General features: G+C 67.1%; 55 protein-coding genes and 1 tRNA gene (2 of these 56 only partly in view). 25 read left to right on the top strand and 31 right to left on the bottom strand.

The features are described 5' to 3' along the window. Nucleotides 1-392, top strand: partial view of an SCO family protein gene (locus tag U4012_RS18990; RefSeq protein WP_044848210.1) — the 3' portion only. The gene continues 226 nt to the left of window position 1, outside the view; the window shows 392 of its 618 coding nt (coding positions 227-618); the start codon falls outside the window, past its left edge; it ends in the stop codon at nt 390-392. 158 nt (nt 393-550) lie between these two features. Here U4012_RS18990 and U4012_RS18995 read toward each other — a convergent pair whose 3' ends face one another. Next, a complete protein-coding gene (locus U4012_RS18995; protein ID WP_044848209.1) occupies nt 551-841 on the bottom strand; it encodes a YciI family protein in 291 nt (96 codons plus the stop codon). A gap of 245 nt (nt 842-1,086) precedes the next feature. Here U4012_RS18995 and U4012_RS19000 point away from each other — a divergent pair, with 245 nt between their 5' ends. The 3 genes from U4012_RS19000 to U4012_RS19010 all read left to right on the top strand — a co-directional run bounded on the left by U4012_RS19000 (nt 1,087) and on the right by U4012_RS19010 (nt 3,122). Then, on the top strand, nt 1,087-1,902 hold the full coding sequence (locus U4012_RS19000) for a MetQ/NlpA family ABC transporter substrate-binding protein (protein ID WP_044848208.1): 816 nt from the start codon (nt 1,087-1,089) through the stop codon (nt 1,900-1,902). Nucleotides 1,903-2,340: 438 nt separating this feature from the next. Beyond that, a complete protein-coding gene (locus tag U4012_RS19005; RefSeq protein WP_321800727.1) occupies nt 2,341-2,796 on the top strand; it encodes an STM2901 family protein in 456 nt (151 codons plus the stop codon). Beyond that, nucleotides 2,790-3,122: a DUF1493 family protein gene (locus U4012_RS19010; RefSeq protein ID WP_321800729.1), complete on the top strand. Its 333-nt coding sequence runs from the start codon at nt 2,790-2,792 to the stop codon at nt 3,120-3,122. Before U4012_RS19005 ends, U4012_RS19010 begins: the two co-directional genes overlap by 7 nt. Nucleotides 3,123-3,222: 100 nt before the next feature. On the opposite strand, the gene U4012_RS19015 is transcribed toward U4012_RS19010, so the two are convergent. Then, nucleotides 3,223-3,531 (bottom strand): VF_A0006 family four-cysteine protein, encoded by a 309-nt coding sequence (locus tag U4012_RS19015; RefSeq protein WP_321800731.1) that lies wholly within the window; start codon nt 3,529-3,531, stop codon nt 3,223-3,225. Nucleotides 3,532-3,849: 318 nt separating this feature from the next. Here U4012_RS19015 and imuA point away from each other — a divergent pair, with 318 nt between their 5' ends. The 8 genes from imuA (at nt 3,850) to nagE (ending at nt 16,908) form a co-directional block, all read left to right on the top strand. Then, nucleotides 3,850-4,557, top strand: a complete 708-nt coding sequence (imuA, locus tag U4012_RS19020) for a translesion DNA synthesis-associated protein ImuA (protein WP_124571326.1) — start codon at nt 3,850-3,852, stop codon at nt 4,555-4,557. Next, nucleotides 4,490-5,995, top strand: a complete 1,506-nt coding sequence (locus U4012_RS19025) for a DNA polymerase Y family protein (protein ID WP_321800734.1) — start codon at nt 4,490-4,492, stop codon at nt 5,993-5,995. Before imuA ends, U4012_RS19025 begins: the two co-directional genes overlap by 68 nt. A 6-nt stretch (nt 5,996-6,001) precedes the next feature. Next, nucleotides 6,002-9,217: an error-prone DNA polymerase gene (locus tag U4012_RS19030; RefSeq protein ID WP_321800736.1), complete on the top strand. Its 3,216-nt coding sequence runs from the start codon at nt 6,002-6,004 to the stop codon at nt 9,215-9,217. A 306-nt stretch (nt 9,218-9,523) separates the two neighbouring features. Beyond that, the gene (locus tag U4012_RS19035; protein ID WP_321800738.1) at nt 9,524-10,258 is read left to right on the top strand and encodes a GntR family transcriptional regulator; all 735 of its coding nucleotides are present in this window, start codon (nt 9,524-9,526) and stop codon (nt 10,256-10,258) included. 97 nt (nt 10,259-10,355) lie between these two features. Further along, complete coding sequence (nagA, locus tag U4012_RS19040; RefSeq protein ID WP_044849197.1) at nt 10,356-11,459, top strand: N-acetylglucosamine-6-phosphate deacetylase; 1,104 nt, start codon at nt 10,356-10,358, stop codon at nt 11,457-11,459. Beyond that, the gene (locus tag U4012_RS19045) at nt 11,452-12,459 is read left to right on the top strand and encodes an SIS domain-containing protein (RefSeq protein ID WP_321800779.1); all 1,008 of its coding nucleotides are present in this window, start codon (nt 11,452-11,454) and stop codon (nt 12,457-12,459) included. The genes nagA and U4012_RS19045 overlap by 8 nt, the downstream gene beginning before the upstream one ends. Nucleotides 12,460-12,474: 15 nt before the next feature. Then, the gene (gene ptsP, locus U4012_RS19050; protein ID WP_321800740.1) at nt 12,475-15,057 is read left to right on the top strand and encodes a phosphoenolpyruvate--protein phosphotransferase; all 2,583 of its coding nucleotides are present in this window, start codon (nt 12,475-12,477) and stop codon (nt 15,055-15,057) included. A gap of 87 nt (nt 15,058-15,144) precedes the next feature. Further along, nucleotides 15,145-16,908, top strand: a complete 1,764-nt coding sequence (gene nagE / locus U4012_RS19055; RefSeq protein ID WP_321800742.1) for an N-acetylglucosamine-specific PTS transporter subunit IIBC — start codon at nt 15,145-15,147, stop codon at nt 16,906-16,908. A gap of 258 nt (nt 16,909-17,166) precedes the next feature. Here the strand turns inward: nagE and cydX are convergent, their stop codons facing one another. The 5 genes from cydX to rpoH form a co-directional block, all read right to left on the bottom strand. Further along, on the bottom strand, nt 17,167-17,289 hold the full coding sequence (gene cydX / locus U4012_RS19060; protein WP_006483737.1) for a cytochrome bd-I oxidase subunit CydX: 123 nt from the start codon (nt 17,287-17,289) through the stop codon (nt 17,167-17,169). Nucleotides 17,290-17,343: 54 nt separating this feature from the next. After that, entirely contained in the window at nt 17,344-18,480 is a 1,137-nt protein-coding gene (gene cydB / locus U4012_RS19065; protein WP_044847487.1) for a cytochrome d ubiquinol oxidase subunit II, read from the bottom strand. A gap of 31 nt (nt 18,481-18,511) precedes the next feature. Continuing rightward, complete coding sequence (locus U4012_RS19070) at nt 18,512-20,092, bottom strand: cytochrome ubiquinol oxidase subunit I (protein WP_321800743.1); 1,581 nt, start codon at nt 20,090-20,092, stop codon at nt 18,512-18,514. After that, nucleotides 20,082-20,357: a cytochrome oxidase putative small subunit CydP gene (gene cydP / locus U4012_RS19075; protein WP_044847485.1), complete on the bottom strand. Its 276-nt coding sequence runs from the start codon at nt 20,355-20,357 to the stop codon at nt 20,082-20,084. The genes U4012_RS19070 and cydP overlap by 11 nt, the downstream gene beginning before the upstream one ends. 330 nt (nt 20,358-20,687) lie before the next feature. Beyond that, nucleotides 20,688-21,623 carry an RNA polymerase sigma factor RpoH gene (rpoH, locus tag U4012_RS19080; RefSeq protein ID WP_257773575.1) on the bottom strand — a complete coding sequence of 312 codons (936 nt, stop codon included), beginning with the start codon at nt 21,621-21,623 and terminating at the stop codon, nt 20,688-20,690. A gap of 360 nt (nt 21,624-21,983) precedes the next feature. Here rpoH and U4012_RS19085 point away from each other — a divergent pair, with 360 nt between their 5' ends. Beyond that, nucleotides 21,984-22,553, top strand: a complete 570-nt coding sequence (locus tag U4012_RS19085) for an acyloxyacyl hydrolase (RefSeq protein WP_124520732.1) — start codon at nt 21,984-21,986, stop codon at nt 22,551-22,553. A 45-nt stretch (nt 22,554-22,598) separates the two neighbouring features. Further along, a complete protein-coding gene (locus U4012_RS19090; protein ID WP_044847482.1) occupies nt 22,599-22,982 on the top strand; it encodes a nuclear transport factor 2 family protein in 384 nt (127 codons plus the stop codon). A gap of 142 nt (nt 22,983-23,124) precedes the next feature. On the opposite strand, the gene leuA is transcribed toward U4012_RS19090, so the two are convergent. Then, a complete protein-coding gene (gene leuA, locus U4012_RS19095; protein WP_321800746.1) occupies nt 23,125-24,777 on the bottom strand; it encodes a 2-isopropylmalate synthase in 1,653 nt (550 codons plus the stop codon). A 394-nt stretch (nt 24,778-25,171) separates the two neighbouring features. Continuing rightward, complete coding sequence (gene ybiB, locus U4012_RS19100) at nt 25,172-26,146, bottom strand: DNA-binding protein YbiB (protein ID WP_321800748.1); 975 nt, start codon at nt 26,144-26,146, stop codon at nt 25,172-25,174. A gap of 197 nt (nt 26,147-26,343) precedes the next feature. Between ybiB and maiA the strand changes: the two genes are divergently transcribed. After that, nucleotides 26,344-26,988, top strand: a complete 645-nt coding sequence (gene maiA / locus U4012_RS19105; RefSeq protein WP_257773578.1) for a maleylacetoacetate isomerase — start codon at nt 26,344-26,346, stop codon at nt 26,986-26,988. Between the two features lie 104 nt (nt 26,989-27,092). On the opposite strand, the gene ftsY is transcribed toward maiA, so the two are convergent. After that, nucleotides 27,093-28,259, bottom strand: a complete 1,167-nt coding sequence (gene ftsY, locus U4012_RS19110) for a signal recognition particle-docking protein FtsY (RefSeq protein ID WP_124486514.1) — start codon at nt 28,257-28,259, stop codon at nt 27,093-27,095. Between the two features lie 202 nt (nt 28,260-28,461). On the opposite strand from ftsY, the gene rsmD reads away from it, so the two are divergent. The 3 genes from rsmD to U4012_RS19125 all read left to right on the top strand — a co-directional run bounded on the left by rsmD (nt 28,462) and on the right by U4012_RS19125 (nt 30,011). Next, entirely contained in the window at nt 28,462-29,076 is a 615-nt protein-coding gene (rsmD, locus tag U4012_RS19115; RefSeq protein WP_044847477.1) for a 16S rRNA (guanine(966)-N(2))-methyltransferase RsmD, read from the top strand. Between the two features lie 111 nt (nt 29,077-29,187). After that, entirely contained in the window at nt 29,188-29,685 is a 498-nt protein-coding gene (coaD, locus tag U4012_RS19120; RefSeq protein WP_044847476.1) for a pantetheine-phosphate adenylyltransferase, read from the top strand. A gap of 59 nt (nt 29,686-29,744) precedes the next feature. Beyond that, entirely contained in the window at nt 29,745-30,011 is a 267-nt protein-coding gene (locus U4012_RS19125; protein WP_124520742.1) for a YfhL family 4Fe-4S dicluster ferredoxin, read from the top strand. Between the two features lie 88 nt (nt 30,012-30,099). Here the strand turns inward: U4012_RS19125 and hisC are convergent, their stop codons facing one another. From hisC to U4012_RS19165, 8 genes are all read right to left on the bottom strand, one after another. After that, a complete protein-coding gene (gene hisC, locus U4012_RS19130) occupies nt 30,100-31,167 on the bottom strand; it encodes a histidinol-phosphate transaminase (RefSeq protein ID WP_321800752.1) in 1,068 nt (355 codons plus the stop codon). Between the two features lie 130 nt (nt 31,168-31,297). Then, complete coding sequence (gene pth, locus U4012_RS19135) at nt 31,298-31,897, bottom strand: aminoacyl-tRNA hydrolase (protein ID WP_044847473.1); 600 nt, start codon at nt 31,895-31,897, stop codon at nt 31,298-31,300. Nucleotides 31,898-32,016: 119 nt separating this feature from the next. Continuing rightward, nucleotides 32,017-32,625 (bottom strand): 50S ribosomal protein L25/general stress protein Ctc, encoded by a 609-nt coding sequence (locus U4012_RS19140; RefSeq protein WP_044847489.1) that lies wholly within the window; start codon nt 32,623-32,625, stop codon nt 32,017-32,019. A gap of 162 nt (nt 32,626-32,787) precedes the next feature. Continuing rightward, on the bottom strand, nt 32,788-33,750 hold the full coding sequence (locus U4012_RS19145; protein ID WP_044847472.1) for a ribose-phosphate pyrophosphokinase: 963 nt from the start codon (nt 33,748-33,750) through the stop codon (nt 32,788-32,790). 44 nt (nt 33,751-33,794) lie between these two features. After that, nucleotides 33,795-33,871, bottom strand: a tRNA-Gln gene (locus U4012_RS19150). 53 nt (nt 33,872-33,924) lie between these two features. Beyond that, nucleotides 33,925-34,806, bottom strand: a complete 882-nt coding sequence (ispE, locus tag U4012_RS19155; RefSeq protein WP_321800753.1) for a 4-(cytidine 5'-diphospho)-2-C-methyl-D-erythritol kinase — start codon at nt 34,804-34,806, stop codon at nt 33,925-33,927. A gap of 27 nt (nt 34,807-34,833) precedes the next feature. Further along, nucleotides 34,834-35,454, bottom strand: coding sequence for a lipoprotein insertase outer membrane protein LolB (gene lolB, locus U4012_RS19160; RefSeq protein ID WP_124894136.1), 621 nt, complete (start codon nt 35,452-35,454; stop codon nt 34,834-34,836). Continuing rightward, the gene (locus tag U4012_RS19165) at nt 35,454-37,277 is read right to left on the bottom strand and encodes a tetratricopeptide repeat protein (RefSeq protein ID WP_124486508.1); all 1,824 of its coding nucleotides are present in this window, start codon (nt 37,275-37,277) and stop codon (nt 35,454-35,456) included. The genes lolB and U4012_RS19165 overlap by 1 nt, the downstream gene beginning before the upstream one ends. A gap of 86 nt (nt 37,278-37,363) precedes the next feature. Between U4012_RS19165 and mutM the strand changes: the two genes are divergently transcribed. Both mutM and mutY read left to right on the top strand, forming a co-directional pair. Then, nucleotides 37,364-38,191, top strand: coding sequence for a bifunctional DNA-formamidopyrimidine glycosylase/DNA-(apurinic or apyrimidinic site) lyase (mutM, locus tag U4012_RS19170; RefSeq protein ID WP_044847468.1), 828 nt, complete (start codon nt 37,364-37,366; stop codon nt 38,189-38,191). Nucleotides 38,192-38,228: 37 nt separating this feature from the next. Then, nucleotides 38,229-39,335: an A/G-specific adenine glycosylase gene (gene mutY, locus U4012_RS19175; protein WP_124486507.1), complete on the top strand. Its 1,107-nt coding sequence runs from the start codon at nt 38,229-38,231 to the stop codon at nt 39,333-39,335. Nucleotides 39,336-39,455: 120 nt separating this feature from the next. Here the strand turns inward: mutY and U4012_RS19180 are convergent, their stop codons facing one another. From U4012_RS19180 to kdsD, 11 genes are all read right to left on the bottom strand, one after another. Next, on the bottom strand, nt 39,456-40,091 hold the full coding sequence (locus U4012_RS19180; protein WP_124486506.1) for an LON peptidase substrate-binding domain-containing protein: 636 nt from the start codon (nt 40,089-40,091) through the stop codon (nt 39,456-39,458). Nucleotides 40,092-40,117: 26 nt separating this feature from the next. Beyond that, entirely contained in the window at nt 40,118-41,026 is a 909-nt protein-coding gene (gene rapZ, locus U4012_RS19185) for an RNase adapter RapZ (RefSeq protein WP_044847465.1), read from the bottom strand. A 75-nt stretch (nt 41,027-41,101) separates the two neighbouring features. Beyond that, a complete protein-coding gene (gene hprK / locus U4012_RS19190; protein WP_006483133.1) occupies nt 41,102-42,070 on the bottom strand; it encodes an HPr(Ser) kinase/phosphatase in 969 nt (322 codons plus the stop codon). A 129-nt stretch (nt 42,071-42,199) separates the two neighbouring features. Beyond that, a complete protein-coding gene (locus U4012_RS19195; RefSeq protein ID WP_044847464.1) occupies nt 42,200-42,739 on the bottom strand; it encodes a PTS sugar transporter subunit IIA in 540 nt (179 codons plus the stop codon). 169 nt (nt 42,740-42,908) lie between these two features. Beyond that, the gene (gene hpf / locus U4012_RS19200; protein ID WP_006477786.1) at nt 42,909-43,268 is read right to left on the bottom strand and encodes a ribosome hibernation-promoting factor, HPF/YfiA family; all 360 of its coding nucleotides are present in this window, start codon (nt 43,266-43,268) and stop codon (nt 42,909-42,911) included. A 159-nt stretch (nt 43,269-43,427) separates the two neighbouring features. Further along, on the bottom strand, nt 43,428-44,933 hold the full coding sequence (locus U4012_RS19205) for an RNA polymerase factor sigma-54 (RefSeq protein WP_044847463.1): 1,506 nt from the start codon (nt 44,931-44,933) through the stop codon (nt 43,428-43,430). A gap of 157 nt (nt 44,934-45,090) precedes the next feature. Further along, nucleotides 45,091-45,867, bottom strand: coding sequence for an LPS export ABC transporter ATP-binding protein (gene lptB, locus U4012_RS19210; protein WP_044847462.1), 777 nt, complete (start codon nt 45,865-45,867; stop codon nt 45,091-45,093). Further along, nucleotides 45,864-46,529, bottom strand: a complete 666-nt coding sequence (gene lptA, locus U4012_RS19215) for a lipopolysaccharide transport periplasmic protein LptA (protein ID WP_044847461.1) — start codon at nt 46,527-46,529, stop codon at nt 45,864-45,866. Before lptA ends, lptB begins: the two co-directional genes overlap by 4 nt. A 20-nt stretch (nt 46,530-46,549) precedes the next feature. Next, complete coding sequence (gene lptC / locus U4012_RS19220) at nt 46,550-47,164, bottom strand: LPS export ABC transporter periplasmic protein LptC (protein WP_321800762.1); 615 nt, start codon at nt 47,162-47,164, stop codon at nt 46,550-46,552. Between the two features lie 3 nt (nt 47,165-47,167). Then, complete coding sequence (locus U4012_RS19225; protein ID WP_044847459.1) at nt 47,168-47,704, bottom strand: KdsC family phosphatase; 537 nt, start codon at nt 47,702-47,704, stop codon at nt 47,168-47,170. Continuing rightward, on the bottom strand, nt 47,704-48,687 hold the full coding sequence (kdsD, locus tag U4012_RS19230; RefSeq protein ID WP_044847458.1) for an arabinose 5-phosphate isomerase KdsD: 984 nt from the start codon (nt 48,685-48,687) through the stop codon (nt 47,704-47,706). Before kdsD ends, U4012_RS19225 begins: the two co-directional genes overlap by 1 nt. 125 nt (nt 48,688-48,812) lie before the next feature. Here kdsD and U4012_RS19235 point away from each other — a divergent pair, with 125 nt between their 5' ends. The 5 genes from U4012_RS19235 (at nt 48,813) to purU (ending at nt 53,975) form a co-directional block, all read left to right on the top strand. Then, nucleotides 48,813-50,819 carry a monovalent cation:proton antiporter family protein gene (locus tag U4012_RS19235; RefSeq protein ID WP_044847457.1) on the top strand — a complete coding sequence of 669 codons (2,007 nt, stop codon included), beginning with the start codon at nt 48,813-48,815 and terminating at the stop codon, nt 50,817-50,819. A gap of 78 nt (nt 50,820-50,897) precedes the next feature. Beyond that, complete coding sequence (locus U4012_RS19240; protein WP_011657958.1) at nt 50,898-51,464, top strand: adenine phosphoribosyltransferase; 567 nt, start codon at nt 50,898-50,900, stop codon at nt 51,462-51,464. Nucleotides 51,465-51,497: 33 nt separating this feature from the next. Continuing rightward, complete coding sequence (locus U4012_RS19245; protein ID WP_044847456.1) at nt 51,498-52,112, top strand: LysE family translocator; 615 nt, start codon at nt 51,498-51,500, stop codon at nt 52,110-52,112. A gap of 5 nt (nt 52,113-52,117) precedes the next feature. Beyond that, nucleotides 52,118-52,975 (top strand): NUDIX hydrolase, encoded by an 858-nt coding sequence (locus U4012_RS19250; protein ID WP_044847455.1) that lies wholly within the window; start codon nt 52,118-52,120, stop codon nt 52,973-52,975. A gap of 115 nt (nt 52,976-53,090) precedes the next feature. Further along, nucleotides 53,091-53,975, top strand: coding sequence for a formyltetrahydrofolate deformylase (gene purU / locus U4012_RS19255; RefSeq protein WP_044847454.1), 885 nt, complete (start codon nt 53,091-53,093; stop codon nt 53,973-53,975). A 138-nt stretch (nt 53,976-54,113) separates the two neighbouring features. Here the strand turns inward: purU and U4012_RS19260 are convergent, their stop codons facing one another. Further along, on the bottom strand, nt 54,114-55,196 hold the full coding sequence (locus U4012_RS19260) for an AI-2E family transporter (protein ID WP_044847453.1): 1,083 nt from the start codon (nt 55,194-55,196) through the stop codon (nt 54,114-54,116). Nucleotides 55,197-55,451: 255 nt separating this feature from the next. After that, a protein-coding gene (uvrA, locus tag U4012_RS19265) for an excinuclease ABC subunit UvrA (RefSeq protein ID WP_044847452.1) crosses the window boundary here: on the bottom strand, nt 55,452-55,651 show its 3' end. It continues 2,686 nt past the right edge of the window; only the last 200 of its 2,886 coding nucleotides appear in the window; its start codon lies beyond the right edge, outside the window; the stop codon is at nt 55,452-55,454.

Here is a 55,651-nt window from a genome sequence, read left to right on the forward strand (position 1 = left end):
ATACGCACTGCCCGGACGTATGCCCGACGACAATGGCCGAACTGTCCGAAGCGCTGAAGCAGCTCGGCCCCGATGCCGCGAAGCGTGTGCAGGTGCTGTTCGTCACCATCGATCCGGAGCGTGACACGCCCGCGCTGCTCGGCCAGTACGTGCCTGCGTTCGATCCGTCGTTCATCGGGCTGCGGCCGGCCGACGAGGCGGCGCTCAAGAAGGTTACAAAGGATTTCCGCGTGTACTACGCGAAGGTGCCCGGCAAGACGCCCGGCAGCTACACGATGGATCACACCGCCGCGAGCTACGTGTTCGATCGCGACGGCAAGCTGCGCCTGTTCGTGCGCGATGGCCAGGGCCCCGGCCCGTGGGTCCACGACCTGAAGCTGCTGGTCGACTGAACGGCGTACGCCGCAGGTTCGCCCAGGCGCTCGCCCGGCGCTACGCGTGACGGCCGCGACGCGCCGTCACGCATTCCTCCTTCTTCCCCTCGATCTGCATGCGCCGCCTCGCGGGGCGGCTGCGTATGAACATTCGTGCGCTGACGCGCTTGCGCGCGTTACGGCAGCGCCGGCACGTTGAAGCCTTGCGCGGCACGCGTGATCCGGAATTCCGTCACGCGATACGTCGCGAGCCCTTCGGTCACGAACGGATCGGTCTCGAGGATCGCGTCCAGTTCGTCGCGGTCGATGCGGGCCGCGAGGATCACGCCGCCTTCGCGCGGTACCTTCGGCCCCGCCGCGATGAAGATGCCGCGCTCGAACAGCGGCTGAAGATACGCGCGGTGGCGTTCGAGTGCATCGTCGATGCGCTCGAGCGATGCGTTGTAGTGGATGTCGATGACGTACATGGATGGCCCTGGAATTGTCGCCGGCGCGTGGTGTGCCGGTCGGCCGGTCTTTTTAGCACAGCGGCCGTTCCCTGTCGTGCCGGCCGTCGTCGCGCATCGTCCACCAGCACCGCCGCGGTGCATACCCATATGAGCGGGATGTATTTCACTTCCGGCCGATCCTGTGACACCATTTGCCCCTTCCTGCGAGTCCGGGGATACCCGTATCGCGCCCCATTTTCAGTTAGCAAGAAAGCGAGAAACAGATGAAGCGTCGCAGTCTCCTGAAGGTATTTTCCGTGCTGGCCACCGGTGCCGCGCTGACGCTGTCGGCGGGCGCGCACGCCGAGGACAAGGTCATCAAGGTCGGCACGGTGGCCGGCCCGGATGCGGAAGTGTGGCAGGTCGTGCAGAAGGTCGCGAAGGAGAAGGAAGGCCTGAACGTGAAGGTCATCGAGTTCAACGACTACGTGCAGCCGAACGCGGCGCTCGACTCGGGCGACCTCGACGCGAACAGCTTCCAGCACCAGCCCTACCTCGACAGCCAGGTGAAGCAGCGCGGCTACAAGATCGTCAGCGCGGGCCTGACCTACATCTCGCCGATCGGCGTGTACTCGAAGAAGTTCAAGGCGCTGAAGGACCTGCCGCAAGGCGCGAAGCTCGCGGTGCCGAACGATCCGTCGAACGAGAACCGCGCGCTGCTGCTGTTGCAGACGCAAGGCGTGATCAAGCTGAAGACGGGCGCCGGCACGGGCGGCAACAACGCGACGGTGCTCGACATCGCCGAGAACCCGAAGAAGCTGAAGATCTCCGAGCTCGACGCCGCGCAACTGCCGCGCGTGCTGTCGGACGTCGACGCCGCCGTGATCAACACGAACTACGCGCTCGCCGCGAACCTGCAGCCGACCAAGGACGCGATCGCGCTCGAATCGCTGACGAGCCCGTATGCGAACCTGATCGCCGTGCGCGCGAAGGACAAGGATCAGCCGTGGGTGAAGAAGCTGGTCAAGGCGTACCAGTCGGCGGAAGTGCGGGAGTTCATCAAGAAGCAGTTCAAGGGCTCGATGGTTGCGTCGTTCTGAACGCGATCGATTGACCGAACGAAGGCCTGCATGTGTGCAGGCCTTTTTTGTTTGTGCGGTGAGGGATGTTCTATTGACGCTGCGCAGGCGCCGCCTCGCTGGCTTTAACGTGCCTGAGATTCGCCAGCGCAGGGGAGATCACACAACGCAATTGCATGCGTACTCGCCGGTAAACGCCGTCTGGTAACGGTCTGTTACGTTGCCATCGAGCCGGTGCGTCGCTGCTCGAGTGCGGAACCGGTATGCCTTTTCTCGAGCCGGTATCCCGCTGTGCCCCGTCATTGCTCACGTCGAGCCGCATGACAAAAGTTTCGCGGGATATTCCACCGTCGTTGCATAGAGAGCGGCCGGAAGATCGGCAGGAATTTGTCCGCGCGGTAGCCGTATGTCTTCGTTAGACTGAAAAACAGTTCTGGAAATTACACGCGAGGATATTGAATGGGGGCGGCCGAAAAGTTGGGCGGCGTTTACTATTATTATGGAATGGATAATCTAACTGCCGGGGAATTGTTCTTCTGGATAATGGTCGACGAATCCATGAATCAGTTGGGTGTCGACGATGCGGTGTCGGTTGGCATGATTCTGCTTGGTAAAAACAATCTATCGACCCGTGTGAAACCCGGCGGAGCAATAAAAGGGACTTCGCGTGCAAGCCGGTTTTCGAGAAGGGTTTTTCAGAAGGCGCAGTTTCCGTTTGGTCTTAAGTTGCCCACCCTGGTGGGCGGGCCGGTGAAGGATCTGAAAGTCAGGATGGTGAGGAACATCGGCACTTTTGTGGGGAGAACGATACCCGTCGCAGGCTGGGTAATTCTCGCGAGTGACATTTGTATTATCGCTCATAAGGCGGCTAATCATTACAATAGGGTCGCGAGGGAGGGTGACAGGTTATGGTAGGCATTGAGGATGAAGTAGTTGACTTCGTGAAGAAGAGGGTTGGCTTCTCCATGTTGTCGAGGAATGTGGACATAACCGAAAATACCGATCTGGATGTTGACCTGGGCTTTGATGCTGCTGAAGTCGGAGAAATGATGAAGGAGTATTCGGAGGAGTTTGGTGTCGATATGAGTGGATTCGACATTAAAAAATATTATCCCGAAGAGGACTCTTCATTTCTTGACTTGATCAATCTGTTCAAGAAAAGAGTCGTTCATCATGTTCCGGACCTGAACGTCCGAATGTTGATTGCATCGGCCAAGGCTGGGCACTGGCTCTACAGCTGACTGCTCACCGCTTTGCATTTGTCTGTGTCCGGGCGGCGGCATCGTGCCGACTCCTTTAGAGGCGCGGCAGGTCCAGCGTCGGCTGACACGCGCTACCCCCTCACATCTCGCCGCGCCGCGAGCAGATTGCCATGATCTGCTGGATCGCGTAGTTGTCGCGCACGCCCGGCAGCGACTGCACGACGCACTCGTGGAAGCGCCGCTCGCGCGGCAGCAGCATCGCGTTGTTGCGGTACAGCGCGTCGCACGAGCGCTGGATCAGCTGTGCGGCCACGCCGTTGCGGCTCTCGCGCAGCGCGCCCAGCATGCAGTCGTCGTATTGCGCGTAGCCGTCGGTCAGCGCGAATGCCGCACCCGGCAGCGTTAGCGCGACGGCCGCGCATGCGATCGCACGGATCCCCCGTTTCATAGGCCCTCCGATGGTGTGGATCGGGTCGGCGGACAGCATAACGTAAAGCGGAAAGGGCGGCTGACGCGTTGCGGCGGGATCGGCGCGCCGGCGTCGCTTCGGAGCCGAGTTGCGGCGGGCGGTCGTTCCGCCCCGTCGGGTCGCGCGGTGGAAGCGGGCGACACGCGCCCGCCACGCCCGGGGCGGCGCGCCGTCACATGACGGGAGCGCCGGCTTTTCCTACGTTTTTCCTCTGACAAAACCCCCGTTTCGTACTAGTACTGTGCGACATGAACGCATTGCCATATACTGTATATTCATACAGTTGTGGGTGGCGTCATGCTCGCATCCTCCATTTCTCCCGAATCCCTCCATCCGTCCCTCTGGCGCGGCTCGCAGCTCGCGCGCGGCGATTCGCGCACGATCGACACGGGTTTCGCGCCGCTGTCCGCCGAGCTGCCGGGCGGCGGCTGGCCGGTCGGCGGGCTCGTCGAACTGCTGGCCGCGCAGCCGGGCTGCGGCGAGATGCGGCTGCTCGCGCCGGCGCTCGCGCGCACCGTCAGCGCGCGGCGGCCGCTCGCGCTCGTCGCGCCGCCGCAGTCGCCGCATGCGACCGCGCTGGCCGCGCTCGGCGTGCCGGCCGACGCGCTGCTGTGGCTACGCGCCGGCAGCCGCACCGATGCGTTGTGGGCTGCCGAGCAGGCGCTCAGGACCGGCTGCTGCGGTGCGCTGCTGCTCTGGCAGGACGCGCGGCCCGATGCGCTGCGCCGCCTGCATCTCGCGGCCGCGCGCACCGGCGACACGCTGTTCGTGATGCTGCGCCCGCTGTCGGCGGCCAAACAGCCGTCGCCGGCCGTGCTGCGCGTCGCGCTGCATCCGGTGCCGGGCGGCGTGTCGCTCGACATCGTCAAGCGTCGCGGGCCCGCGCGCGGCGAGCCGCTCGCGCTCGATTTGCCGTCGCCCATCGTGGAGAGCCGCTATGCGCGTCTTGCTCGGCATCCATCTGCCGCGCCTGCCGCTCGACGTGTGCGCCCCGCCGCCGTCTGACGGCGCGGCGGACGGCGCAGGCGACGCAGACGACGCAGGCTGCGCGGTGCTCGAGCAGGGTGTCGTGCTGATTGCCGATGCGCCTGCGCGCCGGCAGGGCGTGCGCGCGGGCATGAAGCGCGGCGGCGTGCTGACGCTTTCGCCCGACACGCGGCTCGTCGAACGCGATCCCGCCCGCGAGGCCGATGCGCTGCGCGCGGTCGCGCTCGCGTTGCTGCGCTTCTCGCCGTGCGTCGCGCTCGACGACGAAGCGACGCTGATCGTCGACGTCGGCCCGAGTCTGCGCCTGTTCGGCGGCCTGCCGTCGCTGTGCCGCCAGGTGCGCGCGACGCTCGCGGCGCTCGGCTATGCGGCGCGCCTGTCCGCCGCGCCGACCGGGCGCGGCGCGTGGCTGCTCGCGCGCATGTCGGCGCGTGCGCGTATCCGGCGCCGCGTGGCCGGGCCGGCTTCGCTCGTTCGTACGCTCGATCGTTTGCCGTGCGTGCTGCTGCCCGACGCGCGCCCGTATGCGGGCTGGTTCGACGGCCTCGGCTGCCGCACGCTCGCCGATTTGCGCCGCCTGCCGCGCGCGGGGCTGCAGCGGCGCTGCGGTCCCGCGCTGCTGGCCGCGCTCGATCGTGCGTACGGCGATGCGGTCGAGCCGCTCGCGTGGATGGCGGTGCCGCCCGTGTTCGACGTACGGCTCGAATTGCCGGAGCGCGTCGAATACGCGGAAGCCGTGCTGTTCGCCGCGCGGCGGCTCGTCGTGCAGCTCTGCGGGTGGCTGGCCGCGCGGCAGCTGTCGCTGGCCGCGATGACGCTCGATCTCGAGCACGAGCGCGGCCGCCAGGCCGTGCCGCCGACGCCGCTCGAACTCGCGTTCGCCGCGCCCGTGCGCGACGAGACGCACTTCATGCGGCTGCTCGGCGAGCAGCTCGCGCGCGTCGAATTGCCGGCCGCGGTGATCGCGGTGCGGCTGAAGGCCACGCGCGTCGAATCGGTCGCACCGCCGGCCGACGATCTCTTCCCCGAGCCGGGCGGCACGCGCGAGACGCGCGCGCGGCTGTTCGAACTGCTGGTCGCGCGGCTCGGCGCGGATAACGTGCTGCGCGCGGCGCCGGTGGCCGACTATCGGCCCGAGGCCGCGAACCGCTGGCTGCCGCTCGATGCACCGGCGGGCAAGCCGGCTGACGGACTGCCGGCTGCGCCGCCGCGTCCCGCGTGGCTGCTGGCCGAGCCGCTGTCGTTGCTGATGCGCGGGGAACGGCCGGTATTTCATACGCCGCTGAGAATGATGTCGTCGCCCGAACGGATCGAGGCAGGGTGGTTCGACGGTCAGCACGTGGCGCGCGATTATTGCGTCGCGCAGGACGAAGAGGGCGCATGCTATTGGGTGTTCAGGGAGCGGGCGGGGAGCGAGGCCGAACCGCACTGGTTCCTGCACGGCCTGTTCGGGTGAGCGGCGATGGTTGCGGAATTCGGTTTGCTGCCCGATTACGCGGAGTTGTTCTGCCGCTCGAACTTCTCGTTTCTGCATGGCGCGTCGCATGCGGAGGAACTGGTCGAGCGCGCGGTGGAACTCGGCTATCGAGGGATCGCGATCACCGACGAATGCTCGCTCGCCGGCGCGCCGCGCATGCATGTCGCGGCAAAAGCGCAAGGGCTGCCGCTCGTCATCGGTTCGTATTTCGACGTCACGCCGGATGAAGTCGCCCCGGGTCACGATCCGGGCCCCGGTGCGTTCGGACTCGTGTTGCTGGCGCAGAACCGCGAGGGCTACGGCAACCTGTCCGAGCTGATTTCATGGCGGCGGATGGAGGCGCCGAAGGGAACCTACCGGCTGACGTCGAGAATGTTGTCGAGGCCGCCCGAGGCTTTCGCTCATCTGCGCGGCATGCCCGACTGTTTCGCGATTCTCGTGCCCGCGTATCCGGTGCGTGCGGAGGTACTCGATGCGCAGGTCGCATGGTTTCGCGCGACCTTCGGCGAGCGTGCGCGGCTCGGGCTCGTGCAGTTGCAGCGCGCGCTGGACGGCCCGCAGCGCGACGAGATTCGGGACGCAGGCGAGCGGCGCGGCGTACCTGTCGTCGCGCTCGGCGACGTGACGATGCATCGGCGTTCATGCAAGCCGCTGCAGGACGTGATGACGGCGATTCGCGTCGGGATGCCGGTGTCGGAATGCGGCTATGCGCTCGCGCCGAATGCGGAGCAGCATCTGCGTGCGCGCGGGCGGATTGCGAAGCTGTTTGCGCCGGACGAGATCGCGGAGACCTGCGCGATTCTCGATGCGTGCGATTTCGAACTCGACTCGCTGCGCTACGAGTATCCGGACGAGATCGTGCCTGAAGGTCATACGCCGACGAGCTATCTGGAACAGGAAACCCTGGCGGGCGCGCGCCGTCGCTATGCCGGGGAGCCGCCGGCTCATGTCATGGAGCGGATCGGCTACGAGTTGACGCTGATCGCGAAGCTGAGCTACGAACCGTTCTTCCTGACGGTGTACGACATCGTCAAGTTCGCACGTAGCCAGAACATCCTGTGCCAGGGACGCGGCTCTGCGGCGAACTCGGTCGTCTGCTATTGCCTCGGCATCACCGAAGTCGATCCCGACCAGAGCACGATGCTGTTCGAGCGCTTCATCAGCGAGAAACGTGGCGAGCCGCCCGATATCGACGTCGACTTCGAGCATCAGCGCCGGGAAGAAGTCATTCAGCACATATACGAAAAATACGGCAAGCATCGCGCCGCGCTCGCGGCGGCCGTTTCGACGTATCGCCCGCGCGGCGTGCTGCGGGAAATCGGCAAGGCGCTCGGCGTCGATCCGATGCTGGTCGATCGCGTCGCGAAGGGGCATCGCTGGTTCGACGGCAGCCGCGACCTGCTGCAGCAATTCGCGTCGACCGGGCTCGATCCGGCCACGCCGATCATTCGCGCATGGGCCGAACTCGCGGGGCGCTTGCTCAACTTTCCGCGCCACCTGTCGCAGCATTCGGGCGGCTTCGTGATCAGCCGCGGCAAGCTCACGCGGCTCGTACCGGTAGAAAACGCGGCGATGGACGGGCGGCGCGTCATTCAGTGGGACAAGGATGATCTCGAATCGCTCAAGCTGATGAAGGTCGACGTGCTCGCGCTCGGCATGCTGTCGGCGCTGCATCGCGCGTTCGACATGCGCACCGCATGGCGCGGGCCAGAGCAGGACGGCGAGCCATTCACGCTGAAGCATATTCCGCAGGATGACGAAGCAACCTACGACATGATCTGCCGCGCCGATACGGTCGGCGTGTTCCAGATCGAATCGCGTGCGCAGATGTCGATGCTGCCGCGGCTGAAGCCGCGCAACTACTACGACCTCGTCGTCCAGGTGTCGATCGTGCGGCCCGGGCCGATCCAGGGCGGCGCCGTGCATCCGTATCTGAAGCGGCGCAGGATCGTGGCCGGCGAAGAGGAGGGGGAAGTCACGTATCCGAGCGAGGCGCTCAAGGAAGTGCTCGTTCGCACGCTCGGCGTGCCGATCTTCCAGGAGCAGGTGATGCAGATCGCGATGGTCGCGGCCGGATTCACGCCAGGCGAGGCCGACCAGTTGCGTCGCGCGATGGCGGCGTGGAAGCGCAGGGGCGATCTCGGCCCGTATCACGACAAGATCGTCGACGGCATGCTCGAACGCGGCTACACGCGCGAATTCGCCGAGCAGATCTTCGAGCAGATCAAGGGCTTCGGCGAATACGGCTTCCCCGAGAGCCACGCGGCCAGCTTCGCGAAACTCGCGTACGCGAGCAGCTGGCTCAAATGCCACGAACCCGCGATCTTCGTCGCGTCGCTGCTGAACAGCCAGCCGATGGGGTTCTACGCGCCCGCGCAGCTCGTGCAGGACGCGAAGCGTCACGGCGTGAAGGTGTTTCCGGCCGACGTCACGCGCAGCGGCTGGGAAGCGTCGCTCGAAGCGCTGCCCGGCCAGCCGCCGCCGCACGGCCAGCCCGCGGTGCGGCTCGGCCTGTCGCTGCTGCGCGGTCTCGGCGAGGCCGCCGCGCGGCGCATCGAGGCCGCGCGCGTGGCCGGCCCGTTCGAGAACGTCGACGCGCTCGCGCGCCGTGCGCAGCTCGAACGGCGCGATCTCGAAGCGCTCGCCGCCGCGAACGCGCTCGCGACGCTCGCCGGCCATCGCCGCGATGCATTATGGCAAGCCGTCGCCGCGGCCCCCGAACGCGACCTGCTCGCCGCCGCGCCGATCGACGAAACGGAGCAGCCCGTGCTCGGCGCGCCGTCGGAAGCCGACGACATCCTCGCCGACTATCACACCACCGGCCTCACGCTGAACCGCCACCCGGTCGCGCTGCTGCGGCCCGCGTTGCGCGCGCAGCGGCTGTCGTCCGCGGCCGAGTTGCGCGACCGTCCCGACGGCCGGCTCGCGCGCGCGTGCGGGCTCGTGATCGCGCGGCAGATGCCGGGCACCGCGAAGGGCGTGATGTTCATGACGCTCGAGGACGAGACGGGCTGCGTGAACGTGATCGTGCGGCCCGAACTGCTCGCGCGGCAGCGCCGCGAAACGCTCGATTCGCGGCTGCTCGCGGCGTCGGGCGTGTGGCAGGTCGTCAGCGACGTGCGGCACCTCGTCGCGCAGCATTTCGAGGACCTGACGCCGCTGCTCGGCGACCTGCGCACGTCGAGCCGCGAGTTCCACTGACGCGGCGCGCCGGCACGCCGCCGGATGCATACCAGTCGGCCGAACTGGTTCTATTCAGGTATCGTTTTCAGCGCCTCAAACCCGTCAAATCCGGCACCGGAATCGTCCCCTTGCATACCAATCCGGGTAAATCCCTATCCTGCATCATGTTGTAAACAAAGGCTTTCCCGCTACTAAACCGCTTGCCTGGCAAGGCTTCCGGCGATTTTCGCCTCTCTAATACCAGTTCGTTGACTGGTATTATTGTGGTTATATAATGCGTTCACTTTCGACGGTCCGAGATCGTCGTCCGACACCCGGAGGCACATGGAAACCGGCTGGTCCGAACTGGCGCCCGATCCCCTCGACGACACGCCGCTGTATCTGCAGCTCGCCCGCAACCTGGCGCGCGCGATTCACGCCGGCGCGTGGCGCGCCGGCGAGGCGCTGCCGTCGGAGCGGCTGCTGTCGGGGTCGGTCGGCGTGTCGCGGATCACGGCCCGCCGTGCGCTCGCGCTGCTGGTGGAGCAGGGGCTGATCAAGCGGGCGCGCGGGGCGGGCAGCTTCATCACGCCGCGCGTCGCCGATCCGCTGTCGCGTCTCGTCGGCTTCACCGCGAAGATGCAGCAGCGCGGTTTCGTGCCCGATTCGGTGTGGCTGTCGCGCACGCTGCGCGCCGCGCGCCGCGACGAGATCACGCGTCTCGGCCTCGCGCCGGGCGCGACGGTCGCGCGGCTGGAGCGGTTGCGCCGCGCGGACGGCATCGTGATGGCCGTCGAGCATTCGACGCTGCCGGCCGCGGTGGTGCCGGATCCGCAGGCACTCGGCGCGTCGCTGTACGAATACCTCGACGCCCGCGGGATGACCGTCGTGCGCGCGCTGCAGCACTTTCGCGCGTCGAACGCGACGCACGACATCGCGAAGTGGATGGCGGTGAAGCCGGGCTCGGCCCTGCTCGTGATCACGCGCATCGGCTACGGCGTCGACCAGCGCGCGATCGAAGTGACCGAAACGTATTGCCGCGACGACTATTACGACTTCGTCGCCGAACTGAAACGCTGACGCGCGAGACTGCCCGCGCGCCACGTGCAACGAAGCACAACGCATTTGCAAATCGCGACGCGGATGTCCGCGTCACCAGATCATCAAGAGAAACGTCATGCTGACTGGAAACATCCTCACCCCCGACGGCTGGATTCACGGCTCGCTCGACAGCGAGAACGGCCGCATCACCACGCTCGACGGCACGCCCGCCGATCCCGCGAAGAACGACGCGCCGTACATCCTGCCCGGCTTCATCGACCTGCACGTGCACGGCGGCGGCGGCGCCGACGTGATGGAAGGCGGCGACGCGATCGAGACGATCGCGCGCACGCACGCGCAGTTCGGCACGACGAGCCTGCTCGCGACGACGATGACCGCGCCGCGCGACGAACTGATGCAGGTCGTCGCGAACCTCGGCACCGTCGCCCGCACCCGCACGCAGGGTGGCGCGCGCGTACTCGGCGTGCACCTCGAAGGGCCGTACATCAACCCCGGCAAGCTCGGCGCGCAGCCGGACGCGGCCGTGTCGGCCGTGCTCGACGAAGTGCTGAAGTACCTGTCGATCGCGCCGATCCGCGTCGTCACGCTCGCGCCGGAAATCGCCGGCCACATCGAGATCATCGGCGAGATGGCCGCGCGCGGCGTGCGCGTGCAGCTCGGCCACTCGCTCGCGACCTACGACGACGCCGTCGCCGCGCTCAAGCACGGCGCGTGTGGTTTCACGCACCTGTTCAACGCGATGTCGCCGCTGCATCACCGCAACCCGGGCCTCGTCGGCGCCGCGCTCGCGCATGCCGAGTACGCGGAAATCATCCCCGACCTGCTGCACGTGCATCCGGGCGCGATTCGTGCCGCGCTGCGCGCGATTCCGCGCCTGTACGTCGTGACCGACAGCACGTCCGCCACCGGCATGCCCGACGGCGAATACCGGCTCGGCAGCCAGCACGTAACCAAGTGCCTCGGCGGCGTGCGGCTCGCCGACGGCACGCTCGCCGGCTCCACGCTGACGATGGACCAGGCGCTGCGCAACCTCGTGTCGCTCGGCCTGCCGATCGCCGACGTGTCGAACCGGATGTCGCGCTATGCGGCCGACTACCTCGGCGTCACCGATCGCGGTCGCCTCGAGCGCGGCGCATGGGCCGACCTCGTCGTGTTCGATCGCGACCTGAACCTCACCGCGACCTACGTCGAAGGAGAATCGATTGTCGAATATGCTTAAGGAAGCGCGCGAGTCCGCCCAGGTCGTCGCCGCGCAACTCGCCGACACCACGCGCGTCGAAACGCTCGCCGCGCAACTGCTCGATCACCCGCCGGCCGTCGCGCTGACGGTCGCGCGCGGCAGCTCGGATCACGCCGCCAGCTATTTCGCGAGCCTGACGATGAGCCGCCTCGGCGTGCCCGTCGCGTCGCTGCCGATGTCGGTCGCGACGCTGCAGCAGGCGCCGCTGAAGGTGCAGGACCAGCTCGCGCTCGCATTCTCCCAGTCGGGCAAGAGCCCCGATCTCGTCAACACGATGGCCGCGCTGCGCGAAGCCGGCGCGCGCACCGTCGCCGCTGTCAACGTGCTGCCGTCGCCGCTCGCCGACGCGTGCGAGCACCAGCTGCCGCTTCTCGCCGGCCCCGAGCTGTCGGTCGCCGCGACCAAGAGCTACATCGCGATGCTGTCGCTGTCCGCGCAGATCGTCGCGTACTGGCAGCGCGACGCCGCGCTGATGACGGCCTTGCGCGGCCTGCCCGACGTGCTCGCGCAGGCCGGCCGGCTCGACTGGTCGCCGGCCGTCGCCGCGCTCGCGGGCATCGAGCGGATGATCGTGATCGGCCGCGGCCTGGGCCTTGCGATCGCGCAGGAAGCCGCGCTGAAGCTGAAGGAAACCTCCGGCATCCAGGCCGAGGCATTCTCGAGCGCCGAAGTCCGGCACGGCCCGATGGAGCTGATCGACCGCGACTATCCGCTGCTCGTGTTCGCGCCGCCGGGGCCCGAGCAGGCCGGGCTGCTGCAGCTCGCGCAGGACATGCGCGCACGCGGCGCGGCCGTGCTGCTCGCGGCGCCCGCCGGCACGCCCGGCGCGACCTTGCCGCTCGCGCAGTCCGCCCATTCGGCGCTCGACCCGATCGCCGCCATTCTTTCGTTCTACGTGATGGCGGCGGAGCTCGCCGTCGCGCGCGGCCGCAATCCCGACACGCCGCGCCACCTGAACAAAGTCACCGAAACGCACTGATAGCCGAGACAGCCGATGAGACGCGCCGAGGAGTCCCAGTTGAAGAGTTCCACCCATGATCAGATCGTCCTGCTCAGCCCCCTGACCGGGCCGATCGTCGCGCTGGCCGATGTGCCCGATCCGGTGTTCTCCGGCGGGATGTTCGGCGACGGCATTGGCATCGATCCGCTCGCGGGCCAGCTCGTCGCGCCGTGTGCCGGCGTCGTGTCGCATCTCGCGCGCACCGGCCATGCGGTGACGATCACGACGCCGCAAGGCGCGGAAGTGCTGCTGCACATCGGCATCGACACCGTCGAGCTGAACGGGCAGGGCTTCACCGCACACGTCGAAGCCGGCGCACGCGTCGCGGCGGGTGACCTGCTGATCGAGTTCGACCAGGACGCGGTCGCGCGCAGCGCGCATTCGCTGGTTTCGGTGATCGCGATCGCGAACTCCGACGCGTTCGACGTCGTCGAGCGCGCGAGCGGTTTCGCGACGGCCGGCGAGACGCCGCTCCTGACGCTGCGCGGCAAGGGCGAAGCGGCCGCGCAGGCGGCGCAGGCCAGCGCCGCTGCGATGAACGAAGTGCGTCGCGAACTCGTGCTGACGCAGCCGGGCGGCCTGCATGCCCGGCCGGCCGCACGCGCACGCGAATCCGTGCGCGGCTTCGACGCGACGGTCGACGTGCAGTTCGACGGCCGCAAGGCGTCGATCGCGAGCGTCGTGGGCCTGCTCGCCCTCGGCGCCGGCGAAGGCGCGACGATCGAGCTGATCGGCCGCGGCGCGCATGCGCAGCAGGCCGTCGACGCGGTCGAGCACGAGCTGCTGCGCGAAGCGCACGGCGAAGTCGAGGAGAAGCCGGCGCGGCTGCGTTCGCCCGCACCGCAGCCGATCGTGCACGACACCGGCGCGACACTCGACCCGAACACGCTCGCGGGCGTGTGCGCGGCGCCCGGCATCGCGGTCGGCACGCTGGTGCGTCTCGACGATGCGGACATCCTGCCGCCCGAACAGGCAACCGGCACGCCGGCATCGGAAAGCCGCCGGCTCGACCAGGCGCTGACGGCGGTCGACGCCGAACTCGACGAAACGGTGCGCAACGCGTCGGCGCGCGGCGCGGTCGGCGAGGCGGGGATCTTCGCGGTGCATCGCGTGCTGCTCGAAGACCCGACGCTGGTCGACGCGGCGCGCGACCAGATCAGCCTCGGCAAGAGCGCGGGCTTCGCGTGGCGCGCGACGATCCGCGCGCAGATCGACACGCTGTCGAAGCTCGACGATGCGCTGCTCGCCGAGCGCGCGGCCGACCTGCGCGACATCGAGAAGCGCGTGCTGCGCGCGCTCGGCCACACGAGCGGCGCGACCCGCACGCTGCCGGCCGAGGCCGTGCTCGCCGCCGAGGAATTCACGCCGTCGGACCTGTCGTCGCTCGATCGCCAGCGCGTGACCGCGCTCGTGATGGCGCGCGGCGGCGCGACGTCGCATGCGGCGATCATCGCGCGCCAGCTCGGCATTCCGGCGCTCGTCGCGGTCGGCGACGCGCTGTATGCGATTCCGGACGGTACGCAGGTCGTCGTCGATGCGAGCGCGGGCCGTCTCGAACATGCGCCGACCGCACTCGACGTCGAACGCGCGCGCCACGAGCGCCAGCGCCTGGACGGCGTGCGCGAGGCGAACCGGAAGCTGGCCGGCGCCGCCGCCGCGACGGTCGACGGCCGCGCAATCGAGGTCGCCGCGAACATCGCGACGCTCGACGACGCGAACATCGCGGTCGACAACGGCGCGGACGCGGTCGGCCTGCTGCGCACCGAGCTGATGTTCATCCATCGCCAGGCCGCGCCGAGCGTCGTCGAGCACCAGCAGAGCTACCAGTCGATCGTCGATGCGCTGCAGGGCCGCACGGCGATCATCCGCACGCTCGACGTCGGCGCCGACAAGGAAGTCGACTACCTGACGCTGCCGCCCGAGCCGAACCCGGCGCTCGGCCTGCGCGGCATCCGCCTCGCGCAGGTGCGCCCCGATCTGCTCGACGATCAGCTGCAGGGCCTGCTCGCGGTGAAGCCGTTCGGCGCGGTGCGCATCCTGCTGCCGATGGTGACGGATGCCGGGGAACTCGTGCGGCTGCGCCAGCGCATCGACGAATTCGCGCGGGCGCAGGGCCGCACCGAGCCGATCGAGGTCGGCGTGATGATCGAGGTGCCGTCGGCGGCGCTGCTCGCCGACCAGCTCGCGCAGCACGCGGATTTCCTGTCGATCGGCACCAACGACCTGACGCAGTACACGCTCGCGATGGACCGCTGCCAGGCCGATCTGGCCGCGCAGTCCGACGGCCTGCATCCGGCCGTGCTGCGCCTGATCGACATCGCGGTGCGCGGCGCCGCGAAGCACGGCAAGTGGGTCGGCGTGTGCGGCGCGCTGGGCGGCGATCCGCTCGCGGTGCCGATCCTCGTCGGCCTCGGCGTGACCGAACTGTCGGTCGACCCGGTGTCGGTGCCGGGCATCAAGGCGCGCGTGCGCCGTCTCGATTACCAGCTGTGTCGCCAGCGTGCGCAGGATCTGCTCGCACTCGACTCGGCACAGGCGGTAAGGGCAGCAAGCCGCGAGGTCTGGCCGCTCGACTGAACGTCGACGGCGGGCGCGCGACCCGTTTCACTACGCAAGCAATTAGGTCAACGACGCTTAATGACGAGACATGGATTGGAGGACTGAATGGACGGGAATCCGTTTCTGAAGATACAGGGCCTGGGCCGGGCGCTGATGCTGCCGATCGCGGTGTTGCCGGTCGCCGGCATCCTGCTGCGGCTCGGGCAGCCGGACGTATTCAACATCAAGATGATCGCCGACGCCGGCGGCGCGATCTTCGACAACCTGCCGCTCCTGTTCGCGATCGGCGTGGCGGTCGGTTTCGCGAAGGACAACAACGGCGTGGCGGCACTCGCGGGCGCGATCGGCTATCTGATCGAAACCGCGATCATGAAGGACATCGATCCCAAGCTGAACATGGGCGTGCTGTCCGGGATCATCGCGGGTGTCGTTGCGGGCCTGCTGTACAACCGCTACAAGGACATCAAGCTGCCCGACTACCTCGCGTTCTTCGGCGGCAAGCGGTTCGTGCCGATCATCACCGGGCTCGTGTGCGTGGTACTCGGCATCGTGTTCGGATACGTGTGGCAGCCGGTCCAGCATCTGATCGACGCGGCCGGCCAGTGGCTGACGACGGCGGGCGCGATCGGTGCGTTCGTGTTCGGCTTCCTGAACCGCCTGCTGCTCGTCACGGGCCTGCACCACATCATCAACTCGCTCGCGTGGTTCGTGTTCGGCAACTTCACGCCGCCGGCCGGCGGCGAGCTCGTGCACGGCGACCTGCACCGCTTCTTCGCGGGCGATCCGACCGCGGGCACCTTCATGGCCGGCTTCTTCCCGATCATGATGTTCGGCCTGCCGGCCGCGTGTCTCGCGATGCTGCACGAAGCGCCGAAGGAGCGCCGCGCGATGGTCGGCGGCCTGCTGTTCTCGATGGCGCTCACGTCGTTCCTGACCGGCGTGACCGAGCCGATCGAATTCAGCTTCATGTTCCTCGCGCCGGTGCTGTACGTGATCCACGCGGTGCTCACCGGGCTGTCGCTCGCGATCTGCCAGGTCCTCGGCGTGAAGCTCGGCTTCACGTTCTCGGCCGGCGCGATCGACTACGTGCTGAACTACGGGCTGTCGACGAAGGGCTGGATCGCGGTGCCGCTCGGCATTGCGTACGGCGTCGCGTACTACGGGCTGTTCCGTTTCTTCATCCGCAAGTTCAACATGGCGACGCCCGGTCGCGAGCCGGCCTCGGCCGACTCGGCAACCGAGTCGTTCGCGTCGGGCGGCTTCGTCGCACCGGCGGCCGGTGCCGCGGCGGCAGCGCCGCGTGCGCAGCGCTACATCGCCGCGCTCGGCGGCGCGGGCAACCTGACGGTCGTCGACGCCTGCACGACGCGCCTGCGCCTGAGCGTCGTCGATCCGGAGAAGGTGTCGGAGCCGGAACTGAAGTCGATCGGCGCGCGCGGCGTGCTCAAGCGCGGCGGCAACAGCGTGCAGGTGATCATCGGGCCGGAGGCGGACATCATCGCCGACGAGATGCGTTCGGCGATCGGCAGCGGTGCGGCCGGTGCCGCTGCGGCGGCCCCGGTCGCGGCCGCGCAGCCGGTCACGGGCGCAGCGGCCGGTCCGCTCGATCCCGATCCGCTGCGTTGGCTTGCGGTGTTCGGCGGCGCGACCAACGTCGCATCGCTCGACGCGATCGCGACCACGCGCCTGCGCGTCGTCGTGCGCGATGCAGCGGCGGTCGATCGCGATCGGCTCGGCGCGCTCGATGTCGCATGGGTGACGCCGGACACGTTCCATATCGTCTGCGGCAACGCGGCGGCGCGCTATGCGGAACAGATCGGCGCCCGCCTGACGTCGACGGGCGGTGGTGCGGCCGTGCAACCGGCATGATGCGATGAGATCGGCCCGATCCGCGTCGCGGATGCGGGCCGCCGGTCGGTAAAACGAAAACGGCTTGCGACGCGTGTGTCGCAAGCCGTTTTTCTTTGGCGGCGCGCGATTGCGATGCGTGCATCGGCATCGCGCTCAATTGGCTTCGACGTGCCGCGCGTGCCGAACGAATGTCCGGACGAAAAAAACCTCGCACGTAGCGAGGTTCGTTCCCGATGGCGCGCGGCGGGGCGATCAACCGCCGCCGCATATGAGCGGTCAGTCGCGGCGTGCGCGCACCGGCGCTTCCTGCGGCTTCTGCCGCGCTTCGAGCCACATCGCGTTGACGATGCCGAACGACAGCGCGACGCCGATACCGAGAATCCAGCTGAAGTACCACATGATCCGACTCCTTGCGAAACGGTGGGCGAGGGCGCGTGCGCGCCCCGGCCGGGTTCAATACATCGAGTGCTTGTTCTCTTCGAGCGACTGGTGCGTGACCTTGCCGCGCATCACGCGGTACACCCAGCTCGTATAGAGCAGGACGATCGGCAGGAACACGATCACCGCGAACAGCATCACCTGCAGCGTCATGTGGCTCGACGTCGAATCCCACACGGTCAGGCTGCTGCGCGGGTCGAGCGACGACGGCATGATGAACGGGAACATCGAGAAGCCCGCGGTCAGGATCACGCCGGCGATCATCAGGCCGGTGCAGAAGAACGCCGTCTTTTCCTGCTTCGAGCCGGCGAGCAGCAGCGCGAGCAGGCCGCCCGCGATCCCGACGACCGGCGCCGCGATCATCCACGGATACTCGCCGTAATTCGCGAGCCACAGGCCCGAGCCGGCCGCCACGTCCTTCAGCAGCGGGTTCGCGACCGTGTCGGTCGGCGCGGCGTGCGTGATGTGGAAGCCGCCGATGGTCGACGCGATCAGCACGCCGGCCAGCACGAACAGCACGACCGCGACGAGCGCCGACACCCGCAGCGCGATCGACGCGCGGCGTGCGATCACGCCGTCGGTCTTCATCTTGATGAATGCCGCGCCGTGCGCGACCAGCATCGTGAGGCTGACGAGTCCGCAGAGCAGCGCGAACGGGTTCAGCAGCGCCCAGAAGCCGCCGTAGTAGGTGACGCGCAGGTCGCTGTCGAACTTGAACGGCACGCCCTGCAGCAGGTTGCCGAACGCGACGCCGAACACCAGCGCCGGCACGAAACCGCCGACGAACAGGCCCCAGTCCCAGCCCGCGCGCCAGCGCGGGTCGGGCCGCTTGCTGCGATAGTCGAAGCCGACCGGCCGGAAGAACAGCGCGAACAGCACGAGCAGCATCGCGAAGTAGAAGCCGGAGAACGACGCGGCATAGACGAGTGGCCAGGCGGCGAACATCGCGCCGCCGGCCGTGATCAGCCACACCTGGTTGCCTTCCCACGTCGCGCCGACCGTGTTGACGATGATGCGGCGTTCCTCGTCGGTCTTGCCGAGGAACGGCAGCAGCGCGGTCGCGCCCATGTCGAAGCCGTCGGTGACGGCGAAGCCGATCAGCAGCACGCCGACGAGCAGCCACCAGATCAGCTTGAGAGTTGCATAGTCCATAGCGATTCCTTGTTCCGTTGCGGGGGCGTGCTCAAACCGCGGCACGCTCGCCGGCTGCGGCGAGTTCGTGGTGATAGCGGCCGGTATGCAGCGACGACGGGCCGAGGCGCGCGTACTTGAACATCAGCTTGATCTCGATGACGAACAGTGCCGTGTAGAACGCGATGAAACCGGCGAGGCTCAGGTACAGGTCCGTCGACGTCAGGCTGGACGCGGACAGATGCGTCGGCAGGATGCCCGCGATCGTCCACGGCTGGCGACCGAGCTCGGCGACGACCCAGCCGAATTCCGCGGCGAGCCACGGCAGCGGGATCGCCCACACCGCATAGCGCAGGAACCAGCGACGGTTGTCCTGCAGCAGCTCGCGGCGCGCGCAGAACCAGAACGCGGCGACGAAGGTCGCGAGGAACAGGAAGCCGAGGAACACCATGATCCGGAACGAGAAGAACACGGGCGCGACCGGCGGGATGGTCTTCTTCGCGGCGGCCTGGATCTGCTCCGGCGTCGCGTCGACCACGTTCGGCGTGAACTGCTTGAGCATCAGCCCGTAGCCGAGATACTGCTTGTGCTGGTCGAACAATGCGCGGGTCGCGTCGCTCGTATCGCCCTGCTTGATCTTCTGCAATGCGCCGTACGCGACCATCCCGCTCTGGATGTGCTCCTCGCTGCGCTTCGCGAGCTCGCGCAGGCCGATCACCGGCTCGTCGATCGAGCGCGTCGCGATCAGGCCGAGCGCGTACGGGATCTTGATCGCGTAGTCGGTGCGCTCTTCCTTCTGGTTCGGAATGCCGATCAGCGTGAACGACGCCGGCGCCGGCTGGGTTTCCCATTCCGATTCGATCGCGGCGAGCTTCATCTTCTGCACTTCGCCGGTCGTATAGCCCGACTCGTCGCCGAGCACGATCACGCAAAGCGTCGACGCGAGACCGAAGCCGGCCGCGACCGCGAACGAGCGCAGCGCGAAATCGGTGTCGCGCTTCTTCAGCAGATACCACGACGAGATGCCGAGCACGAACATCGCGGCCGTCACGTAGCCGGCCGACACGGTGTGCACGAACTTCACCTGCGCGACCGGGTTGAACAGCACGTCGAACAGGTTCGTCAACTCCATGCGCATCGTCTGGTAGTTGAACTCGGCGCCGACCGGGTTGTTCATCCAGCCGTTCGCGACGAGGATCCACAGCGCGGACAGGTTCGAGCCCAGCGCGACGAGGAACGTGACCATCAGGTGCTTGACCTTCGACAGGCGGTTCCAGCCGAAGAAGAACAGGCCGACGAACGTCGATTCGAGGAAGAACGCCATCAGGCCCTCGACCGCGAGCGGCACGCCGAAGATGTCGCCGACATAGTGCGAGTAGTACGACCAGTTCGTGCCGAACTGGAATTCGAGCGTGATGCCGGTCGTCACGCCCATCGCGAAGTTGATCCCGAACAACTTGCCCCAGAACTGCGTCATGTCCTTGTAGACCTGTTTGCCGGTCATCACGTAGACGGCTTCCATGATGACGAGCAGCCAGGACAGGCCGAGCGTCAGCGGCACGAACAGGAAGTGGTAGAGCGCCGTGATGCCGAACTGCAGACGCGACAGATCGACGACTTCGCTACTTATCATGGTGGTCTCCCTCGGTAGATGCAGGCGCCGGCACCGAGAGCAGCTTCTCGGCGACGACGGCAGGCGGCAGCGACATGTGCTCGGCCTGCGGATGATTGAAGAATGCGTATTTGAGCGACATCAGGAGGATCAGCTTGACGATCAGCACCAGCGTGATGTCGCGCATGAGGGTCGGCCCGCGCGCCCACGCGGCGATGCGTGCGCGCCAGCCGCAGCCTGTGGCCTGCGGGGGACGCGGCGCAGGCGCTTTATTGATCGAGATCAAGGTGATTATCCTGAATCGATTTACATCGGTTTTGGGGCGACTTTACGTCGGATTTATGACGGCAGTTAAGCTGTTTTAATCCTTTTTAGCCGACATGCCAATTTTAAAATGCCGGCTTTCCGATGCCGAGTGCGGCGATGCGGCAGACCGTCGCGAAGCGCGTGTCGAAACTTGAGGCAGATCAAGGTTATGCGGAAGGGGCCGGAATTCGCCCGATACCCGATCAACAAGGTCGATTAATCAGACGCGATCGAGGCTAAAAACGACAGACGAAAAAAAACCGCTGCCGGGCGGGCAGCGGTTTTGGGTGAAGCGCTCTAAATCGCGGATTCAGGCGTATTCGGCAAGTGCGGTGCGCATCTTCTTCATGGCGCTCGCTTCGATCTGGCGGATGCGTTCCGCCGATACGCCGAACTCGGCCGCGAGATCGTGCAGCGTCGAGCCGCCCGAGCCGTCGTCGTCGACGTTCAGCCAGCGCGCCTCGATGATTCGGCGGCTGCGTGCGTCGAGCGCCTCGAGCGCCTGCGCGATGCCGTCCGTCTGCAGCATGTCGCGCTGACGCGCGGCGAGCACGGCGGTCGGCTCGTTGTGCGAATCGGCCAGGTAGGCGATCGGCGCGTACGACTCCTCGCCGTCTTCCACTTGGCCCTCGAGTGCGATGTCGCCGCCCGACAGGCGCGTTTCCATTTCGGTCACGTCTTCGCGCTTGACGTTGAGCTCCTGCGCGAGGCCGTCGATTTCCTCGGGCGTCATCGCCTGCATGCTCTTCTTGTGGCTGCGCAGGTTGAAGAACAGCTTGCGCTGAGCCTTCGTCGTCGCGACCTTCACCATCCGCCAGTTGCGCAGGATGTACTCGTGGATCTCGGCCTTGATCCAGTGGATCGCGTACGACACCAGACGCACGTTTTGCGCCGGGTCGAAACGCTTCACCGCCTTCATCAGGCCGATGTTGCCTTCCTGGATCAGGTCGCCGTGCGGCAGGCCGTAGCCGAGATAGTTGCGCGCGATCGACACGACGAGCCGCAGGTGCGACAGCACGAGGCGGCGTGCCGAGTCGAGGTTGTTGTCTTCGCGGAATTCGGTCGCGTATCGGCGTTCCTCTTCGGCGGTCAGCAGCGGGATCCGGTTGACGGCCTGGATATACGCGTCGATGTTGCCAAGCTGGCCCGGCAACATCGATTGAGTCGCGAGCGCCAGCGAGCCTGCCGATTCGGCCTTGGCCGGCGTCGGGCTCAGGGTGTTCGGAAGGGTCAGGGCGTGGCTCACTAAAAACTCCTTTGGAATCAGGGACAAACCCCTGGGCTCGGATGAGATTCCGGGGCCCATCTTAGCACTCCCGTAATCCGAGTGCTAATTCCTTGGAGGGCACGGGGGCATCCGAGTTCCCGGTTTTCTATCGAACTTGTCGAGTCGATAGTCTAATTTGCGACCGGGCTGGCGGGGGGAAGTTCCGTAAGCCATTGTTTCTGATGGTAATCAGTAGACGATTTCGATTTTTGTAGTTTTGGAAGCAAACAATTTCGCTTCGTGATGCCGATCCGAAAAGTCCTTTACCATACCATTCAGTTCGCTCGGGCCCGGCCGCTGCGGCAAGGCTCCATTCAACCCACAAAGTTGGAGTGTCAGATGAACAATAAGAAGAATCGCCGGCCCCATAGTCGGCTTGCGCTGCACGCGCTGCTGGCGGCGTCGCTGCTGGGCGGATCGGGTGCCGCGTTCGCGGATCGATGGGGAATCCAGGCCGGCGGCGGGTTTTCCGATCGCCACGGGATCGACAAGGGCGATCTCGGCGTCGTGTGGGATCCGGGCTGGAACTGGTGGGAAATCGGCGGCTGGCACTTCGCGTTCGTGGTGGAAGGGCACGCCGGCTACTGGCACACGGGCGGCAATGTTCATGGCAGCATCGGCGAATTCGGCGCGCAGCCGATGTTCCGCTTCATCAAGAGCGCGGGCCAGGTACGTCCGTTCATCGAGGCCGGTGCCGGCATCCGCTTCCTGACTTCCCCGACGATCTCCAACAATCTGTCGCTGGCGACGTCGTTCCAGTTCGTGGACGTCGCCGGCGTTGGCGCCCAGTTCGGAGAACGGCAACAGTATCAGGTCGGTTACCGTTTTCAACATGTGTCTAACGCGGGTATCAAAGAGCCGAATCCTGGTATAAATTTCCACCAGTTCTACGTGCAGTACAACTTCTGATCCGCACGCCGGCGCACGGCGGGCGCGTTGCCGAGGAGTCAGGCGATGGCGAAGGTGGTCGATGCGATTCGCGCGCTCGAGCGCGAACGGTTCCGGGCGATGGTCGACGGAGACGGCGAGGCGCTCGATGCGCAATTGTCGGACAAGGTGTTCTTCGTGCACACCAACGGCAAACGCGAAACCAAGCAGCAGTTCATCGACGCCATCGTCGCCGGCCGCCGCCGCTATCGCCAGATCGAAATCCAGTCGCAGGACCTGCTGCCCGTCGGCGACGCGACCTGCGTCGTCACCGGGCGCGCGTTGATCGAGATGGAAACGAACAACGGCGGGCTGGTGTTTCCGATCGCCTATACGGCCGTCCACACGCATGAGCAGGGCCACTGGCGCCTGCTCGCGTGGCAGGCGACGCGGTGCGCGACCGAGACATGAGCGCGCATGGCGCTCCTTTTCATGTCCCGACCGAAGCGGCCTTCTGGGCCGCTTTTCATTGGCCCGTGCGGCGCGGATCGCGCGGCGCACGGGCGGTCACGCACCGCTCGCTGACGTTCGAACCCTGAAGCGAAACCTGCCGTCAGGCTGCCGCGCGGCGGTCGGCGCAATGCCAGGCCGAGCGGTTGATCGCGCTGACGACCGCATCGAGCGCGGCGCTCGCGGCGTCGTCGTGCACCCCGACACCATGCCGCAGCGGCGCGTCGCCGACCCGGCAGCCGACCGATACCGCGATCCGGCCGTCCGTCGTGCGCGCGTGTTCGCACGAGGCGACGTCGATCGTCGCGCCGGCTGCCGTCGCGAAGGCAGCGGCCACGCGTTGCACGGCGTCTTCGGGCGTCGCATCGGCCGGCGGCGCGCTCGCGATGTCGCGGTTCTGCCAGCGCGCGCCGTTGCCGTTGCCGTGGCGCGCGGCCGGGCCGTCGGTCTCGAAGAATTCGCGTGCGAACAGCGCACAGATCGCGTCGCCGGTCACTTCCTCGCCGGATGCGTCGGCGAGCGTCTGCACCGCGTGGCTGAATTCGATCTGCACGCGGCGCGTCGGCGTGAAGCCCATCCCGCGTTCGAGCAGGAACGTCGCGCCGCCCTTGCCGGACTGGCTGTTCACGCGGATCACCGCGTCATAGCTGCGGCCGAGGTCGGCCGGGTCGATCGGCAGGTACGGCACTTCCCACACTGCGTCGGGGCGCTGCTGCGCGAAGCCCTTGCGGATCGCGTCCTGGTGCGAGCCGGAGAACGCGGTGAACACGAGGTCGCCCGCGTACGGATGGCGCGGATGCACCGGAATCTGGTTGCAGCGCTCGACCACGCGGCGCACCGCGTCGATGTCGGAGAAATCGAGGCCCGGGTCGATGCCCTGCGTATAGAGGTTCAGCGCGAGCGTGACGAGGTCGACGTTGCCGGTGCGCTCGCCGTTGCCGAACAGGCAGCCCTCGATGCGGTCGGCGCCCGCGAGCAGCGCGAGTTCGGCGGCGGCGACCGCGGTGCCGCGATCGTTGTGCGGATGCACGGACAGCACGATGCTGTCGCGATACGCGAGGTTGCGGTCCATCCACTCGATCTGGTCGGCGAACACGTTCGGGCTCGCGGCTTCGACGGTCGCCGGCAGGTTGACGATCATCTTGTGATCGCGGGTCGGACGCCACGCCTGCGCGACCGCGTCGCACACTTCGCGCGCGAACGTCAGCTCGGTCATGCTGAAGGTTTCAGGGGAGTACTGATAGGTCCAGTGCGTGTCCGGGCGAGCCGCCGCGTGTTCCTTGATGAGTCGCGTGCCGTCGACCGCGAGCGCCTTCACGTCGTCCTTCGACATCCCGAACACGATGCGCCGGAACGACGGGCAGATCGCGTTGTACAGGTGCACGATCGCGCGCGGCACGCCTTCGAGCGCGTCGAAGGTGCGCGCGATCAGGTCTTCGCGCGACTGCACGAGCACTTCGATCGTCACGTCGTCGGGGATCCGCTTCTCGTCGATCAGCTTGCGGACGAAATCGAAGTCGGTTTGCGACGCCGACGGAAAACCGACTTCGATCTCCTTGAAACCGATCGCGACCAGCATGTCGAAGAACTCCAGCTTCTGTTCGATGCTCATCGGCTCGATCAGCGACTGGTTGCCGTCGCGCAGGTCGGTGCTCATCCAGACCGGCGCACGCTCGATGGTGCGGGTCGGCCAGCGGCGGCCATTGATGCGGACGGGTTCGAACGGACGATACTTGTCTTGCGGGTTGCGCTTCATCTTCTGGACCTCGGGTCTCAAGTCGCGAGCGAAGACGGGCGGCATGGGCGACGGTAGGCGCTGCCTCGCACCGTGGCGCCGGAAACGCGCTGCGGATGCGGATGATCTTCGCGAATCGACCGACGGATAGACGGACGAATGCTGACGACTTCGGGTTGTAAAAACTGCGAGAAGGGTGCTGCGAGGAACTGCAGGGAGGGACCGTGCGGACAGCACACGGCGCTAAGACAGCCTTAGGCTAGTCGTAGCGATAGCGACCGCGCTAGGCGGCCGGAGGTAATTCGGAGGGTGTTCGGAAAGGAACGCATGGCGACAACTCTATGCCAGGATGCGGGTCCGTGTCAAATGGTCGGTTGAAAGGCCGGCGCGACAGCACGCCGGCCCGGGATGCCGGTCAGGGTGCGATCCGGGCGATCCGCACGATCGTGTCGACCTGCCGCGCAAGCGCGTCGGGCACCGGAACTTCGCCGCGCAGCACGGCGTCCGTCCACGCGGCCGTGGTCGCCGCGTCGCGCGATTCGGGCAGCGCGACGGGCGGTGCGTCGCTCGACGAGCGCTCGGGCTCGATCAGCGTGTCGCACACGCCGTCGTGCAGCCAGTCGACTTGCACCTGGCGCCGCGTGTCGGCCACCGCTTCGCCTTCGGTGCCGCGCGCGAGCAGCGCACCGCCGCGCGCGGCGTCCGGATGATCGCGGAACAGTTGCGCGAGGCTGTCGCGGTACGGCGGATGCGTGTAGTTGACGAGCCGCAGCCCGGCCGGCGCGAACGGCTGCAGGATCTTCACGAGCGTGTGCGTGGAGTTGCGCACGCCGAGCACGCCGCGCAGCGCCAGCAGACGCGCGATGCGCGGCGCCAGCGCGTCGATCGGCGCGAACGCGACGCGGCGCTCGGCGAGCATGTCCTCGATCGCGTCGTGCGACTTCGACGGCGCGATCGACAGCGCCGAGAAGATCTCCGCGCTCGTCACGCGGCCCGGATCGCGTTCGACGCCGTGCACGAGCACCGGCACGCCTTCGCGCGCGAGCAGCAGCGCGAGCAGCGGCACCAGGTTCGGCTGCTTGCGCGCGCCGTTGTAGCTCGGGATCGACACCGGGCGGAAGGCGGCGTCCTGCACGTGCACCGGTTCGAACGACGCCTGCGCGGCGGCGAGCATCGCGGACAGTTCGTCGGCGCTTTCGCCCTTCAGGCGATACGCGATCAGGATCGCGCCGAGTTCGACGTCCGACACGCGTGCGTCGAGCATCGCGCGATAGAGCTCGAACGTGTCTTCGGCGGACAGCGCGCGTGCGCCGTTCGGGCCGCGGCCGATTTCCTTGATGAAGCGGGCGCAGGGGAACGGCGAGGCGGCGGAGTCGTGGGGAGCGGTCATCGGGGCGTGGGGCGGGCGGCCGGCATCGGGCCGCGCGGTGAGCGGTAAGGAATGCCCCGAGTATCGCATGGGCGCGGCTCGCCCAAGCGCGGCTGCGCGCCACCGCCGCGCGGCGCGCTAAACTCGGGTTCCCGGCGGGGCCGTGCGTGCGCTGCAGGCGCCGTTACCGGCCGAATACGACCAACAGAGAGACACCCATGAAGCTTTACAGCTATTTCCGCAGTTCCGCGTCGTACCGTGTGCGGATCGCCCTGAACCTGAAGCAGCTGCCGTTCGACACGGTCCCCGTGCACATGCTGCGCGACGGCGGCGAGCAACTGAAGGACGCGTATCGCGCGGTGAATCCGGATGCCGTCGTGCCGACGCTGATCGACGGCGATGCCACGCTGCAGCAATCGCTCGCGATCATCGAATATCTCGAGGAAACGCATCCCGAACCCGCGCTGCTGCCGAAGGCGCCGGTCGACCGCGCGTATGTGCGGGCGATCGCGCTGCAGGTCGCGTGCGAGATCCATCCGCTGAACAACCTGCGCGTGCTGAAATACCTGAAGCACACGCTGAAGGTGCCGGAGGAAGCAAAGAACGAATGGTACCGGCACTGGATCGAGGCGGGTTTCGCGTCGCTCGAGACGCGCCTCGCGAACGATCCGCGCACCGGCAAGCTGTGCTTCGGCGACACGCCGACGCTCGCCGATATCTGCATCGTGCCGCAGGTGTTCAACGCGAACCGTTTCTCGATCGACACGACGCGCTTTCCGACGATCCAGCGGATCGCCGATCATGCGTCGACGCTCGATGCGTTCAAGGCCGCCGAGCCTGGCGTGCAGCCCGACGCCGAATGACATCGAATGACGTCGCGGGGCCGCCGGCTTCCGGCTGACGGCTTCCGGCCGCGCATATAAAAAGGGCGCCCGGAGGCGCCCCGTGCGATGCGGGCCGGCGGCGTTCAGCCGAGCAGCGCGTCCGCGAATTCCACTGCGTTGAACGGCTGCAGGTCCTCGACCTTCTCGCCGACGCCGATGAAGTAGACGGGCACCGGGCGCTGCCGCGCGATCGCGGCGAGGATCCCGCCCTTGGCGGTGCCGTCGAGCTTCGTGACGATCAGGCCCGTGAGGCCGAGCGCATCGTCGAAGGCCTTCACCTGCGTGAGCGCGTTCTGGCCCGTGTTCGCGTCGATCACGAGCAGCACCTCGTGCGGCGCGCCGTCGTGCGCCTTCGAGATCACGCGCTTCACCTTCTTCAGCTCTTCCATCAGGTGCAGCTGCGTCGGCAGGCGGCCGGCCGTGTCGGCCATCATTACGTCGATCTTGCGGGCGCGCGCGGCGCTGACCGCGTCGAAGATCACCGCGGCCGGGTCGCCGCTTTCCTGCTGGACGACCGTCACGTTGTTGCGCTCGCCCCAGACCGCCAGCTGTTCGCGCGCGGCCGCGCGGAACGTGTCGCCCGCGGCCAGCAGCACCGACTGGTCGAAGCTCTGCAGGTGCTTCGCGAGCTTGCCGATGCTGGTGGTCTTGCCCGCGCCGTTCACGCCCGTGATCATCATCACGAGCGGTTGCGCGCGACCGAGCATCAGCGACTTCTCGAGCGGCGTCAGCAGTTCGACGAGCAGATCGTGCAGCGCGCCCTTCACCTGCTGCGGATCGGTGAGCCGGCCCGCGCGCACCTTCTCGCGCAGCGCGCCGAGCAGGTACTCGGTCGCGTCGACGCCGGCGTCGGACATCAGCAGCGCGGCTTCGAGCTCCTCGTACAGATCCTCGTCGATCTTCGTGTTGACGAACACGCCGGTGATGCTCGAGCCCGTCTTCGCGAGCCCCGACTTCAGGCGCGCGAGCCACGACTTCTTCGCGGACGCGTCCTGCGTCGGCGGCGGCACGATCTCGACCGCTTCGACGACTTCGTCGCTGCCGTCGTTGGTCGGCGTGACCGTCATCACGACGGCCGGCGCGGCCTGTCGCGGTTGCGCGGGCGCTTGCGGTGCTTCGACCGCCCGGCGGGGCTCGGGGGCGGGCGCGGGGGCGTCGGACGGCTCGTCCGGTTGCGGCGCGTCGGCTGATTGCGATTCCGCGGAGTCGGGCTCCTGCGTTTTCTTGAATCGTTTGAAGAAGCTGAACATGGTCTGACGTCGGGAAGAGGGCGGGGCGCCGCCAGGGCGGAGCGCCGGAGAGGCCGTCGCGCGTGCGCACGGCGGCCGAAACCGTGCATTTTATCAGTGCGGCGAGGCACTCGCGTCAGTCGGTGCCGCCGCTGTGGTAACGTGCGCCTGTTTGGCGGTGCGCCCGCGTGCGCACCCGTTCCCTCCGTTGTCGATATTCCGTATGTCCCGTTCCTCTTCCGGCCGCCCGGCGGCCCCCGCCGGCCGCGGCAAGCCGCACACGATCCGCATCATCGGCGGTGACTGGAAACGCACGCCGCTCGCCGTGCTCGATCTCGACGGCCTGCGGCCGACGCCCGATCGCGTGCGCGAGACCCTGTTCAACTGGCTCGGCCAGGATCTCGAAGGCCGGCGCTGCCTCGACCTGTTCGCGGGCACCGGCGCGCTCGGCTTCGAGGCCGCGTCGCGCGGCGCGACGAGCGTCGTGATGGTCGAGCGCCACCCGCGCGCGGCGCAGCAGCTGCGCACGATCAAGGACAAGCTGGGCGCACGCTCGGTCGAGGTCGCGGAAGCCGACGCGCTGCGGCTCGCGGCCGGGCTGACCCCGGGCGCGTTCGACGTCGTGTTCCTCGATCCGCCGTTCGGCGAGCCGGCCGTGCTCGATCGCGCGATCGCGCTGGCGGCGCCGCTCGTCTCGCCGGATGGCGCGCTGTACGTCGAAACGGGGGCGGAGCTCGACCCGGCCGCGCACGACGCACTGGCCGGCTGGCAGGTGGTGAAGCACGGCAAGGCCGGTGCGGTTCACTATCATTTGCTGCGGCGCGAAAATGATGAATAATGCGCGTTCCATACGAGGCGGCGCGCGGCAAAGGCGACGCATGCCCATCTCGGCAGTGGCGTGCGCGTCGCACGGCTGCCACCCCGTTTGCGTGATGACAGGAGGAGCGACATGGTAGTCGCCGTGTATCCCGGTACGTTCGATCCGCTGACGCGCGGGCACGAAGACCTCGTGCGGCGTGCGTCGAGCATTTTTGATACGCTGGTGGTGGGTGTCGCCGACAGCCGCGCGAAGAAGCCGTTCTTCTCGCTCGAAGAACGTCTGACGATTGCGAACGAGGTGCTCGGTCATTATCCGAACGTGAAGGTCATGAGTTTCACGGGCCTGCTGAAGGATTTCGTCCGCATCAACAACGCGCGCGTGATCGTGCGCGGCCTGCGTGCCGTGTCCGATTTCGAATACGAGTTCCAGATGGCGGGGATGAACCGCTATCTGTTGCCCGACGTCGAGACGATGTTCATGACGCCGTCCGATCAGTACCAGTTCATCTCGGGGACGATCGTGCGCGAAATCGCGCAGTTGGGCGGCGATGTCAGCAAGTTCGTGTTTCCGTCCGTCGAGAAGTGGCTGACCGAGAAAGTCACTGCGATGGGAGGCCCGGCCGCGTGACGCGGCGCCGGCCGGTTTCGTCGTGAAGCCGGCCGCCGGCCTGAAGAAGTGAGATCAGTATGTCTTTGATGATTACCGACGAGTGCATCAATTGCGACGTGTGCGAGCCCGAGTGCCCGAACGGTGCGATTTCGATGGGCCCGGATATCTACGTGATCGACCCGAACAAGTGCACCGAGTGCGTCGGCCATTTCGACGAGCCGCAGTGCCAGCAGGTGTGTCCGGTCGAATGCATTCCGCGCGATCCGCAGCACGACGAATCGCACGCGCAGTTGATGGCGAAGTATCACGCGTTGACCGCCGCGAAGGGCGACGACGTGCGGTGACGCCCTGCTGACGTCGCGCGTCTCGACGTCACGATTTCCTCGGCCGGCGCCGTTCGGCGCCGGTTCCGTTTCAGCTTCCGCTACCGTTTCAGCCGATCAGCTCGCGCAATGCCGCGACGAGCGCGTCGCATTCGGCGTCGGTACCGACGGTGATGCGCAAGTGCTGGTCGATGCGCGGCGCCCGGAAGTGCCGCACGAAAATTTCCCGATCCTTCAGCTGTGCCGCGATCGTCTCCGCATCGTGCGCGGGATGGCGCGCGAACACGAAGTTCGCGGCCGACGGCACGACCTCGAAACCGAGTGCCTCGAGCGCGTGCGTGAGCCGCGTGCGGCTGTCGATCACGCGCCGGCAGGTCGCGCCGAAATAGTCGGTATCTTCGTATGCCGCCTGCGCCGCGGCCTGCGCGAGCCGGTCGAGCGGATAGGAATTGAAGCTGTCCTTCACGCGGTTCAGTGCGTCGATCAACGCGGCATCGCCAAACGCGAAGCCGACGCGCATGCCCGCGAGCGAGCGCGCCTTCGACGTCGTGTGCACGACGAGCAGGTTCGGATGGCGGTCGATCAGCGCGATCGCGGATTGCGCGCCGAAATCGACATACGCCTCGTCGATCAGCACGACCGACGACGGGTTCGCGGCCGCGATCCGCTCGATGTCCGCGAGCGGCAGCGCGCGCCCGGTCGGCGCGTTCGGGTTCGGGAACAGCACGCCGCCCGCGTCGTCGAGATAGTCTTCGACCCGGATCGAGAAGTCGTCCGCGAGCGGCACGATCGAAGTTTCTACGCCATACAGGCGCGCGTAGGTCGGGTAGAAGCTGTACGAGATGTCGGGAAAGCGCAGCGGCCGGTCATGCTTGAGCAGGGCCTGGAATGCGTGCGCGAGCACTTCGTCGGAGCCGTTGCCGACGAAGACCTGTTCGGGCTTGATGCGGTGATGGGCCGCGACCGTCTCGCGCAGTGCGCGCGCGAGCGGATCGGGATAGCGGCGCAGCGTGTCGCCGGTATCGCCGAGTTCGCGTGCGATCGCCGCGACGACGCGCGGCGAAGGCGGATAGGGATTCTCGTTGGTGTTCAGCTTGACGGGGTGTGCGAGCGCGGGCTGTTCGCCCGGCACGTAAGGCACGAGTTGCTGAACGACGTCGCTCCAGTAACGGCTCACCGCTTGGCTCCTGACGGGCAAAAGCGACCAGATTACCGCATGTGGGCGTTGCAGTGCGCAATTGCGCGGGAGGGCGGCGCTGGCCGGCGCAACCGGGCGGCACATTGCACCGCGCCGGTGCGGCGCGGGTTCAGTTGCGATGCAGCTGCATCGTCGCGCGGTCGAGTTCGCCCTTGACGACCATCGGCATCACGGCGAGCGCGCGTTCGATCGATGCGTCGATCACGTCCTGCTCCTCGCGGCGCGGCGGCTTCAGCACGAAGTTCGCAACATCGGGTTTCGCGCCGGCGCGCGCGCCTTCCGGAATCAGGTCGCGCGGATGGCCGATGCCGATGCGCAGGCGCCAGTACTGTTGCGACGACAGATGCGCGGAGATGTCCTTCAGGCCGTTGTGGCCGCCGCTGCCGCCGCCGAGCTTCAGCTTCACGGTGCCGGGCGGCAGATCGAGTTCGTCGTGGGCGACGAGGATCTGGTCGGGCAGGATCTTGAAGAAATTCGCGAGCGCGACGACCGACTGGCCGGAGCGGTTCATGTAGGTTTGCGGCTCCAGCAGGTGGACTTCCTCGCCGTGCAGGCGCGCTTTTGCGTAGAAGCCGTGAAAGCGGCGCTCGTCGCGCAGCGTCGTGCCGGCTTCGCGGGCGAGCTGGTCGATCAGCCAGAAGCCGGCGTTGTGGCGCGTCGCGGTGTATTCCGCCCCGGGATTGCCGAGGCCGACGATCAGTTTGATCATGACGTTTCGTAGGCGGCAGCGCCCGCCTGGGCGCAGAAAAAGAAAAACCCGCCGGGCAAGCCGCGGCGGGTTGCATCGACCGTTTCGCGAAACGGATCGAATGGCGCGTGGGCAGCCGCTTAGGCAGCCGGCGTTTCGCCTTCGCCTGCTGCGTCCGACACGGCACCAGCCGGGACCGTCGCCGATGCGACAACCGGGTTTTCCGCGTCGACGTGCGCGACCAGCGTCACGCCCTTCGGCAGTGCGATGTCCTTCGCGTGCAGCGACTGACCTGCTTCGATCTTCGACAGATCGACTTCGAGGAATTCCGGCAGAGCCGACGGCAGGCACTCGACTTCGATTTCCGTCGCGACGTGCGAGACGATTGCGCTCGACAGCTTCACTGCCGGGCTGACTTCAGCGTTCAGGAAGTGCAGCGGCACCTTCGTGTGCAGCTTCTTCTTCGCGTCGACGCGCTGGAAGTCCACGTGCAGCACGAGTTGCTTGAACGGGTGGTATTGCACGTCGCGCAGCAGAACCTGTTGCGACTGGCCAGCGACTTCCAGGTCGAGGATCGACGAGTGGAAGGCTTCCTTCTTCAGGGCGTGCCACAGCGCGTTGTGATCCAGTTCGATCTTTTGCGGGGCTGCTTCGCCACCGTAGACGATACCCGTGGTCTTACCGGCGTTGCGCAGGCGGCGGCTCGCACCCGTACCTTGCTGTTGGCGCTCGAAAGCGACGACTTTCATGTGATTCTCCATTTGCTGCCCGCGACCAGGCAGTAAAACGGGGCCGGCGAAATGGCGGCCCCCGATGAAACGGACGGGGTTTCGTCTATCCCGTCCGATTGTGCAAAAAGCGAAGCGTTGCCGCTTCGCTTTCTGCGCATGCTATATCGTGTCGTTCCGCGATCAGGATTCGGCGAACAGCGACATCACCGAGTCGCCGCGGCGAATCCGCGAGAACGTTTCTGCCAGCAGGCTCGCGCTCGTCAGCGAGCGGATCTTCGAGCAGGACAGCGACTCGGCCGACAGCGGGATCGTATCGGTGACGACCAGCTCGTCGAGTGCCGATGCGGCGATACGCTCGGCGGCGCCACCCGACAGAACCGGGTGCGTCGCGTACGCGAACACCTGCTTCGCACCGCGATCCTTCAGCACTTGCGCGGCCTTGCAGAGCGTGCCGGCCGTATCGACCATGTCGTCCATGATCACGCAGGTGCGGCCTTCGACTTCACCGATGATGTTCATCACTTCGGCGACGTTCGCCTTCGGGCGACGCTTGTCGATGATCGCGAGATCGCAGTTGAGTTGCTTCGCGAGTGCCCGGGCGCGGACCACGCCGCCGACGTCCGGCGACACGACGAGCAGATCCGAGTAGTTCTGCTTGCGCAGGTCACCCAGCAGGATCGGCGTTGCGTAGATGTTGTCGACCGGGATGTCGAAGAAGCCTTGAATCTGGTCGGCGTGCAGATCCATCGTGATGATCCGCTCGACGCCGGCGATTTCCAGCATGTTCGCGACGATCTTCGCCGAGATCGCGACGCGCGCCGAACGCGGGCGTCGGTCCTGGCGGGCATAGCCGAAGTAGGGGATGGCAGCGGTGATCCGGCCGGCGGATGCGCGCTTGAGCGCATCGACCATGATCATCAGTTCCATCAGGTTGTCGTTGGCCGGCGCGCACGTGGATTGCAGGACGAAGACGTCCTTGCCGCGCACGTTTTCCTGGATCTCGACCTGGATCTCACCGTCGGAGAAACGGCTGACCATTGCTTTGCCGAGGGGGATTCCAAGGATATTGACGACTTCCTGGGCGAGCGCGGGATTCGCGTTGCCAGTAAAGACCATCAAGCCATCATGGCTGTGGCTGCTCATCGTGCACCTGCTTCAGGCTTAGGCGGGAAATGCGGGAAAATTTTTGGCAGGGGAGGAAGGACTCGAACCCTCGCATGCCGGAATCAAAATCCGGTGCCTTGACCAACTTGGCGACTCCCCTACACTCAACTGATAACTTCACCGGACTTGTAGGCCATCCGGCAAAGCAAAACTTCATGACGCGAAAGCGAAGAGCGGATGCTCGTTCAGGCTCTCGGCAACTGCACCGTTCCAACCGGTGGGCAGCTTGGCTTGCGCCGCTTCTGCCTCGTGCTTGCTATGAAACGCTGCAAACACGCTTGCTCCGGAGCCGGTCATCCTCGCGGGGGTCACATTATACAACCATTTGACCACCTGCGCAACTTCCGCGTACTTACTTGTCACAACTTGCTGCATGTCGTTCCGGCCGAAGCTGTCTGGCCATCCCGCATCGCTGTTTTGCTGTGCAAGAAAGTCTGTAATTGTGACTCGCTTTGTATCTCTTGTCAACAACTCATCTGAAAAAATTTCAGCGGTGGGGACATGAACTCGCGGCGTCACAACCAAAAACCAGCGAGTCGGCAATTCTACCTCAGCTAATTCTTCTCCGATACCCTCTGCGAACGCATTTTTTCCAAAAACAAAAAACGGAACATCGGCACCGAGTTTCACCGCGAGCGACTGCAGTTCCGCGCGCGGCAGGTTCAGTTGCCACAGGCGATTCAGCGCGAGCAGCGTCGTTGCCGCATCCGAGCTGCCGCCGCCGAGGCCCGCGCCCATCGGCAGGCGCTTGTCGATCTCGATGTCGACGCCGGCCGCGGTGCCCGTGTGCGTTTTCAGCAGGTTGGCCGCGCGCACGACGAGATCGCTTTCCTCGGGCACGCCCGGCACGTCGGTGACGCGTGCAACGCGACCGTCGTCGCGCAGCGTGAAATGCAGCGTGTCGCCCCAGTTCAGCAGCTGGAACACGCTCTGCAGATCGTGATAGCCGTTCGGGCGGCGGCCGGTGATGTGCAGGAACAGGTTGAGTTTCGCGGGCGCAAGGCAGTTGCGCAGCGAGCGGGTCGAATCGGTCATGCGTATGTCGGGGCTAGGTTCACGTGCTTACTGGTCGAGCACGAGCTTGATGTCGAGCGGCGGCGTCGCGCGCACGAGGTTGACGCGTTTGACGCCCGTGGCCGGTGCGTCCGCGTAGGCGAGATAGTCGATCGTCCAGCCGTCCTGGCGGATCTGCTTGACGTGCGTCGTGTCGGCCGGGTCGCGCACCGTCTGCGCGGGCGTCGCGGGCGCGGGCGTCGGCAGCAGCCAGTAGCGCAGGCCCGCCAGCGGCAGCGAGAAGCCGAGCGTGTTCTGCATCAGCTCGCCGACGTCCGTCGCGTATTGCGGCTGACGGTTCGGCAGTTCGAGCGACGCGGCCTGCGGTGTCGATTTCACGACCGCGAGCGTCTGGCCGAGCGGGCTGCGCAGCTCCAGCGACACGTCGTCGCCGTACTCCTGCCAGTCGAAGTTGCCGTACACGTTCTGCGGTCGGCCGAGGCGATCGTTGTACTGCACCGCGAAACGGCCGTGGTACGCGTGCGTCGCGGCCGTCTGCAGCACCGCGCCCGCCGGCGCATTCGCCGACGGCGGCGTGCTCGCGCAGCCGGCGAGCGCAAGCGCGGCGCCGGCCGCGGCCAGCGTGCGCAGCGCGCGGGAAGACAGGGAAAGCATCGGGAACATCCGCATCAGAGGCCGTTGATCTGCAGGCGCTTGAGCGTCTGCACGAGCGTGTCGTTGTCGGGCTCGAGCTTCTGCGCGGCACGCCACGCGGTGCGCGCGTCGTCCTGCGCGCCGCTCTTCCACAGCACTTCGCCGAGGTGCGCGCCGATTTCGGCGTTCGGCTGCAGCTCGTACGCGCGCCGCAGCACCTTCGCCGCGCCGGCCGCGTCGCCCATCCGGTACTTCACCCAGCCGAGGCTGTCCATGATGTACGCGTCGTTCGGCGCGAGCGACAGCGCCTTGTCGATCAGCTTGCTGGCTTCGGGCAGGCGCTGGTTGCGATCGGCCAGCGAATAGCCGAGCGCGTTGTACGCCTGCGGGTTGTCGGGCTGCGTGCGCATCAGCTCGCGCAACTGCTTTTCCATTGCCGCGTAGTGGCCCGTCTTCTCGGCTGCCATCGCGTAGTCGTAGCGCAGGTCGGGATCGTCCGGGAAGTCCTGGACTGCCTGCGCGAGTCGCGCCTCGGCTTCCGGATAGCGCTTCGCGGTAAACAGGATCGACGCGTCGGTGCGTGCGACCACGGCCGCATCGCGCGGATCGCTGATCGGCAGGTCGTCGAGCACCTTGCGGGCCTCGTCGGTCTTGCCCTGTTTCTGCAGCAGCTGCGCGCGCGTGATCTGCGCGGGCAGGTAGTGCTGGCTCGTCTGGTCGACCTTGTCGAGCCATTGCGACGCCTGCGCGTCATTGCCCTGTTCGATCGAGATCTGCGCGAGGTAGATGTAGCCCTGGCCGACGTCGAGGTTCGGCTGCTTGTTGCCGAGCTGCACGTACTGCTTCAGGTACGCGTTCGCGTCGTCGAGTTTCTTCTGCTGGATCTTGATCAGCGCGAGCGCCATCAGCGGCGTCGGGTCCTTCGCGTCGAGCTTGCGCATCGTCTCGAACTGCTTCTGCGCGTCGTCGAGGCGGTCGTCGGCGAGGTAGAGCTGCGACAGTGCGAGGCGCGCATCGCGCGACTTCGGATTCTGCTGAACATATTTCTCGAACGACGTGATGCCGGCTGCGCGCTCGGCAGGCCCCATCTGCGACAGCATCAGCGCCGCCGGCAGATAGTCGGGGCGGATCTGCAGCGCCTGCTTCAGCGACTGCGCGGCGCCTTCCTTGTCGTCGACCGCGAGCTGCTGCCGCGCGATCGCGAGCTGCGCCTCGGGACGGTTCATGTCGTTCTTCAGCATGTCCTTCAGCACCGCGAGGCCGCCGACGCGGTCCGCGCCGCGCACCAGCAGCGCCTGCAGCGCGAGGATCGCGGGGCCGCGCGTTTCGCCGGTCGCGCGGGCCAGTTCGCGCGCGAGCATCGGCTGCGCGTCGGCCGGCTTGCCGGCGAGCACCAGCAGCGCGGCGTCGACTTGCGATGCGCGGTTCGAATCCGGTGCGTACTGGCGCCAGAGATTGGCCGCGGACAGCGCGTCGGCCGGGCTTTGCGCGCCGAGCGCGATCTCGGTCGCACGCTGCGCCATGCGCGGATCGCGCGTGTCGCGGGCGAGCGCGAGGTAGGTCTGGTAGGCCGGCGCCGGCTGGTTGCGCTGAAGCGCGACTTCGGCGGCCAGTACCTGGTAGACGATCTGGCTCGTCAGCGGGACGCCCGGGAGATTCTTCTGCTCGTCCGGCATCACGTGCTCGAACGCGCCCTGCGGCTCCGCGTCGTCCGATGCCGGATCCTGCGCGTGAGCCGGGATGGCGGTGAGGGTCCAGGCGGCGAACAGCGCGGCGCCGAGCGCGCGGCGGACCGGGAAGGCACGCACGCCGCGCTCGGCGGCGGGGCGCTTCAGAAGCAGCTTCGAGGGCAGGGTCATGGAAATCCGTTCGATGTTTCAACCGATTGTAACGCGCTCGCTACAATACACGCACGATCGTGAATCCAGTTTCAGACCCGTAGAACATGCCAGAGTTGCCAGAAGTCGAAGTCACGCGCCGGGGCATCGAGCCCTTTGTCGCGGGCCGCCGCGTCGAGCGTGTCGACGTCCGTACCGCGATGCTGCGCTGGCCCGTGCCGGCGGGGCTCGCCGAGCAGTTGCGCGCGCGCGAGGTGCTCGCCGTCGAGCGTCGCGGCAAGTATCTGCTGTTCGAGGTCGACGCAGGCTGGTTCATCGTCCATCTCGGGATGACGGGCACGCTGCGCGTGCTGCCCGCGGCCGGCGTGCCGGTGGCTGCGAAACACGACCACATCGATTGGATCTTCGACGAATTCGTGCTGCGGTTCCGCGATCCGCGCCGTTTCGGCGCCGTGCTGTGGCACCCGCGCGAAGCCGGCGACGTGCATGCGCATCCGCTGCTCGCGAGCCTCGGCGTCGAGCCGTTCTCGCCGGCGTTCACCGGCGCGCTGCTGCACGCACGCACGCGCGGCCGCACGGTGTCGGTCAAGCAGGCGCTGCTCGCGGGCGACATGGTCGTCGGCGTCGGCAACATCTATGCGTCGGAGAGCCTGTTTCGCGCGGGCATCCGGCCGACGACCGCCGCCGGCAAGGTGTCGCTGCCACGCTATGAGCGGCTGGCCGACGCGGTGCGCGCGACGCTCGCCGACGCGATCGAGCGCGGCGGCAGCACGCTGCGCGATTTCGTCGGCAGCAACGGCGAAAGCGGCTATTTCCAGCTCGACTGCTTCGTCTACGACCGTGCGGGGCTGCCTTGCCGCGTCTGCGGCACGCCGATCCGCCAGATCGTGCAGGGTCAGCGTTCGACCTATTACTGCCCGACCTGCCAGCGTTGAGCCCCGCGTTGCAACCTTTTTCCGAAGATTCGAACACTTGAAGCCGCCCCGCATCGCCCCCGCTCCGTTCCCCGTCACGCCGCTGCATCGCACGTTCGCCACGCGCCTGATCGCCTGGCAGCGCGAGCATGGCCGCCACGACCTGCCGTGGCAGAACACCCGCGATCCCTACTGGATCTGGCTGTCGGAAATCATGCTGCAGCAGACGCAGGTCTCGACCGTCGTCCCGTATTACACGCGCTTTCTCGAGCGCTTTCCCGACGTCGCCGCGCTCGCGGCCGCGCCGTCCGACGACGTGATGGCGCTGTGGGCCGGGCTCGGCTACTACTCGCGCGCGCGCAATCTGCACCGCTGCGCGCAGGTCGTCGTCGCCGAGCACGGCGGCGTATTCCCGTCGACGCCGGAAGCACTCGCCGAACTGCCCGGCATCGGCCGTTCGACAGCCGCGGCGATCGCGTCGTTCGCATACGGTGCACGCGCGACGATCCTCGACGGCAACGTGAAGCGCGTACTGGCGCGCGTGTTCGGCGTCGAGGGCTTTCCGGGCGAGAAGCGCGTCGAGAACGACATGTGGGCGCTGGCCGAATCGCTGCTGCCGGATGCCGCGAACGCGGCCGACGTGAGTGCCTATACGCAGGGGCTGATGGATCTCGGCGCGACGCTGTGCGTGCGCGGCAAGCCGGATTGCGCGCGCTGCCCGTTCGCGGGCGACTGCGTCGCGCAATCCACGGGCCGCCAGCGCGAACTGCCGGCCGCGCGGCCGAAGAAGGCCGTGCCGACGCGCAAGACCTGGATGCTCGTGCTGCGCGACGGCGACGCCGTGCTGCTCGAACGGCGTCCGCCGGCCGGCATCTGGGGCGGCCTGTGGTGCCTGCCGCAGGCGGACGGCGATGCGGCGCTCGCGGAACTCGCACGTGGCTTCGGCGGCGGCGGCCCGGTGCCGCTCGCGCCGTTCACGCACACGTTCACGCATTTCCGGCTCGAGATCGAGCCGCGGCTGAGCGACATGACGAACGGCGGCCTTCCGCTCGCGCATGCACGGGATGCCGAGACGGCGTGGGTGCCGCTCGCCGGGCTCGATGCGTACGGCGTACCGGCGCCCGTGCGCAAGCTGCTCGATGCGCTGAGCGGGTCGCTGCTGTAACGATGGGGAAAGGGCGCGGCGCGGGCCGTGCTTGCGGAAGTGCCGCGCCGACGCGGTCGGCTCGCCCGTCAGGATGATCCGCCCGGCGACGCCAGTGCGACGCGGCTGGCCGGCGCCGCCTTACAGCCAGCCGTGCCGGTCTAGCACGTGGTGCACGGCGTCGATCCGCGCGCCGACATCCGGAAACTCCATCAGCTTCTGCCGTGCGCGCAGGTCGAGCGGCAGCAGTTCCGCGAGGCGGTTCGACACCCAGCTCGGGTCGTCGAGGCGGAACGGTTCGCCGAACGGCATCTTGTCCGGTTCGGACTTCTTCAGCGCTTCGATGATGCGCTCGAGCACCTCGGCGCACGAGCCGAATTGTGCGAGCGCCTGTTCGCCTTCGAGCGGAATGTCGTCGGGCAGCGGCTCCGCGATCCCGACCAGCAGCCCGTTGCTTTCGACGCGATACGACAGCAACTCGAATCGCTGCGTGCCGATCGCCTGCAGGTACAGCATCCCGAATTCGCCGGTGTCGCACTCGGTGATGCGCGCCATGCAGCCGATCGTCTCGGGCACCGACACGGCGCCGTCCTGCGCGACTTCGGGCCCGCTCTTCAGGAGGCACACGCCGAACGGCGCGTCGTCGCGCAGGCACGCGCGCGACATGTCGAGATAGCGCGCCTCGAATACCTTGAGCGGCAGCAAGCCACCGGGGAACAGCACCGTATGCAGCGGAAACAGCGGCAGGTCGATCAGGGTGGTCGATAGGGTGGACATGGCGCGCCGGCGAGAGGGCGGTGTCGCTAAGGTCGTTCGACCTCGGTGACGAGCCGCGACGACGCGTCGACATCCACCGGCGCGTCACGATGCCGCACGATCACGTTCGCATCGTGCACGAGGCGCGCGGCGAGCGTTTCCGCGATGAACACCGAGCGATGCTGACCGCCCGTGCAGCCGATGGCGACGGTCAGGTAGCTGCGGTTGTCTTCACGAAAGTGCGGCAGCCATTTCATCAGGAACGCATGGATGTCGTCGATCATCTGGTGGACGATCGGCAGTGCGTCGAGAAAGGCGATGACCGGCTGGTCCAGCCCGGTGAGCGGGCGCAGCTCATGGTCGTAGTACGGATTGGGCAGCGCGCGCACGTCGAACATCAGGTCGGCATCGAGCGGCACGCCGCGCTTGAAGCCGAATGACTCGAACATCACCATCAGGTCGTTGTTCTTCTGCTCGATGAAGCGCTTGACCCACGTGCGCAGCACGTTCGCGCGCAGCGTGCTCGTATCGATCTGGTGGCCGAATTCGGCGAGCGGCGCGACCAGCTCGCGTTCGCGCTCGATCGCTTCCTCGAGCGACGACAGCAGCCCGACGTTCGCGTCGTGCGACGGCGAGCCGGACAGCGGGTGGCGCCGGCGCGTTTCGGAGAAACGCTGGATCAGCGCCTGCGTGCTTGCGTTGAGGAACAGCACGCGGACATCGTGCTCGAGCGACAGCGAGCGGATCAGGCCGGGCATTTCGTCCAGCGATGCGCTCGAACGCGCATCGATCGCGACCGCGAGCCGGTGCTGGCCGCCGTCGGCCAGGTAGCGGGCGAGTTCGGGGAGCACGTGCGGCGGCAGGTTGTCGACGCAGTAGTAGCCTGCGTCTTCGAGCGCGTTCAGCGCGACGGACTTGCCTGAGCCGGAGATGCCGGTGATGAGGACGATGCGCATGGGAAGCAGAGAATCCTGACGTTTCATCATAGCACCGGCTCGACGCGTCGGCGCTGCGAGGCCGGCGCGGGGCGGTTACACGAGCTTGCCGGGGAACTGACTGTCGGGATCCTGCATCGCGAGTCGTTGCCGATCCATGAAATCGCGCAACGTGTCGATGCCGCGCAACTGCAGGATCGTGTTCCGCACGGCCGCCTCGACCAGCACCGCGAGGTTGCGGCCGGCCGCGACCTGGATCGTGACCTTGCTGATCGGCAAACCGAGCACGTCGACCGTCTGGCTTTCCAGCGGCAGCCGCTGGAATTCGCCGTCCGGGCGGCGCACGAGCTGGACGATCAGCTTCAGCTTCATTTTCCGGCGCACCGCGGTTTCACCGAAGATCGTCTTGATGTCGAGCAGGCCGAGGCCGCGCACTTCGAGCAAGTTCTGCAGCAGCGGCGGGCAGCGGCCTTCGACGAAATCGGGGCCAAGTCGGACGAAGTCGACGGCGTCGTCGGCGACGAGGCCGTGGCCGCGGCTGATGAGTTCGAGGCCGAGTTCGCTCTTGCCGAGCCCGGAGTCGCCGGTGAGCAGCACGCCCATTCCGAGGATGTCGAGGAACACGCCGTGCAGTGTCGCGCGCGGCGCGAGGATGCGCGACATGTAGAGCCGCAGGCTGTCGATCACGGCGGCGGCCGACATCGGCGTCGTGAACAGCGGCGTGGACGAGCGCGTGCAGCGCAGCACGAGCTCGGGCGGCGCGGCGGCGCCGCCGGCGACGACGAGGAACGGCGGTTCGAGCGCGATCAGCTCGGCCATGTGGCGCGAACGGTCTTCGTCGGTCTGCCGCTGGTAGTAGTCGATTTCGGCTTCGCCGAGCACCTGGATCCGGTTCGGGTGGATCAGGTTCAGGTGGCCGACGAGGTCGGCGCTCGACGTGGCGTTGCCGACGGTGTCGGCCGAAAAACCGCGCTCCCAGCCTTCATGCCCCGTCAGCCAGCTCAGTTTCAGCGTGGCCGCGTTGTCGTCGAAGATGCTCTGGGCGTTGATGCTGGACGTATCCATGACTCTCGTCACTCCAATGAGCCGGTGCATGCGCGCGGCGACGGGCGTCGCCATGCCGGACCGGCGCCGGGCGGCCCTGGTCGGCGGCGTGTGCCGCCTCGTTCGGGAAAATAATCCGCCCGGATCAACTCAAGGTTGCCACTGAGTGAGCAGGCGATGCAACTCGGCGAGATCCGTTTCGTTGTGCAGACGCTCCCGCGCGTCGCGATCGGACAGCAGTTGCGCGATTTCCGACAGGATCTCGAGGTGCTGCTGGGTGGCTTGCTCGGGGACGAGCAGGAAAATCAGGAGACCGACCGGCTGGCCGTCGGGCGCTTCGAACGGGATCGCGTCGGCGAGCCGCACGAAGGCGGCGAGCGGATGCTTGAGCCCCTTGATGCGCCCGTGCGGAATCGCGACGCCTTCGCCGAGCCCGGTCGAGCCGAGGCGCTCGCGCGCGAACAGGTTGTCCGTGACGGTGCTGCGGGCGATGCCGTTCTGATTCTCGAACATCAGCCCGGCTTGTTCGAAGACGCGTTTCTTGCTGGTGACGGAGAGGTCGATGACGACGTTCTCTATGGGCAGGATTTTGGCTAGGCGATTCATGTTGGCAGGCGATTGGGCGGCCTGGGGTCTCCTTGCGGCGGCAGACTGATTTTCCATGTTCGGCGATATCAAGGCGTTCGGCATCGGAAACCTGCACGACAGCTACCGCACCCAACGCCCCCCGGCGATAACCGGAACATTATAGAGCACAGCCGCGTGCGTGGCGCGGCATGGACGGACCGGTCGCACCACTGCCGCGTGGACGCAAAAAAAACGCCCGGCGAACCGGGCGGCGTGTGTGTTGCGGTGAACGTTATTGCGGCGGCAGTTCGATCTGGTCGATCGACGGCTGCAGCTTGATCGGGTCGTGCGCATGGGTCTGCAGACGCTCCATGTGCTTGACGACCTGGCGATCCAGCTTGTCGATCAGCAGATCGATCGCAGCGTACAGGTTGCCGTTTGCGCTTTCGACGAAGATGTCCTTGCCCTTCAGATGCAGGTTGATTTCCGCGCGCTGCTGCTTGTCCTTTTCCTTGTGATTGTCGACCGAGAGGATCACAGTGCCATCGATCACCTGATCGCTATGCCGTAGCACCCGGTCCAGCTTGGTGATCACGTATTCGCGAATTGCAGGCGTGACTTCGAGATGATGTCCACTGATCTTCAGGTTCATAGTGCTTCTCCAAGCGAGTGACCACGCGGCCGCATCGAGGCGGCGCTCCGGTCGACTTGCCCCTGCCGCATGGCGCGGCAAATTCGCGGACAAGTCGCCCGGCCTGTTCCCCGAGTGCGCGGTGGCCGGAACACGCCTGCCGCCGGGCAGGCAGCAGGCTTAAAGAGACTTGCGCAGATTCACTGCCGGGATCTTGAGGGCTTCGCGGTACTTGGCAACCGTGCGGCGCGCAACCACGAATCCCTGTTCTGCCAGCAGCTCGGCAATGCGGCTGTCCGAAAGTGGCGATTTTGGGTCTTCAGCTCCTATCAGTTGCTTGATCAGGGCTCGGATGGCGGTCGACGATGCGGCGCCTCCGGTGTCGGTCGAAACGTGTGATCCGAAGAAGTACTTGAATTCCAGCGTCCCGAACGGGGTCAGCATGTACTTCCCGGTTGTCACACGGCTGACAGTCGACTCGTGTAGGCCCAGCGTATCAGCTATTTCCCGCAAAACCAAGGGGCGCATGGCAATTTCGCCATGCGCAAAGAAGTTCTTCTGACGTTCGACAATAGCCTGCGCGACACGCAGGATCGTGTCGAATCGCTGCTGGATGTTCTTGATCAGCCAGCGTGCTTCCTGGAGCTGTTGTTTCAACGATCCGGCCGACGGATCGCCGCGGCTGTTGCGCAGGATGTTCGCGTACAGGTTGTTGATCCGCAGGCGCGGCATCACTTCCGGATTGAGTTCCGCGAGCCAGCCCTGGCCAGCCTTCTTCACGATGATGTCGGGCACGACGTAGTCGGCCTCGGCCTTGCCGTAGGCAGCGCCGGGGAACGGCTCCAGCGAGCGGATCAGCGCGTGCGCGTCGCGCAGCGCGTCGTCGCTCGCCTTCAGCTGCTTGCGCAGCCGCGTGAAGTCGCGCGCGGCGAGCAGTTCGAGGTGCTGCGACACGATCTCCAGCGCGAGCGTGCGGGTGGGGGACGGATCGAGGCGCAGCAACTGCAGCTTCAGGCATTCGGACGCCGAGCGGGCCCCGACCCCGGCCGGATCGAAACTGTGCAGCAGCGCGAGCGCCGCATTCAGTTCGTCGCAGTCGATTTCCAGTTCGGGCGGCAGGTCGGCGAGCACTTCGTCGAGCGTGGCGGTCAGGTAGCCGTCGTCGTCGAGCGATTCGATCAGGAACATCACGAGCGCGCGGTCGCGCGGCCCGGCCTGCGTGACGCGCAATTGCGCGGACAGGTGGTCGCGCAGCGACGTCGCGGCTTCCTGCACCTGCAGCGGCGGGAGATCGTCATCGTCCGAGGCGCCGCTCGAGCGGCCGAACTCGTCGAGATTCCACTGCGGGCCGTCGCCGGCGTCGCCCGATGCGTAGCCGTCGTATTCGTCGGCGCCGGCCGGCTCGTCGCGCTCGGCGCGTTCGCTCGACTGGCTGCTGCCGTTCGTGATGCCCGGTTCGGTGTTCTGTCCGGGCGGCGTCTGCGCGATCAGCGATCCGTCCGCCGCGACGCGCAGCGGGCTCGCGATCCATTCGTCATCGTTCTCGAGCAGCGGATTCTGCGCGACGGCCATCGCGACTTCCTGCTGCAGTTCGAGCGTCGACAGCTGCAGGAGCCGGATCGACTGCTGCAGTTGCGGTGTCAGCGCCAGGTGTTGCGACAGGCGGAGTTGAAGGCTGGCTTTCATGGCAGAGAGGGAGTCATACCGGCAGTTTGCCACGACCCAGGCGCCTTGAGCCATCCGCGATTACGCGCGGCGCGGCGCCCGGCCGCGGCAGGGCCGCAGGACACGCGGGCGCGCCCCGCGCGGCGATGCCGGGCGGGGGCGGCCAGCCACGGGGGATTTACATGCGGAAGTGTTCGCCGAGGTACACGCGGCGCACGCTTTCGTTTTCGATGATTTCGCTCGGCGCGCCGGCGGCGAGCACCGAACCGTCGCTGATGATGTAAGCGTGGTCGCAGATGCCGAGCGTTTCGCGGACGTTGTGATCGGTAATCAACACGCCGATGTTGCGCTGCTTCAGGAACTTGACGATCTTCTGGATCTCGAGCACCGCGATCGGGTCGACGCCGGCGAACGGCTCGTCGAGCAGGATGAAGTTCGGATTGGTCGCGAGCGCGCGCGCGATCTCGACGCGACGGCGTTCGCCGCCCGACAGCGACAGCGCCGGGTTCTCGCGCAGGTGGCCGATCTGCAGTTCGTCGAGCAGCGCCTCGGTGCGCGACGCGATCGCGTCCTTCGACAGCCGCTTGCCGTCTTCGCCGTGCTGCAGCTCGAGCACCGCGCGGATGTTTTCCTCGACGGTCAGCTTGCGGAACACCGACGCTTCCTGCGGCAGGTACGACAGGCCGAGCGACGCGCGCTTGTGGATCGGCAGCAGGCTGATCGAGCTGCCGTTCAGCGAGATTTCGCCGGCATCCGTCGGCACGAGGCCGACGATCATGTAGAACGACGTCGTCTTGCCGGCGCCGTTCGGGCCGAGCAGGCCGACGACCTCGCCGCTCTTCACGTCGAGCGACACGTCCTTGACGACGGTGCGCGAGCCGTAGCGTTTCTTCAGGTTGCGCACGACGAGCGAGCTCGTCGTGCCGGCCGGCTGGCGGTTCGGAAGCGCGTTCATTGGGCCGGCGCTCCCTGGATCGTGGTCGACGGCGACAGCTTCGCCGGCGCGCCGTTCAGCTGCCCGGGGCCGCCGTTCTTCGGCGACAGCATCGCGCGCACGCGGCCGTTCGGGTTGCCCGGCGCCGCGACGTCCTTGCCGCCCTTCGCGGTGTAGAAGTCGCGCTGGCCGTCGTACGTGATCACGCTGCCGTGCACGGTGTCGGCGATCGTCGACGTGCCCTGCAGGCGGCGCACGGTCGCGGCGGTCGTCAGCGTCGTCAGATCCTGCTTGCCGTCGTAGTCGATGCGCTCGGCGTCGCCGTCGATGTATTCGTCGAGGCCTTCGCGCTTCTGGCGGAACGTCGCGTGCTTCTTGCCGCTGCCGAACGACGTCGCGTACTGATAGCCTTCCGGATCCTGGCGCACTTCGACGCGGTCGCCCTTGATGATGATCGTGCCCTTCGTGATCACGACGTTGCCGGTCGCGACCGTCACCTGCTTCAGGTCGTCATAGGTCAGGTTGTCCGCCTCGACGTTGATCGGCTTGTTCTGGTCGGCCTTCTCGGCATGGGCGAGCGGCGCCAGCCCGACGAGCGGGAGCGCCACGAGCGTCGCGGCGAGCGCGGCGCGGACGGCGCGCGCAGCGCCGCCGGAATTCTGTCGAGGGAACGGTTCGTTCATGCAGTCACGTGAGGGATGCGTCACCTGGATTGACCTTTCGAGCCGCCGGACGTGTCCGCCGCGGCGATCGTGCCGCGCACGTTGCCGTAAAGCTCGATGACCCGGGTGACGTTGTTGTACTTCATGCCGTCGGTCGCGTTGACGAGCGACAGGCCGCGCTGAAGTTTAACCGGCTTTTCGGTCTGGATCACATCGTCATTGACGAAGATCCGGAAATGCTGGGAATCGGCCTGCATCTGCGGATCGCCGCCGCCGGCCACGCGCAGGATGCGTGCATCGTCGTACAAGTCGACGATCGACACGTCGCCGTTGACGGTGCCGCGCTTCGCGGTGGTCGTCACGACCGGCTTGCCGGGCTGGAACGCGCGCATGGCCGGATCGGTCAGGTCGCTGTTGTCGGTGTCTTCGTAGTGGATCAGCTTCGCGGCCGTCAGCCGGTATTGCGTCGAGCCGGACTGGTCGAGCTCGGTGACGGAAAAGTTGTCCGCGAAATAATCGGGCGTGTGGCGCTTCGGCCGCACGGTGCCCTCGCCGGGCGGCGGCAGCGTCGCCTGCAGCAGCCACCACGTGATGCCCGCGAGCGCGGCGACCGCGACGAGCGGCAGCAGCTGGGTCCAGCGGAAATGCGTGTTCATCCGTCAGGCTCCGCAGGCAGCCGCGAGCAGCGCGTCGTAGCGGCGCTGCGCGCGCAGGATCGCGTCGCAGACCTCGCGCACCGCGCCGTGGCCGCCGCGGGCCTCGGCCACCCAGTGCGCACGCGCGATCACCTCGGGGTGCGCGTTGGCCGGTGCCGTCGCGAAGCCGCAACGCAGCATCACCGGCAGGTCGGGCCAGTCGTCGCCCATGTAGCCGCAGGCGTCGGCGGTGATGCCGAGCGATGCGATCAGGTCGGCGAATACGGCGAGCTTGTTCTCGACGCCCTGGAACAGGTGCGCGATCTTCATTTCCTTCGCGCGTGCCGCGACGATTTCCGAGCGGCGGCCGGTGATGATCGCGGTCGCGATGCCGGCCTCGCCGAGCAGCTTCACGCCGTGGCCGTCGAGCGAATTGAACGACTTCATCGCGTCGCCGGCCGCGGTAAACAGAAGCCCGCCGTCGGTCAGCACGCCGTCGACGTCGAAAATCATCAGCTTCACGCGGCTCGCGCGTTCGGCCGCAGTCAGCGCTGCGCTCATCAGATCACCTTCTTCGAAAACAGGTCGTGCATGTTCAGCGCGCCGATCAGCGCGCCGTCGGCATCGACCACCAGCATCTGGTTGATCCGGTGGCGCTCCATCAGTTCCACGGCCTCGACCGCGAGATGGTCGGGGCCGATCGTGCGCGGCTCGCGCGTCATCACGTCGACGATCGGCAGCGTGCGGAAGTCGCCGTCGCGCGCGAGCACGCGGCGCAGGTCGCCGTCGGTGAAGATGCCGGCCACGCGGCCGTCGGGCTCGACCACGGCGGTCATGCCCAGCCGCTTCGCGGTGATCTGGAACAGCGCGTCCGACAGCGTCGCGTCGAGCCCGACGCGCGGCACGTCGTCGCCCGAGCGCATCACGTCGCGCACGTGGGTGAGCAGGCGCCGGCCGAGCGCGCCGCCCGGATGCGAGCGCGCGAAATCCTCGGAACCGAAGCCGCGCGCGTCGAGCACCGCGACGGCGAGCGCGTCGCCGAGCGCGAGCGCGGCGGTCGTGCTCGCGGTGGGGGCGAGGTTCAGCGGGCAGGCTTCCTTCGACACCGCGGCGTTCAGGTTCACGTCGGCGAGCGTGCCGAGGCTCGATTCCGCGCGGCCCGTGATCGCGATCAGCTTCGCGCCGATCCGCTTCACGAGCGGCAGGATCGCGACGAGTTCTTCCGACTCGCCGGAATAGGAGATGCCGATGAAGACGTCGTCCGACGTGACCATGCCGAGGTCGCCGTGGCTGGCCTCGGCCGGATGGACGAAAAAGGCCGGCGTGCCGGTGCTGGCGAGCGTGGCCGCGATCTTGCGGGCGATATGCCCCGATTTGCCGATGCCGGATACCACGACGCGGCCGCGGCAGCCGAGCAGCAGCGCGACGGCCTGAACGAAGTCGCCGTCGAGCTGGTCGCGCAGCGCGCGCACGGCGTCCGCCTCGATGTCGAGCACGTCGCGGGCGAGCGCGAGCGCCCGATCATCATTGATTTTCGCTATCATGCGCGGAGTATAGCAAAGGCGTTTGTTCGCCGCGCCGCGCCTTCGGACTCGTCCGATGCCGCTTGCCTACCGCCACCACCCCCGCCCGCCTTGCCGTGGCCCCGACGAACGAGGACGCTTCGCCCGTGATTTCCCCGCTCGAAATGACCCTGCTGCTGCTGCTGGCCTCGGTAGTGGGCGTCGTCGTATTTCGCTCGCTGAACCTGCCGCCGATGCTCGGCTACCTGACCGTCGGCATCCTGGTCGGCCCGCACGCGTTCGGCATCGCCGCGGACCTCGAACGGGCCGAGCATCTCGCGGAATTCGGCGTGGTGTTCCTGATGTTCTCGATCGGCCTCGAATTCTCGCTCGCGAAGCTGCGGGCGATGCAGCGGCTCGTGTTCGGGCTCGGGCTGCTGCAGGTGGTCGCGACCCTCGCGCTCGCGGTCGTGCTCGGCGCGTTGTTCGAGCGCTGGGTGCACATCACGTGGCAGGGCAGCGTCGCGCTCGGCGGCGCGCTCGCGATGTCGTCGACGGCGATCGTGTCGAAGATGCTCGCCGAGCGGCTCGAGATCGAGACCGCGCACGGCCGCAACATCTTCGGCGTGCTGCTGTTCCAGGATCTCGCGGTGGTGCCGCTGCTGATCGTGATCGCCGCGTTCGGCGCCGAGTCGTCGAAGGATCTCGCGCTCACGCTCGGGTTCGCGGCCGTCAAGATCGTGATCGCGCTCGCACTGCTGCTGATCGTCGGCCAGCGTTTCATGACGCGCTGGCTCAACGTCGTCGCGCGGCGCCGCTCGCAGGAACTGTTCGTGCTGAACCTGCTGCTCGTCACGCTCGGCGCCGCGTTCATCACCGACCGCTTCGGCCTGTCGCTCGCGCTCGGCGCGTTCATCGCGGGGATGCTGATCTCCGAGACGCCGTTCCGGCATCAGGTGGAAGAGGACATCAAGCCGTTCCGCGACGTGCTGCTCGGCCTGTTCTTCGTGACGACCGGGATGCTGCTCGATCCGCGCGTGATCTGGGAGCATCCGTTGCTGGTGCTCGGCTTCTTCGTCGGGCAGATCCTGTTCAAGGGGACGATGATCGCCGGGCTCGCGCGGCTGTTCGGCGCGACGCCGGGCGTCGCGATGCGCACCGGCATCGGCCTCGCGCAGGCCGGCGAATTCGGCTTCGTGCTGCTGAACCTGATCCTCGACCGGCATCTCGTCGATTCGACGCTGCTGCAGGCGATCCTCGCGTCGATGCTGCTGTCGATGCTCGCCGCGCCGTTCCTGATCCAGAACGCCGACCGGATCGTGATGCGGCTGTCGTCGACGGAATGGATGCAGCAGTCGCTGCAGATGACGCGGATCGCGACGCAAAGCCTCAAGCAGCGCGGCCACGTGATCATCTGCGGCTACGGCCGCGCCGGGCAGAACCTCGCGCGCATGCTCGAGCAGGAAGGCATTTCGTACGTCGCGCTCGACCTCGACCCCGATCGCGTGAGCGCGGCCGCGACGGCCGGCGAATCGGTCGTGTTCGGCGACGCGGCGCGCCGCGAGTCGCTGCTCGCCGCCGGTATCCATCGCGCGGCGGCCGTCGCGATCACGTATGCGAACACGCCGTCGGCGCTGCGCGTGCTGCACCACGTGCACGAGCTCGAGCCGACGCTGCCGGCGATCGTGCGCACGGTCGACGATGCCGATCTCGAGAAGCTGCTCGCGGCCGGCGCGACCGAGGTGATTCCGGAGATCGTCGAGGGCAGCCTGATGCTCGCGTCGCACACGCTGGTGCTGGTCGGCGTGCCGATGCGCAAGGTCGTGCGGCGCGTCGAGGAGATGCGCGACGAGCGCTACAGCCTGCTGCGCGGCTATTTCCGCGGCGCCGACGACACGGACGACGACGATCACGAGCAGGTGCGGCTACAATCGGTGCCGGTCGACGCGCGCGCGGATGCGGTCGGGCGCTCGCTGGAGGAACTCGGGCTGTATGCGCTCGGGCTGGAAGTCACGGCGATCCGCCGGCACGGCATCCGCGGCGTCGAACCCGACCCGCAGACCAAGCTGCGCGCGAGCGACATCGTCGTGCTGCGCGGGCTGCCCGAAGCGCTCGCGCTCGCGGAGGAGCGGCTGTCGCGGCATCGGCGCGAGCCGCCGGCCGCGCTCGCCTGAGTCGCGCTTCGATAACCTGACCCGTATTTATTCGAAACGGTGCCCGATCTTCGCGCACCGTTTTTTTCGGAGAGTTTCATGCCGCATTCGTCGCCGGGCGCACCGCTCGATCCGGTCGCCTTCATCCACAGCCAGATCCGCACCGTGCCCGACTGGCCGCAGCCGGGCGTGCAGTTCCGCGACATCACGACGCTGCTGCAGAGCCCGAAGGCGCTGCGCATCCTCGTCGACCTGTTCGTCGAACGCTATGTCGATGCGAAGCTCGACTACGTCGCGGGGCTCGACGCGCGCGGCTTCATCATCGCGCCGATCGTCGCGTACGAGCTGAGCGTCGGCTTCGTGCCGATCCGCAAGGTCGGCAAGCTGCCGTACAAGACGCGCTCGGAATCGTACGACCTCGAATACGGCAGCGCGACCGTCGAGATCCATGAAGACGCGTGCCGCCCCGGCGACCGCGTGATCATCATGGACGACCTGATCGCGACCGGCGGCACGATGATGGCGGGGCGCAACCTGCTGCAGCGGCTCGGTGCGGTCGTCGTCGAAGGCGCGGCGATCATCGACCTGCCCGATCTCGGCGGCTCGACGCTGCTGCGCAACGCGGGGCTGCCCGTCTATACCGTTACCGAATTCGCCGGCCACTGAACCACCGGAGCCGGCCCACGCCGCGAGGTCACGATGCCCAACTTCATGCTGTTTCTCGCCACGTCGATCGCGATCACGTTCGCGCCGGGTCCCGACAACCTGCAGGTGCTCGCGCGCGGCATCTCGCAGGGCCGCGCGGCCGGCTTCGTCGCCGCGCTCGGCTTCACGGCCGGAATCCTGTTCCATACGACGCTCGCGGCGCTCGGCGTCGCGGCGGTGCTGCGCTCGTCGCCGGTCGCGTTCCAGACGCTGAAGCTCGCGGGCGCCGCGTACCTCGTGTGGATCGGCATCAAGGCGCTGCGCAGCCAGGGCCTCGCGAACGCGCACGAGCGCCCGCCGCAGCCGCTTGGCGCGATCTTCCGGCAGAGCGTGATCGGCAACCTGATGAACCCGAAGGTCACGTTGTTCTTCGTCGTGTTCCTGCCGCAGTTCGTCGATCCGCACGGCGTGCAGGGCGTGACGCTGCAGATGTTCGAGCTCGGCGCGCTGTTCATGCTGCAGACGGCCGCGATCTTCTCGCTGTTCGGCGTCGGCGCGGGCGCGATCGGCACGTGGCTGAAGCGCCGCCCGAAGGCCGGTGTGTGGCTCGACCGGATCGCCGGCGCGACCTTCATCGCGATCGGCATCCGCGTCGCGCTGAAGGACTGAGCCCGATGACGTTTCCGTGCATTGCGGCCGCGCGCCGCTTCGATCCGGCCGCGCACCTGCGTTTCGAGATCGCCGGCGTGGCCGTGGGCTGGGTGCGCCGCCAGGACATCGCGAAGCTCGCGCGCTGGCCCGACGTGTTCGAGCTGACGGACGCGCGCGTCGTGCTGTCGGCGCGCTACGACACGGTCGACGCGCGCAGCATGGCGCTCGCGAGCGCGATCGGCGCGCTGGCGGCCGAAGGCGCGATTCCCGGCTGGCGCGACGAGATCTATGCGATCCGCAACCGCTTCGACGATCCGCCGCTCGCGTACATCGAGCGCGCCGCGTCGCGCTTCTTCGGCACGCAGACTTATGCGGTGCACCTGAACGGCATCGTAGAATATGCGGCTGCGCCGGGTTCGCCCGCCGCGCCGCAGATGTGGCTCGGCCGCCGCAGCGCGACCAAGGCCACCGACCCCGGCATGCTCGACAACGTCGTCGCGGGCGGCATCGGCTGGGGCCTGGGCGTTCACGAGACGCTCACGAAGGAATGCTGGGAAGAGGCCGGCATGCCGGCCGAACTGGCGGCACGCGCGATCGCGGGCCGCGCGGTGCAGGTACTGTGTTCGCTGCCGGAAGGCACGCAGTCCGAACTGATCTTCGTGTACGACCTGCCGCTGCCGCGCGACTTCGCGCCGCACAACCAGGACGGCGAAGTGGCCGAGCACCTGCTGGCCGGCGTGCCCGAGGTGATCGGCTGGCTGCGCGAAGGCCGCGCGACGATGGATGCGAGCCTCGCGATGCTCGACACGCTGCTGCGCCACCGCTGGCTATCGGCGGCCGACGCCGCGGGCATCGACGCGCTGTTCGCGCCGGCCGCCTGACGCGCCACCTGGCGAGCCACCTGAAGGCGCCGCCTGCCTGCCCGGGCTCGGGCCCCAGGGTGAGGCCGGACGAACGGCCTATTTGACGAATACCGAAACGAAGGGAGTAGCGGTCATGTCGACCGATCACAGCTTTATCTTGAAACTGTCGTGCCCCGATCGGCATGGCATCGTCCACGCGGTCTCGGGCTTCCTGTTCGAGCGCGCCAACAACATCCTCGATTCGGCGCAGTTCGGCGACAGCCGCACCGGCGAGTTCTTCATGCGCGTGCACTTCGTGCAGGACGGCGACGGCGCGGATGCCGCGTCTGCGCTCGATACGCTGCGCGAGGAATTCGCGCCGCTCGCCGAGCAGTTCGGGATGCGCTGGGAAATGCACGACGCGGCCGTGAAGCCGCGCGTCGTGATCATGGTGTCGAAGATCGGCCACTGCCTGAACGACCTGCTGTTCCGCTACCGCACCGGCCAGCTGCCGATCGAGATTCCGGCGATCGTGTCGAACCACAAGGAGTTCTACCAGCTCGCCGCCAGCTACAACATCCCGTTCCATCATTTCCCGCTCGTCGGCGGTTCGTCCGATGCGGCGAAGGCCGCGCAGGAAGCGCGGGTGCTGGAAGTGATCGACGAACACCAGGCCGATCTCGTCGTGCTCGCGCGCTACATGCAGATCCTGTCGCCGAACATGTGCCAGCAGCTCGCCGGCCGCGCGATCAACATCCACCATTCGTTCCTGCCGAGCTTCAAGGGCGCGAAGCCGTACTACCAGGCGTTCGACCGCGGCGTGAAGCTGATCGGCGCGACCGCGCACTACGTGACGACCGACCTCGACGAAGGCCCGATCATCGAGCAGGAAGTCGAGCGCGTCGACCACAGCATGACGCCCGACCAGCTCACCGCGATCGGCCGCGACGTCGAGTGCGTGACGCTCGCGCGTGCGGTGAAGTGGCACGTCGAGCACCGGATCGTGCTGAACGGGACGAAGACCGTCGTGTTCCGCTGATCGGCTGATCGGTGACGCGCGCCGGCCGGCCTGCGCAGGCCGTCGGTTGCCGCAAACAAGAACGCCGCGCCCTTGACGGGGCGCGGCGTTTTTTTATCGCGTGATGCGCGGGGATCGGGTTGCGTCGGGTACGGAGCGTCAGATCAGCCGCAGCATGTACAGCTCGCGCTTCATGTACGCATAGAAGATCGGCGCGGCGATCACGCCTGGCAGCCCGAACGCGGCTTCCATGATCAGCATCGCGAGCAGCAGCTCCCACGCGCGCGACTCGATCTGGCCGCCGATGATCTTTGCGTTCAGGAAGTATTCGAGCTTGTGGATCACGACGAGGAACGCGAGCGACGCGATCGCGGTGCCCATGCTGACCGACAGCGACACCGCGACGATCAGCGTGTTCGAGATCAGGTTGCCGATCACGGGCAGCAGGCCGACGATGAACGTGACGAGCACCAGTGTTTTCGACAGCGGCAGCCGCTGGTGGAAGATCGGCAGCGCGACGAGCAGGTAGATGCCGGTAAAGGTCGCGTTGATCGCCGAGATCTTGATCTGCGCGAACACGATCCGGCGGAACGATTCGGCGAAGCGCGACACGCGCGTGACGAGCGCGGTCGACAGCGGCCGGCGCACTTTGCCGTGCTCGACGCCGATCGCGATCATCGCGCCGATGATCATCCCGAACACCACGTGGCCGAAGCCGCGCGCGACGCTCTTGCCGCCTTGCTGGAGCTGGTCCATGTGCGAGTGCATCAGCAGTGCCGCCTTGGTCTTCATCTGTTCGACGTCGACCGGCAGCAGGTTCGCGATCCAGGCCGGCGTGCGGGCGCGCGTCTGCTCGACGATCTGCATCAGCTGGCCAAGAAGGCTCTGCAGGTTCGGCACCGTGTGCTCGAAGTGGTCGATGATGCCGATCGTGAGGCCCGTGAGCCCGCCGACGATCGCGATCGAAAGCAGCACGACGGCGACCCAGCGCGCGCGCATGCTTGTGGTGTGGCGTTCGATCACCGGGGCGATCGTGTGGATCAGCTGATAGACCAGCATGCCGGCCAGCAGCCCGCCCAGCAGCTTGAGTTCGATGACGAGCACCATCGCGACGAGGGCGAACAGGTAGCTGCCGATCTCGATCGCCGACAGCTTCGGCAGGCTGAAGTCGCTCGTCAGCCGCACGCTGCGCAGGTGCGGCTCGCGGTTCTGCGCGTCGCGCGACTCTTGTTGCTTCTCCATCATGGATTCCTGTCGTTCGTGTGCCGTGCCGCGCGGTGGGCGACACGGCGGCGATCGCCCGGCGCCGCACCGGATTGGTGCGGATGGCGAACCTTACGACCGTAAAGTATAGCTGCCATTATGGTCCGCCACGGGGCTGTTTGGCTCGTGGTGTAAACGCAGAGGGGAAAACCGCAGAAGGGAAAACGAGGAGGCCGGCGCCGCCCCGCTGCCGGGCGCGCGCGGCCGGGCAGCCGCGCGCGGGAACGGAAAGTGTCAGCCGGCCGCCGCCTTGCGGGCCGGGCGCTTGAGCAGCGGCGCGAGGTACTTGCCGGTGAAGCTCGCCTTGGTCTTCGCGACCTGCTCGGGCGTGCCCTGCGCGATGATCTGGCCGCCGCCGGCACCGCCTTCGGGGCCGAGGTCGATCACCCAGTCGGCCGTCTTGATCACGTCGAGGTTGTGCTCGATGATCACGA

Origin of the sequence: Burkholderia sp. BCC1988 (assembly GCF_905339895.1) — a bacterium.
Lineage (GTDB): Bacteria > Pseudomonadota > Gammaproteobacteria > Burkholderiales > Burkholderiaceae > Burkholderia.

What these genes read in the sequence shown, in the direction of transcription:
- U4012_RS18995 (WP_044848209.1), bottom strand. Translation starts at nt 841, where the DNA reads ATGTACGTCATCGACATCCACTACAACGCATCGCTCGAGCGCATCGAC.
- U4012_RS19000 (WP_044848208.1), top strand. Translation starts at nt 1,087, where the DNA reads ATGAAGCGTCGCAGTCTCCTGAAGGTATTTTCCGTGCTGGCCACCGGT.
- U4012_RS19005 (WP_321800727.1), top strand. Translation starts at nt 2,341, where the DNA reads ATGGGGGCGGCCGAAAAGTTGGGCGGCGTTTACTATTATTATGGAATG.
- U4012_RS19010 (WP_321800729.1), top strand. Translation starts at nt 2,790, where the DNA reads ATGGTAGGCATTGAGGATGAAGTAGTTGACTTCGTGAAGAAGAGGGTT.
- U4012_RS19015 (WP_321800731.1), bottom strand. Translation starts at nt 3,531, where the DNA reads ATGAAACGGGGGATCCGTGCGATCGCATGCGCGGCCGTCGCGCTAACG.
- imuA (WP_124571326.1), top strand. Translation starts at nt 3,850, where the DNA reads ATGCTCGCATCCTCCATTTCTCCCGAATCCCTCCATCCGTCCCTCTGG.
- U4012_RS19025 (WP_321800734.1), top strand. Translation starts at nt 4,490, where the DNA reads ATGCGCGTCTTGCTCGGCATCCATCTGCCGCGCCTGCCGCTCGACGTG.
- U4012_RS19030 (WP_321800736.1), top strand. Translation starts at nt 6,002, where the DNA reads ATGGTTGCGGAATTCGGTTTGCTGCCCGATTACGCGGAGTTGTTCTGC.
- U4012_RS19035 (WP_321800738.1), top strand. Translation starts at nt 9,524, where the DNA reads ATGGAAACCGGCTGGTCCGAACTGGCGCCCGATCCCCTCGACGACACG.
- nagA (WP_044849197.1), top strand. Translation starts at nt 10,356, where the DNA reads ATGCTGACTGGAAACATCCTCACCCCCGACGGCTGGATTCACGGCTCG.
- U4012_RS19045 (WP_321800779.1), top strand. Translation starts at nt 11,452, where the DNA reads ATGCTTAAGGAAGCGCGCGAGTCCGCCCAGGTCGTCGCCGCGCAACTC.
- ptsP (WP_321800740.1), top strand. Translation starts at nt 12,475, where the DNA reads ATGAGACGCGCCGAGGAGTCCCAGTTGAAGAGTTCCACCCATGATCAG.
- nagE (WP_321800742.1), top strand. Translation starts at nt 15,145, where the DNA reads ATGGACGGGAATCCGTTTCTGAAGATACAGGGCCTGGGCCGGGCGCTG.
- cydX (WP_006483737.1), bottom strand. Translation starts at nt 17,289, where the DNA reads ATGTGGTACTTCAGCTGGATTCTCGGTATCGGCGTCGCGCTGTCGTTC.
- cydB (WP_044847487.1), bottom strand. Translation starts at nt 18,480, where the DNA reads ATGGACTATGCAACTCTCAAGCTGATCTGGTGGCTGCTCGTCGGCGTG.
- U4012_RS19070 (WP_321800743.1), bottom strand. Translation starts at nt 20,092, where the DNA reads ATGATAAGTAGCGAAGTCGTCGATCTGTCGCGTCTGCAGTTCGGCATC.
- U4012_RS19085 (WP_124520732.1), top strand. Translation starts at nt 21,984, where the DNA reads ATGAACAATAAGAAGAATCGCCGGCCCCATAGTCGGCTTGCGCTGCAC.
- U4012_RS19090 (WP_044847482.1), top strand. Translation starts at nt 22,599, where the DNA reads ATGGCGAAGGTGGTCGATGCGATTCGCGCGCTCGAGCGCGAACGGTTC.
- leuA (WP_321800746.1), bottom strand. Translation starts at nt 24,777, where the DNA reads ATGAAGCGCAACCCGCAAGACAAGTATCGTCCGTTCGAACCCGTCCGC.
- ybiB (WP_321800748.1), bottom strand. Translation starts at nt 26,146, where the DNA reads ATGACCGCTCCCCACGACTCCGCCGCCTCGCCGTTCCCCTGCGCCCGC.
- maiA (WP_257773578.1), top strand. Translation starts at nt 26,344, where the DNA reads ATGAAGCTTTACAGCTATTTCCGCAGTTCCGCGTCGTACCGTGTGCGG.
- ftsY (WP_124486514.1), bottom strand. Translation starts at nt 28,259, where the DNA reads ATGTTCAGCTTCTTCAAACGATTCAAGAAAACGCAGGAGCCCGACTCC.
- rsmD (WP_044847477.1), top strand. Translation starts at nt 28,462, where the DNA reads ATGTCCCGTTCCTCTTCCGGCCGCCCGGCGGCCCCCGCCGGCCGCGGC.
- coaD (WP_044847476.1), top strand. Translation starts at nt 29,188, where the DNA reads ATGGTAGTCGCCGTGTATCCCGGTACGTTCGATCCGCTGACGCGCGGG.
- U4012_RS19125 (WP_124520742.1), top strand. Translation starts at nt 29,745, where the DNA reads ATGTCTTTGATGATTACCGACGAGTGCATCAATTGCGACGTGTGCGAG.
- pth (WP_044847473.1), bottom strand. Translation starts at nt 31,897, where the DNA reads ATGATCAAACTGATCGTCGGCCTCGGCAATCCCGGGGCGGAATACACC.
- U4012_RS19140 (WP_044847489.1), bottom strand. Translation starts at nt 32,625, where the DNA reads ATGAAAGTCGTCGCTTTCGAGCGCCAACAGCAAGGTACGGGTGCGAGC.
- U4012_RS19145 (WP_044847472.1), bottom strand. Translation starts at nt 33,750, where the DNA reads ATGAGCAGCCACAGCCATGATGGCTTGATGGTCTTTACTGGCAACGCG.
- ispE (WP_321800753.1), bottom strand. Translation starts at nt 34,806, where the DNA reads ATGACCGATTCGACCCGCTCGCTGCGCAACTGCCTTGCGCCCGCGAAA.
- lolB (WP_124894136.1), bottom strand. Translation starts at nt 35,454, where the DNA reads ATGCGGATGTTCCCGATGCTTTCCCTGTCTTCCCGCGCGCTGCGCACG.
- U4012_RS19165 (WP_124486508.1), bottom strand. Translation starts at nt 37,277, where the DNA reads ATGACCCTGCCCTCGAAGCTGCTTCTGAAGCGCCCCGCCGCCGAGCGC.
- mutM (WP_044847468.1), top strand. Translation starts at nt 37,364, where the DNA reads ATGCCAGAGTTGCCAGAAGTCGAAGTCACGCGCCGGGGCATCGAGCCC.
- U4012_RS19180 (WP_124486506.1), bottom strand. Translation starts at nt 40,091, where the DNA reads ATGTCCACCCTATCGACCACCCTGATCGACCTGCCGCTGTTTCCGCTG.
- rapZ (WP_044847465.1), bottom strand. Translation starts at nt 41,026, where the DNA reads ATGCGCATCGTCCTCATCACCGGCATCTCCGGCTCAGGCAAGTCCGTC.
- hprK (WP_006483133.1), bottom strand. Translation starts at nt 42,070, where the DNA reads ATGGATACGTCCAGCATCAACGCCCAGAGCATCTTCGACGACAACGCG.
- U4012_RS19195 (WP_044847464.1), bottom strand. Translation starts at nt 42,739, where the DNA reads ATGCCGAACGCCTTGATATCGCCGAACATGGAAAATCAGTCTGCCGCC.
- hpf (WP_006477786.1), bottom strand. Translation starts at nt 43,268, where the DNA reads ATGAACCTGAAGATCAGTGGACATCATCTCGAAGTCACGCCTGCAATT.
- U4012_RS19205 (WP_044847463.1), bottom strand. Translation starts at nt 44,933, where the DNA reads ATGAAAGCCAGCCTTCAACTCCGCCTGTCGCAACACCTGGCGCTGACA.
- lptB (WP_044847462.1), bottom strand. Translation starts at nt 45,867, where the DNA reads ATGAACGCGCTTCCGAACCGCCAGCCGGCCGGCACGACGAGCTCGCTC.
- lptA (WP_044847461.1), bottom strand. Translation starts at nt 46,529, where the DNA reads ATGAACGAACCGTTCCCTCGACAGAATTCCGGCGGCGCTGCGCGCGCC.
- lptC (WP_321800762.1), bottom strand. Translation starts at nt 47,164, where the DNA reads ATGAACACGCATTTCCGCTGGACCCAGCTGCTGCCGCTCGTCGCGGTC.
- U4012_RS19225 (WP_044847459.1), bottom strand. Translation starts at nt 47,704, where the DNA reads ATGAGCGCAGCGCTGACTGCGGCCGAACGCGCGAGCCGCGTGAAGCTG.
- kdsD (WP_044847458.1), bottom strand. Translation starts at nt 48,687, where the DNA reads ATGATAGCGAAAATCAATGATGATCGGGCGCTCGCGCTCGCCCGCGAC.
- U4012_RS19240 (WP_011657958.1), top strand. Translation starts at nt 50,898, where the DNA reads ATGCCGCATTCGTCGCCGGGCGCACCGCTCGATCCGGTCGCCTTCATC.
- U4012_RS19245 (WP_044847456.1), top strand. Translation starts at nt 51,498, where the DNA reads ATGCCCAACTTCATGCTGTTTCTCGCCACGTCGATCGCGATCACGTTC.
- U4012_RS19250 (WP_044847455.1), top strand. Translation starts at nt 52,118, where the DNA reads ATGACGTTTCCGTGCATTGCGGCCGCGCGCCGCTTCGATCCGGCCGCG.
- purU (WP_044847454.1), top strand. Translation starts at nt 53,091, where the DNA reads ATGTCGACCGATCACAGCTTTATCTTGAAACTGTCGTGCCCCGATCGG.
- U4012_RS19260 (WP_044847453.1), bottom strand. Translation starts at nt 55,196, where the DNA reads ATGGAGAAGCAACAAGAGTCGCGCGACGCGCAGAACCGCGAGCCGCAC.